The organism is Accumulibacter sp., from assembly GCF_036625195.1.
In the GTDB taxonomy this organism is placed as follows: domain Bacteria; phylum Pseudomonadota; class Gammaproteobacteria; order Burkholderiales; family Rhodocyclaceae; genus Accumulibacter.
In genome coordinates this window covers 4,856,848-4,914,518 of sequence record NZ_JAZKUG010000001.1, presented here as the reverse complement: position 1 = coordinate 4,914,518, position 57,671 = coordinate 4,856,848, and the positions used below count along the sequence as shown (strand labels likewise).

General features: G+C 65.4%; 24 protein-coding genes (2 of these 24 only partly in view). 16 read left to right on the top strand and 8 right to left on the bottom strand.

What is annotated here, in order from left to right; all coding sequences use genetic code 11:
- A protein-coding gene (gene xerD, locus V5B60_RS20800; RefSeq protein WP_332349868.1) for a site-specific tyrosine recombinase XerD crosses the window boundary here: on the top strand, positions 1-63 show its end. It extends 852 nt beyond the left edge of the window; 63 of the gene's 915 nt are visible here — the last part of the coding sequence; the start codon falls outside the window, past its left edge; the stop codon is at positions 61-63.
- On the opposite strand, the gene cobC is transcribed toward xerD, so the two are convergent.
- Both cobC and V5B60_RS20790 read right to left on the bottom strand, forming a co-directional pair.
- Positions 64-651, bottom strand: a complete 588-nt coding sequence (cobC, locus tag V5B60_RS20795; protein ID WP_332349866.1) for an alpha-ribazole phosphatase family protein — start codon at positions 649-651, stop codon at positions 64-66.
- Entirely contained in the window at positions 636-1,388 is a 753-nt protein-coding gene (locus V5B60_RS20790; protein ID WP_332349864.1) for an adenosylcobinamide-GDP ribazoletransferase, read from the bottom strand. The genes cobC and V5B60_RS20790 overlap by 16 nt, the downstream gene beginning before the upstream one ends.
- A 196-nt stretch (positions 1,389-1,584) precedes the next feature.
- Between V5B60_RS20790 and V5B60_RS20785 the strand changes: the two genes are divergently transcribed.
- The 4 genes from V5B60_RS20785 to V5B60_RS20770 all read left to right on the top strand — a co-directional run bounded on the left by V5B60_RS20785 (position 1,585) and on the right by V5B60_RS20770 (position 5,807).
- Positions 1,585-2,244 carry an MT-A70 family methyltransferase gene (locus V5B60_RS20785; protein ID WP_332349862.1) on the top strand — a complete coding sequence of 220 codons (660 nt, stop codon included), beginning with the start codon at positions 1,585-1,587 and terminating at the stop codon, positions 2,242-2,244.
- 216 nt (positions 2,245-2,460) lie between these two features.
- The gene (locus tag V5B60_RS20780; protein WP_332349860.1) at positions 2,461-5,079 is read left to right on the top strand and encodes a DEAD/DEAH box helicase; all 2,619 of its coding nucleotides are present in this window, start codon (positions 2,461-2,463) and stop codon (positions 5,077-5,079) included.
- Positions 5,080-5,245: 166 nt separating this feature from the next.
- Positions 5,246-5,524 (top strand): BrnT family toxin, encoded by a 279-nt coding sequence (locus V5B60_RS20775; RefSeq protein ID WP_332349858.1) that lies wholly within the window; start codon positions 5,246-5,248, stop codon positions 5,522-5,524.
- On the top strand, positions 5,430-5,807 hold the full coding sequence (locus V5B60_RS20770) for a BrnA antitoxin family protein (RefSeq protein WP_332349855.1): 378 nt from the start codon (positions 5,430-5,432) through the stop codon (positions 5,805-5,807). Before V5B60_RS20775 ends, V5B60_RS20770 begins: the two co-directional genes overlap by 95 nt.
- Before the next feature lie 82 nt (positions 5,808-5,889).
- Here the strand turns inward: V5B60_RS20770 and V5B60_RS20765 are convergent, their stop codons facing one another.
- Complete coding sequence (locus V5B60_RS20765) at positions 5,890-7,596, bottom strand: diphosphate--fructose-6-phosphate 1-phosphotransferase (protein WP_332349853.1); 1,707 nt, start codon at positions 7,594-7,596, stop codon at positions 5,890-5,892.
- A 177-nt stretch (positions 7,597-7,773) separates the two neighbouring features.
- Positions 7,774-8,847, bottom strand: a complete 1,074-nt coding sequence (gene fbaA, locus V5B60_RS20760) for a class II fructose-bisphosphate aldolase (RefSeq protein ID WP_332349851.1) — start codon at positions 8,845-8,847, stop codon at positions 7,774-7,776.
- 748 nt (positions 8,848-9,595) lie between these two features.
- On the opposite strand from fbaA, the gene V5B60_RS20755 reads away from it, so the two are divergent.
- The 5 genes from V5B60_RS20755 (at position 9,596) to V5B60_RS20735 (ending at position 30,755) form a co-directional block, all read left to right on the top strand.
- Positions 9,596-19,543 (top strand): DUF4347 domain-containing protein, encoded by a 9,948-nt coding sequence (locus V5B60_RS20755; protein ID WP_332349848.1) that lies wholly within the window; start codon positions 9,596-9,598, stop codon positions 19,541-19,543.
- 348 nt (positions 19,544-19,891) lie between these two features.
- Positions 19,892-27,421 carry a hypothetical protein gene (locus V5B60_RS20750; protein ID WP_332349847.1) on the top strand — a complete coding sequence of 2,510 codons (7,530 nt, stop codon included), beginning with the start codon at positions 19,892-19,894 and terminating at the stop codon, positions 27,419-27,421.
- A gap of 173 nt (positions 27,422-27,594) precedes the next feature.
- The gene (locus tag V5B60_RS20745) at positions 27,595-28,209 is read left to right on the top strand and encodes a DUF4347 domain-containing protein (RefSeq protein ID WP_332349845.1); all 615 of its coding nucleotides are present in this window, start codon (positions 27,595-27,597) and stop codon (positions 28,207-28,209) included.
- A gap of 39 nt (positions 28,210-28,248) precedes the next feature.
- Complete coding sequence (locus V5B60_RS20740) at positions 28,249-29,202, top strand: IS1595 family transposase (RefSeq protein ID WP_332349844.1); 954 nt, start codon at positions 28,249-28,251, stop codon at positions 29,200-29,202.
- Positions 29,203-29,705: 503 nt separating this feature from the next.
- Positions 29,706-30,755, top strand: coding sequence for a hypothetical protein (locus tag V5B60_RS20735; RefSeq protein WP_332349842.1), 1,050 nt, complete (start codon positions 29,706-29,708; stop codon positions 30,753-30,755).
- A 554-nt stretch (positions 30,756-31,309) separates the two neighbouring features.
- Here V5B60_RS20735 and V5B60_RS20730 read toward each other — a convergent pair.
- On the bottom strand, positions 31,310-31,930 hold the full coding sequence (locus V5B60_RS20730) for a hypothetical protein (protein WP_332349840.1): 621 nt from the start codon (positions 31,928-31,930) through the stop codon (positions 31,310-31,312).
- A 198-nt stretch (positions 31,931-32,128) separates the two neighbouring features.
- The gene (locus V5B60_RS20725) at positions 32,129-32,482 is read right to left on the bottom strand and encodes a hypothetical protein (RefSeq protein WP_332349837.1); all 354 of its coding nucleotides are present in this window, start codon (positions 32,480-32,482) and stop codon (positions 32,129-32,131) included.
- A 363-nt stretch (positions 32,483-32,845) separates the two neighbouring features.
- On the opposite strand from V5B60_RS20725, the gene V5B60_RS20720 reads away from it, so the two are divergent.
- The 3 genes from V5B60_RS20720 to V5B60_RS20710 are packed head-to-tail and all read left to right on the top strand — an operon-like array spanning position 32,846 to position 40,287.
- The gene (locus V5B60_RS20720; RefSeq protein ID WP_332350669.1) at positions 32,846-38,539 is read left to right on the top strand and encodes a calcium-binding protein; all 5,694 of its coding nucleotides are present in this window, start codon (positions 32,846-32,848) and stop codon (positions 38,537-38,539) included.
- 51 nt (positions 38,540-38,590) lie between these two features.
- Complete coding sequence (locus V5B60_RS20715; RefSeq protein WP_332349835.1) at positions 38,591-39,202, top strand: hypothetical protein; 612 nt, start codon at positions 38,591-38,593, stop codon at positions 39,200-39,202.
- Positions 39,199-40,287 carry a TIGR03032 family protein gene (locus V5B60_RS20710; RefSeq protein ID WP_332349833.1) on the top strand — a complete coding sequence of 363 codons (1,089 nt, stop codon included), beginning with the start codon at positions 39,199-39,201 and terminating at the stop codon, positions 40,285-40,287. Before V5B60_RS20715 ends, V5B60_RS20710 begins: the two co-directional genes overlap by 4 nt.
- 6 nt (positions 40,288-40,293) lie before the next feature.
- On the opposite strand, the gene cysC is transcribed toward V5B60_RS20710, so the two are convergent.
- Positions 40,294-40,902, bottom strand: coding sequence for an adenylyl-sulfate kinase (gene cysC / locus V5B60_RS20705; RefSeq protein WP_332349831.1), 609 nt, complete (start codon positions 40,900-40,902; stop codon positions 40,294-40,296).
- A gap of 148 nt (positions 40,903-41,050) precedes the next feature.
- Here cysC and V5B60_RS20700 point away from each other — a divergent pair, with 148 nt between their 5' ends.
- Positions 41,051-42,745, top strand: coding sequence for an FG-GAP-like repeat-containing protein (locus V5B60_RS20700; protein WP_332349829.1), 1,695 nt, complete (start codon positions 41,051-41,053; stop codon positions 42,743-42,745).
- 213 nt (positions 42,746-42,958) lie between these two features.
- On the top strand, positions 42,959-50,416 hold the full coding sequence (locus V5B60_RS20695) for a hypothetical protein (protein ID WP_332349827.1): 7,458 nt from the start codon (positions 42,959-42,961) through the stop codon (positions 50,414-50,416).
- Here the strand turns inward: V5B60_RS20695 and V5B60_RS20690 are convergent.
- The gene (locus V5B60_RS20690; RefSeq protein WP_332349825.1) at positions 50,409-50,630 is read right to left on the bottom strand and encodes a hypothetical protein; all 222 of its coding nucleotides are present in this window, start codon (positions 50,628-50,630) and stop codon (positions 50,409-50,411) included. The two genes, V5B60_RS20695 and V5B60_RS20690, sit on opposite strands and share 8 nt — an antisense overlap.
- Before the next feature lie 1,234 nt (positions 50,631-51,864).
- Between V5B60_RS20690 and V5B60_RS20685 the strand changes: the two genes are divergently transcribed.
- On the top strand, positions 51,865-57,671 hold the 5' portion of the coding sequence (locus V5B60_RS20685; protein ID WP_332349823.1) for a hypothetical protein. It continues 1,201 nt past the right edge of the window; the window shows 5,807 of its 7,008 coding nt (coding positions 1-5,807); its start codon is at positions 51,865-51,867; its stop codon lies beyond the right edge, outside the window.

Genomic DNA, 57,671 nt, shown 5'->3' with positions numbered 1-57,671 from the left:
TATACCCATGTCGCGCGCGAACGACTGAAGCGGCTGCACGCGCAGCACCACCCACGCGGCTGATCAGGCATCGTCGTTGGCGCCACCGCGGTTGAGGTAGTGCAGGACGGCGCCGCTGCCTGACCGCTCGTTGCCATTGCCGGCGCCGAGTTCGAGCAGCGTGATGCTGCCGAAGTCGAGCGCCAGCCGGCTCCACTCATCGATCGGCAGGCGCAGCCAGTGGCCGAGCAGCACGCGGATGACGCCGGCGTGGGTGACGAGGGCACAATTGCGCGGCGGCAGGTCGCCGATGCAATCGATCGCGCGCGCCCGCAGCATGGCGACCGACTCGCCTCCGGGTGGCACGAAGTGCAGCACATCGGCAGCCCAGGCGTCGAGCAGCCGGCGGTCGATGCACTCCCAGCGGAGGCCCTCCCAGTCGCCGAAGTCGATCTCCTGCAGACGCGCATCGCAGGACGGTCGCGGGTGCAGTGCGCTTGCCAGGCGGCGGGCCCTCTGCAGCGGACTGCTGATCACCGGCGTGGCGTCGGGCAACAGCGGCCGCAGGCGTGCGGCGACCGGCTGCGGGTCCTCGGCCTCGACGTCGAGCCGGCCGTAGCAGATGCCGTCGGCGAGCAGTGGGCGCGGATGGCGGATCAGGAAAAGTCGCACAACAGTCCGCAGTAGAAAGCGACCTCCGCCAGTTGCTGTGTCGCACCGAGGCAGTCGCCAGTGTAGCCACCGATCCGTCGCCGGTAGAGGCGGGCCAGCCAGACGGTTGCCAGTGCCGCCAGCAGGCAGCCCAAGGCTGCCGGCAGAGCAGGCAGAAGCAGCAGCGGCAGCAGCGCCGTGCCACCGGCAAACGCGAGTTCGCCGCTGCCGATGCGCGTCGCCAATGGCTTCGCCTTACCCTCGTCGCGCACGTAATCGAGGCCGTGCAGCAGCGTCGTCGCGGCGAAGCGCGACAGGCTGTGGCCGGCGATCAGCGCTGCCGGGATCAGCAGCGCATCGATCTCGATCAGCGCGCAGAAGCGCGCGAGCAGCAGCATGACGAGGGCGATGGCGCCGAAGCTGCCGATCCGCGAATCCTTCATGATGTTCAGGATCTGCGCCTTCTCCCAGCCGCCGCCGAAGCCGTCGACCATGTCGCTCCAGCCGTCCTCGTGAAAGGCTCCGGTCAGGTAGAGCGCGCTCGCCATGGCGGCGAGAACCGCGAGAGTCGTCGGCCAGAAGGACGAGGCCAGCAGGTACACCAGCGCCGCCAGCGCGCCGACGAGGATGCCGACTGCCGGGAAGTAGCGCGCCGAGTGGTCGAGGGCGATGCTGCCGTGACCCACCCAGGCCGGTACCGGCAGCCGCGTGAAAAAGCGCAGCGCAGCGAAGAAGTATTCGAGCTCGCGCCTAAGCATGTCGGTCTCGCCGTCCGTCTGCGCCGGCGGGCCGGCGCGGATGGAGTGATGTGGTCGGCTGCTCTGCCGCTGTTCGTGCACACATGGTTTCGAGGATCCCGAAGGCGATGCGCGATGGTATCCTGATCGGGCGGCGAACGGACAGCCGTACTCGCGGCGGCGCCGGATCGGCGGCCGGAGTCCACCGGGCAGGCTGATGAGAGGGCGAGAAGAAATGGGCGTGCAGTCGTGCGATGCCGCTGCCGATCTGCTGCAACGGGTCGGTGGACGCAAGTTTCGCACCGTCCTGGCCGATCCGCCGTGGCAGTTCGAGAACCGTACCGGCAAGATGGCGCCCGAGCACAAGCGCCTGAACCGCTACGCGACGCTGACCCTGGACGAGATTGTGCAACTGCCGGTGGCGAGCATCGTCGAGGCTACCGCGCACCTCTACCTGTGGGTGCCGAATGCGCTCTTGCCGGAGGGCTTGCGCGTGCTTGCCGCCTGGGGATTCGACTACAAGAGCAACATCGTCTGGCACAAGGTGCGCAAGGATGGTGGTCCGGACGGGCGCGGTGTCGGTTTCTACTTCCGCAACACGACCGAGCTGATCCTCTTTGGCGTGCGCGGCAGGAATGCCCGCACGCTGGCGCCTGGCCGCCGCCAGGTGAACATCATCAAGAGCCGCAAGCGGGAGCACTCGCGCAAACCGGACGAGGCCTACGAGCTGATCGAGTCATGCTCGCCCGGCCCCTTCCTCGAGCTGTTCGCGCGCGGATCGCGCGCCGGCTGGCAGACCTGGGGCAGCCAGGCGGACGCCTACGTTCCGGATTGGCCGACCTACGCGCACCGCTCGCAGGCAGCCGTGAAGGATTGACGGCTCCTTCCCGCGTTGCCACGGTGTTGTCGCGGGTGTCGCGGGGGCTTGAGTTTTCGGCATCGCTTGCGCATAGTGGCGGCTTTGCCGGCGGCTCCCGGCGATCTCCTTGGGCGCCGTTGCCGGATGCCGCTCCTGCCGCCGTTCGCCGCCCGGCAAGCAGTACCGGCGGCACCTGCAAACCCGGCCAGCGGAGCAACGATGCCACGAGAAAACATGAACCAGACGAACGACAGGGCGAACCGCAAGGGGCGCAAGACCAGCCAGCGCAGCACGACGCCGCCGCGCCTGTCGCGGCAACGCCAACCGGCCGATCTGCCGGTCGACGATTGGCAACGCGAGCTGCGCCGGCAGTTCGGCCGCGAGCAACGCTTCGGTTTCGAGAATCTCGGTGACGACCCGGTGTTTTCCGAGTTCGCGGTGTACAACCCTGACAGCCGGCGGCGCTACCGCGTCGTCATCCGTGGCGACCAGCCCGGCGACAACCGCTGCTCGTGTCCCGACTTCTCGACCAACGACCTGGGAACGTGCAAGCACATCGAATTCACCCTCGCACAGATCGGCAACCGACCGGACGGCAGGCGGGCGCTCGCCGCGGGTTTCCAGGGTGCATTCAGCGAACTCTTCCTCGATTACGCCGGGCAGCGTCGCGTGCGCCTGCGCCCCGGCCACGAGTTGCCGGCCAACTTGCTGCCGGCGGCCTGCGAGCTGTTCGACCGCGATGCGGGGTGGCAATTGCCGAGCGACCGTTTCGTCGATCTGCCGGCTTTCATCGACCGCGTTCGTGCCGCCGGTCACGACCTGCGCTGCGACGACGATGCGCTGGCCTTCATCGCCGAACTGCGCGATCGCGACATCCGCCAGCAGGCCCTTGCCGCCGCCTATCCGCTGGGCAGCGACAGCCCCGAGCTCGGCGCCCTGCTCAAGGTCGGCCTCTACCCCTATCAGCGCCAGGGAGCGCTGTTTGCGGCGCGTGCCGGGCGGGTACTGATCGGTGACGAGATGGGCCTCGGCAAGACGGTGCAGGCGATCGCCGCGATGGAGATCTTCGCCCGCCATTTCGGCGCCGAGCGCGTCCTCGTCGTCTGCCCGACCTCGCTCAAGCACCAGTGGCAGCGCGAGATCGCCCGCTTCAGCGAGCGCCAGGCGACGGTGATCGGCGGCCTGCGCGCGGTCCGCCAGGCGCGTTATGCGCAGCCCGACTTCTGCAAGATCACCAATTACGAAACGCTGAGCCGCGACCTCGACCTGATCCAGTCCTGGGCGCCGGACGTGGTGGTCGTCGACGAAGCACAGCGGATCAAGAACTGGAACACGATCGCTGCCCGCGCGCTGAAGCAGATCGACAGCCCCTACGCCGTCGTCCTTACCGGCACGCCGCTCGAGAACCGGCTCGAGGAGCTGATCTCGATCGTCCAGTTCGTCGACCAGCACCGACTGGGCCCGACCTGGCGGCTGCTGCACGAACACCAGCAGCGCGACGAGCATGGTCGCGTCGTCGGCTATCGCGAGTTGCATCGCATCGGCGAGACGCTGGCGCCGATCATGCTGCGCCGGCGCAAGGCGGAAGTGCTCGAGCAACTCCCCGAGCGCGTCGACAACACGCTGCTGATGCCGATGAGCGCCCTGCAGGCGCAGCATCACGAGGAGAACCGCGAGGCCGTCGCGCGCATCGTGCAGCGCTGGCGGCGCACCGGCTTCCTCTCGGAGAAGGAGCAACTCCGCCTGCACTGCTCGCTGCAGAACATGCGCATGGCGTGCAACAGCAGCTTCCTGCTCGACAAGGAAACCGACGACGGCTACAAGGCGGACGAACTGGTCGCGCTGCTCGAGGTCCTCTTCGAAGATCCACAGGCCAAGGTCGTCGTCTTCAGCCAGTGGCTGCGCACCCACGAACTGATCATCCGCCGCTTGCGGCCACGTGGCTGGGAGCATGTGCTGTTCCACGGCGGCGTCGCCGCCGACAAGCGCGGCGCCCTCGTCGATCGCTTCCACAGCGATGCCGACTGCCGCGTCTTCCTCAGCACCGACGCCGGTGGCGTCGGCCTCAACCTGCAGCATGCGGCGGCGGTCGTCGTCAATATGGATCTGCCGTGGAATCCGGCGGTTCTCGAGCAGCGGATCGGCCGCGTGCATCGCCTCGGGCAGACGCGCGGCGTGCAGGTGGTCAACTTCGTCGCCCGCGGAACGATCGAGGAAGGCATGTTGTCGGTGCTGGCGTTCAAGCAGTCGCTGTTTTCCGGCGTCCTCGACGGCGGCGACGACGAGGTCGTGCTGCAGGGAACGCGGCTGTCCAAGTTCATGGAGACGGTCGACCGGGTGACCGGCCAGATGGCTGGCGAAACGACCGCCAGCGAAGACGAGCGGCACGATACCCCGCCACTCGAGGCAACCAGCGAAGCCGGCGCCGCCGCTGCCGCTGCCGCCGACGGTGAAGAGGAGTACCAGGGTGCCGGGTCGCCGGTGCCCGTGGAGCTACAGGTGCAGATGGTGCCGCAGGCTGGCGAGCCGCCGACCGCAGCGCTTGCTGACGCTCCCGCAGCGGCCGCCGCGCCGCAAGCGGGCGAAGTGGGTGCGGCATCGGCTGCGGCTGCAGCGGCTACCCCAGCCGCGACCGCACCGGCCCCGTCGGTCGACCCGTGGTCGCCGCTGCTGTCCGCCGGCGTGCAACTGCTTGGCGAACTCGCCGCCGCGTCGAGCGGCGAGCGCCCATCACCGTGGGTGCAGACCGATCCGGCGACCGGCGAGCGCTTCCTCAAGCTGCCGGTTCCCGATCCGCAGACCGTGCAACGCCTTGCCGAGGGGCTGCTCGGCCTGCTCGGCGGCCGCAGGTAGAAAAAAACGCGAGCAGCCGAAGGACAGGAAATCCAGCTCCAGCCAACGAGAGTTCACGAGCCTTCATCAAGCGCCCCGTCGCGGGCGTATGCGAGTGCGATCGTCTCTTCGGTGTCGGCGACCCGTTTCCCTTGACATGCATACGTCAATATGGATAGCCTTGCTCATGCGCTACACTTGGGACGAAACCAAGCGGCTGGCCAACCTGAAGAAGCACGGACTGGATTTCGCCGACGCGGAAAAGGTCTTTGCCGGGCCGCTGTTACTGATCGATGATCATCGAGTGGACTACGGCGAGCAGCGCATGATCGGCATCGGCCTTCTGGATTGCCTGGTGGTGTTGATCGTGCATGTGGAGTCCGACGAGGCAATCCGCATCATCTCCATGCGCAAGGCGGACAGCAATGAAACGGATCTCTTCTATCAAAACGCCGGATACTTCTGACGACGCGCCGAAGCTCACGCCAGCGGACTTCGAGCGCGCTCGGTCGCGAATCGCCGGCAGGGAGGTCAGCCGGGCTGAGTGGCAGGCAGCGGTGCGCCAACGCGTCGGCAAGTTGCGCATCAGCATCATGCTCGACGTGCCCATCGTAGAACACTTCAAGGCTCTGGCTGGTGAGCGTGGCTACCAGACGATCATCAACGACACCCTTCGCCGCGTCATCGAAAGCGGTCACCTGGAAGCCGACCTGCGGCAGCTCATTCGCGAAGAACTCGCGCGGCGCTGAGGAGACTCCACAATCAGCGGAGTCGTACGCCGGAGCGCCCGGCTAGCGGCCGGGCGCTCCGGCGGACTGCCGGCGGTGCTTCTCAGCCGATGCGGAACATCAGCGAATCGGCGCCCGAGTTGAGCGCGACGCTGATCGGCAACTGGTGCGTCGTCGGGCCCCAGAACTGGCGCGGGCCCGGTGAGGCGAAGAGGTCGCCCGCCGCCCACTCGTCACGCCGGGAAGCGAAGAACTTCATCGCCGGCGAGTCCATCTTCACCAGCGCCTTCTCGATCACGAACTCGTCCTTGCCGTGCCGCCGCTCGATGTTCAGCAGCCCGGCGAGCGGGATCGCCTGCGGCGTGCCGCCGTTGCTCAGGCCGGTGATCGTCGCCATGTAGCCGGTGCGGCCGTCGAGGATCAGCGAGCCGGCGGTGAGCCCGAGATTGAAAGTGTAGGCGGCATCGAACAGCGTCGGCGCGCCGCAGCGGCCCTCGTAGCCGAGGAAGTGGTTGTGCGCGGCAAAGGGAACGGCCGGGTCGAGTTCCTTGACCCGCTTCTTCGCCATGTCGATCAGCAACTGCTCGGTGGGGATCAGCGAGACCTGCAGGTTGCCGTGCGAGTCACGTTCGGCGAGCAGCATGTTGACGATGTAATGCGGCAGCGAGGCGAGGAGGGCGGCGTTGTCGGCGCTCAGCTTGCTGCCGACGAAGTCCGCCTTGGCGTCGTCGGCGAGCGCTGCAAACTCGGCGGCGTGATGTGCCAGGACGTCGTTGAGCTCGGCGATCATCGCATTCATCTCCGGGATGAACTCGATCAGGCCCTCGGGCGCGAGCAGGACGCCGTAGTTCATCCCCTTGTGCGAACGGTCGACGATGACCCGGGCGACGCGGTCGATGATGCTCGCCAGCGACTCCTGCTTGCTGGCGATCTCCTCGGAGATCAGCGCGATCGCCGGCTTTGTCTGCAACGCCACCTCGAGCGCGACGTGCGAGGCGGAGCGGCCCATCAGCTTGACGAAGTGCCAGTACTTCAGCGAGGAGCTGGTGTCCTGCAGGATGTTGCCGACCATCTCGCTGTAGATCCGCGTTGCGGTGTCGAAGCCGAAGGAGATCGACAGCAGGCCCGGGATCTGCAGGTCACCGTCGATCGTCTTCGGCACGCCGATCACCTGGACGCCGGAACCGTCGGCCTTGACGCCTCTGAACAACGATTCGGCGAGCACCGCCGCGTTGGTGTTCGAGTCGTCACCCCCAACGACGACGATCGCGTCGAGATTGTGCTTGATGCAGGTCTCGCGCACCTGCGCGAACTGCTCCGCCGACTTGATCTTCGTCCGGTCGGAGCCGAGGAAGTCGAAGCCGCCGGTGTTGAGGATGAAGTCGACGTTGGCGTCGGTGATCTCGAACAGCGAGCCCTTGAGCAGGCCCTTCGGCCCGGCCTTGACGCCGAACAGCGTGTTGCCGGCGCCGAGAACGCGCTTGAGGCCGCAGACGACGTTGTGACCGCCGGCTGCCGGTCCGCCGGAAAAGAGGACGGCGACCCGCTTGCCGGTGACGCCCGCGGTACTGGCGCCAGCCGAGCTGAGGACGACGTTGCCGGAAGCGGCGACCGTCTGCGGGAACTGCGCGCGAACGCCGTCGGCATCCTTGGTGCCAAGAACCTGGCTGGTGTTGCTGAAGCGGACCGGCTGCGGCTGGTCGGACGAGCCGAAGGCGGCACAGACCGGCAGCGGGTTCTGGCGCACGGCCGTCTCGAAAATCGAGCGGTGCGCTTCGGTGTTGAGGAGTTGTTCTACGAGGGTACTCATGCTTTGACCTCTATGTCACGTTGTGTGGTTGCGTGCTGGCCTGCATCGGGGCGGCGCAGCGGGCCGGTTGGCGGTGATCGCGGATTGCGGACTGCGGATTGCGGGTGGGGAAGGGGGCAGACACAAAAACGGGCCAGCCCACCTCTGGACCAGCCCGCTGTCCTGCAATGCAGCCGCTTATCCGAGCGTGCCGACGTTGTTCAGGTCGGCAAAAGCCTGCTTCAGGCGCGCGCGGAAAGCGTCCTCGCCCTTGCGCAGCCAGGCGCGCGGGTCATAGAACTTCTTGTTCGGCTTGTCGTCGCCTTCAGGGTTGCCAATCTGGCCCTGCAGGTAGCCCTCGTTCTTCTTGTAGAAGCCCATCACGCCGTCCCAGAATGCCCACTGCAGATCGGTGTCGATGTTCATCTTGACGACGCCGTAGGAAATCGCCTCGCGGATCTCCTCAAGGGTGGACCCGGAGCCGCCGTGGAAGACGAAGTTGATCGGCTGAGCGCCGGTGCCGAACTTCTTCTGCACGAATTCCTGCGAGTTCTTCAGGATGATCGGCTGCAACTTGACGTTGCCCGGCTTGTACACGCCGTGCACGTTGCCGAACGAGGCGGCGATCGTGAAGCGGTCGCTGACCTTCGACAGCTCCTCGTAGGCGTAGGCGACGTCCTCGGGCTGCGTGTACAGGCGCGAGCTGTCGACGCCGGTATTGTCGACACCGTCCTCCTCGCCGCCGGTGACGCCGAGTTCGATCTCCAGCGTCATCCCCATCTTGCTCATGCGCTCCAGATAGCGCTTGCAGATTTCGATGTTCTCCTCGATCGGCTCTTCCGAGAGGTCGAGCATGTGCGAGCTGTACAGCGGCTTGCCATGCGCCTTGAAGTACTGCTCGCCGGCGTCGAGCAGACCGTCGATCCATGGCAGGAGTTTCTTCGCCGCGTGGTCGGTGTGCAGGATGACCGTCGCCCCGTAGAGCGCAGCAAGCTGGTGGATGTGGTTGGCGCCCGACACCGCACCGGCGACGCAGGAGCGTTGGTTGCTGTTGTCGAGCCCCTTGCCGGCGAAGAACTGCGCGCCGCCATTCGAGAACTGGATGATCGCCGGTGACTTGAGCTCGGCGGCGGTCTCCATGACCGCGTTCACCGTGCTGGTGTTGATGACATTGACCGCCGGCAGGGCGAACTGCCTGGCCTTCGCCAGATTGAAGATGGCCTGCAGCTCGTCGCCGGTGGCGACGCCGGGTTTGACTTCTGATGCACTCATGATTTGCGTGTCCTGATTCGGTTGATCGAGAAGGCCGGAAAGGGGGGTGAAGCCAGAAGCGAGGGCAAAACGGACGCCGGAACGCCCGATTCGGTGGAAGTATCTCCGCCGTTTAGCGGCTCGTCAAGCGCTGTCTGTTTTCTTGCTGTGGCGAGGTGCGGAGCCGCGTGATTGGGCGCGGAACGGGGGCGGGACGGGGTTCCGCGGCAGTCATCAGCACGCTCAGCGATCGGGTTCGCGGCAGCGTCCGCCGGCCACCGAGCAGGGTTGCGCGTTGCGTCGCTCGGCGGTCTGGCGCAGAGCCGGGAGCGTGCCGTCTGTGCCTCGCCCGGCGTTGCTGCCCTGCAAGGCGAAACGACAGGCATAAGTCTTATTGATCCATGTCAACCGCTCCTGGCCTCGCCTGTGCTATCAAGCATCAAGCACAAAAACAATGACACCAGTAAGGGGGCACGGATGCCCAAGTCGGGAGAGGAATCCGGAGGGGGGAGCGCACGAGTGCTGTCGCTCGCCCGCCGCCGGCGCCGCGCACCAGCACTTCGCGAACCGGGGCCTGTCGTTCCCGGTCGCGGCTTTGGGGCTGAGAGCGAGCCGCTGCTGCCCGGCCAGAATTCCTTGTTCGTCTGCCCACCTGATCGACCGGTCGTGGTGAGCAAGGCGAGCCGCCCGCGTCGTGCCGTCGGCGGCGCTGACCCGTGGCGCCGCCCCCGTCTTCATTGCTTGATCCCAACCCAACCGAGGTGCCCTCATGACCACCGCCGCCCGCCAAGTCGTCTTCGTCGATTCCCGCGTCGCCGATTACCAGACCCTGATCGCCGGACTGGCCGAGGGAAGCGAGTGGTATCTGCTGCAGGCCGGCGAGGATGGCATCGGGCAGATGGAAAGGATCCTGTCGACGCAGGGCGGACTCGACGCGATCCAGATCCTTTCGCACGGTGCTCCGGGGACCTTGTATCTCGGAAGCACCGTGCTGACCGCGGGCAACCTGGCTGGCTACGAGGCGGCGCTGCAGGCGATCGGAGCGAGCCTGAGCGAGACCGGGGACATCCTGCTTTATGGGTGCAGCGTGGCGCAGGGCGATGAAGGCATCGAGTTCATCGGGTCACTGGCCCGTACCACCGGGGCGGACGTGGCGGCTTCGGCTGATCTGACCGGGTCGGCGGCGCTGGGTGGGGATTGGGTACTCGAAGAATCCACCGGGATGACAGAAGCGCAACCATTGGACCTCGACTCAACGTATCAGACGACCCTTGGCGCCAACACTTCGACCATCACTTTTTCCGCGGCTGACGCCAGCCTCTGGGGTCTCTCGGGCCCAACCAGCTTTAGCCATACGTTTGATCAACTCGTCATCAATCCCTCGAACGTCTTCGAATCTGGTCGTGCCAGTGCCGGCTTTCCGGTGACCAATGCCACATTGGCGCTGGACTACGCGCTGAGCGTAACCAACATGCAGTTTGGCTTGCCGGTCGAGGTCGGCCTGAGTCTGGGTGTCTTCGATCTGAATTACCCCGTCAACGCCACCATCGTGACACCAAACAGCGTGCTTGCCGGGGACCGCTACAACATCGCCACTGGTTACGCCGCTGGGTCAGCGGCACAAACCACCATGGCCGTCGATGGTCCGAGCGCCAACCTCGCGGTTGACTTCGTCGCCAAGGCCGACGTTTCGGGCCACCTGGGTCTCGAGTGGGCCGATGTTCCGTTCAAGTCCGACGGTGGTGTGGCTCTGTTCGGAGATGCCGTTGCCGGAGGTGGCTACAGCGATTCGACCCTGCACTTGAATGTGCAGTCCACTCTGCTGGATATCAGTGACTTGGATAGCCTCGCCTCCGACGCGGTCCTGAACAACAACTTCACTTGGTCGGACAGTACGCTGGGTGGGCGCACCGTCTACCGAAATCCGCTGCTGAGCGTAGGCTATAAACTCGATCCTGATGGCCTCGACGGTAGTGCCACGGTCAGCTACGGATCTGATGGCCTTTTTGACCTGAGCGCCATCCTGATGCCAGACGACCCGATGCTCAGCCTGGATATCGACCTTGACGACGCTGCGGGCTACTTGCTGGAGACCAACCCAGCTACGGCTGCAGTAGGCGCCTTTGTGCGTCGGCTCGACCACGAATACCGCGCCAACTACAGCGTATTTGGCTACGACATTCGCTCCGAATACGACGCCAGTATCATGAGCATCAACTTGTCAGGCGGCCTGTCGCTGGCTCTCAAGGTGGAGTTCGACGTCCAGGACGTCCTGGTGACACTCACCACCAGTGATGGTCGAACCGAAACCGGACATCTGGGCGAAGTATTCAGTTTTGATACCGCACCATTGGCGACCGGGTCCATCAATGTCAATGCCAGCTACAAACTCGTGGGCGAGCTGAGAGTTTCCAGCGGATTGGTGTTCACCGGAGGCTTTGAAGTCAAGTTCCTCGGCGCGGACGGACAGGTATTCAACATGCCCATCCCCGCCGTGTTTCCAGATTCGCCGTCAGACGCAGATTCTGACCCTGAGCACTACCTGTTGGACAAGAGCGTCGATCTGCTGCAGATGGAGTGGTTTCCGTTCAATGCATTCACCACCCCCATGGAGATAGAGACGACTGGCAGCAACTATAGCGTGAGCCTGGGGCAGACGACCGACACCGTAGGTTCTGTGACCGATATGGCGGCAGCACCAGCACTTTCGGTCTCGGTGCTGGGAGTCACCCCGAACGGGCAACGTCAATACCTCGTCAGCGAGGGCAATAGCGGTGATCAGACCGTTACCTTCCGCGTCACCCGCTCGGGCGACTCGTCCTTGCCCATCAGTGCCAGCTATGACTTCAGCCTGGGCGCGGGACTCGATCAGAACGACTTTGCGCATGCTGCTCTGCCCATCGGCGGAACCGTCAACTTTGCGGCCGGACACAACAGCGAGGACATCACGGTGTCGATCCACGGCGACACCCTGGCAGAGTCCGATGAAAGGCTCACGCTCAACCTTTACTCCTCGGCGCAGGTGCTGACTCCAGCGACCATCATGGTCGTTTATTCCGACGACGGCTATGTGGTGCCGGTGGGTGTCGAGATGCTCGGTACGTCACGAGGGGATGTGCTCAAGACGGGGCCACAAACCCGGTCGGTATTGGGCATGGCCGGCAACGACAGGATCGACATCGGCTTCGGGGGCGCCATGACTGTTGACGGTGGCAGCGGCCTCGACACGCTGATCATGGATGTGGCGGCAGGCGGTTTGCAGAACAGCAGGATTCGCTACGTCATCAACGAAGGGACCAGCGCTTACGCGCTGCTCGATTCCTCTTCGGGCCTGGAGGATATCCGGAGTGCTCTCGCCCAACCGGGTGTCACGCTGCGGCTCGAAACAGAGAATGGCGGTGACAGTCAGGTTGTCAGCGTGGCCTGGCAGAACATCGAGACCTTCCGGATCAGCGGCATCGACAACGGTGTCGCCTCCTGGGGTGACCTGCTGATCTTCCAGGGCAGCGGTGGCAGTTATCACGGTGGCGGTCAAGGCGCTGGCGGTCAGGACAGCTTCTACGCCGACTGGTCCGGTGCGACGAGCGCCATCGTGTGGCAGAACGACCCGTCGCAGGTACAACAGGTCAACGGGGTGGAGGTCAGCGGGCTGGAGCGTCTGCTGCTGGTGCTGACCGGGTCGGGCGACGACGACCTGTCCAACGTGGCGAGCGACGGGTCAGATAGCTTCATTACAGGAGCGGGCGATGACACGATCCGCTCGGGCGGTGGCGACGACACCATCGACGCGGGTGTGGGCGACGACGTGATTGACGCCGGCAGGGGTTACAACCGAGTTGACGGTGGCAGCGGCCTCGACACGCTGATCATGGATGTGGCGGCAGGCGGTTTGCAGAACAGCAGGATTCGCTACGTCATCAACGAAGGGACCAGCGCTTACGCGCTGCTCGATTCCTCTTCGGTCCTGGAGGACATCCGGAGTGCTCTCGCCCAACCGGGCGTCACGCTGCGGCTCGAAACAGAGAATGGCGGTGACAGTCAGGTTGTCAGCGTGGCCTGGCAGAACATCGAGACCTTCCGGATCAGCGGCATCGACAACGGTGTCGCCTCCTGGGGCGATCTGCTGATCTTCCAAGGCAGTGGTGGCAGCTATCACGGTGGCGGTCAAGGCGCTGGCGGTCAGGACAGCTTCTACGCCGACTGGTCCGGTGCGACGAGCGCCATCGTGTGGCAGAACGACCCGTCGCAGGTACAACAGGTCAACGGGGTGGAGGTCAGCGGGCTGGAGCGTCTGCTGCTGGTGCTGACCGGGTCGGGCGACGACGACCTGTCCAACGTGGCGAGCGACGGGTCAGATAGCTTCATTACAGGAGCGGGCGATGACACGATCCGCTCGGGCGGTGGCGACGACACCATCGACGCGGGTGTGGGCGACGACGTGATTGACGCCGGCAGGGGTTACAACCGAGTTGACGGTGGCAGCGGCCTCGACACGCTGATCATGGATGTGGCGGCAGGCGGTTTGCAGAACAGCAGGATTCGCTACGTCATCAACGAAGGGACCAGCGCTTACGCGCTGCTCGATTCCTCTTCGGTCCTGGAGGACATCCGGAGTGCTCTCGCCCAACCGGGCGTCACGCTGCGGCTCGAAACAGAGAATGGCGGTGACAGTCAGGTTGTCAGCGTGGCCTGGCAGAACATCGAGACCTTCCGGATCAGCGGCATCGACAACGGTGTCGCCTCCTGGGGCGATCTGCTGATCTTCCAAGGCAGTGGTGGCAGCTATCACGGTGGCGGTCAAGGCGCTGGCGGTCAGGACAGCTTCTACGCCGACTGGTCCGGTGCGACGAGCGCCATCGTGTGGCAGAACGACCCGTCGCAGGTACAACAGGTCAACGGGGTGGAGGTCAGCGGGCTGGAGCGTCTGCTGCTGGTGCTGACCGGGTCGGGCGACGACGACCTGTCCAACGTGGCGAGCGACGGGTCAGATAGCTTCATTACAGGAGCGGGCGATGACACGATCCGCTCGGGCGGTGGCGACGACACCATCGACGCGGGTGTGGGCGACGACGTGATTGACGCCGGCAGGGGTTACAACCGAGTTGACGGTGGCAGCGGCCTCGACACGCTGATCATGGATGTGGCGGCAGGCGGTTTGCAGAACAGCAGGATTCGCTACGTCATCAACGAAGGGACCAGCGCTTACGCGCTGCTCGATTCCTCTTCGGTCCTGGAGGACATCCGGAGTGCTCTCGCCCAACCGGGCGTCACGCTGCGGCTCGAAACAGAGAATGGCGGTGACAGTCAGGTTGTCAGCGTGGCCTGGCAGAACATCGAGACCTTCCGGATCAGCGGCATCGACAACGGTGTCGCCTCCTGGGGCGATCTGCTGATCTTCCAAGGCAGTGGTGGCAGCTATCACGGTGGCGGTCAAGGCGCTGGCGGTCAGGACAGCTTCTACGCCGACTGGTCCGGTGCGACGAGCGCCATCGTGTGGCAGAACGACCCGTCGCAGGTACAACAGGTCAACGGGGTGGAGGTCAGCGGGCTGGAGCGTCTGCTGCTGGTGCTGACCGGGTCGGGCGACGACGACCTGTCCAACGTGGCGAGCGACGGGTCAGATAGCTTCATTACAGGAGCGGGCGATGACACGATCCGCTCGGGCGGTGGCGACGACACCATCGACGCGGGTGTGGGCGACGACGTGATTGACGCCGGCAGGGGTTACAACCGAGTTGACGGTGGCAGCGGCCTCGACACGCTGATCATGGATGTGGCGGCAGGCGGTTTGCAGAACAGCAGGATTCGCTACGTCATCAACGAAGGGACCAGCGCTTACGCGCTGCTCGATTCCTCTTCGGTCCTGGAGGACATCCGGAGTGCTCTCGCCCAACCGGGCGTCACGCTGCGGCTCGAAACAGAGAATGGCGGTGACAGTCAGGTTGTCAGCGTGGCCTGGCAGAACATCGAGACCTTCCGGATCAGCGGCATCGACAACGGTGTCGCCTCCTGGGGCGATCTGCTGATCTTCCAAGGCAGTGGTGGCAGCTATCACGGTGGCGGTCAAGGCGCTGGCGGTCAGGACAGCTTCTACGCCGACTGGTCCGGTGCGACGAGCGCCATCGTGTGGCAGAACGACCCGTCGCAGGTACAACAGGTCAACGGGGTGGAGGTCAGCGGGCTGGAGCGTCTGCTGCTGGTGCTGACCGGGTCGGGCGACGACGACCTGTCCAACGTGGCGAGCGACGGGTCAGATAGCTTCATTACAGGAGCGGGCGATGACACGATCCGCTCGGGCGGTGGCGACGACACCATCGACGCGGGTGTGGGCGACGACGTGATTGACGCCGGCAGGGGTTACAACCGAGTTGACGGTGGCAGCGGCCTCGACACGCTGATCATGGATGTGGCGGCAGGCGGTTTGCAGAACAGCAGGATTCGCTACGTCATCAACGAAGGGACCAGCGCTTACGCGCTGCTCGATTCCTCTTCGGGCCTGGAGGATATCCGCAGTGCTCTCGCCCAACCGGGTGTCACGCTGCGGCTCGAAACAGAGAATGGCGGTGACAGTCAGGTTGTCAGCGTGGCCTGGCAGAACATCGAGACCTTCCGGATCAGCGGCATCGACAACGGTGTCGCCTCCTGGGGTGACCTGCTGATCTTCCAGGGCAGCGGTGGCAGTTATCACGGTGGCGGTCAAGGCGCTGGCGGTCAGGACAGCTTCTACGCCGACTGGTCCGGTGCGACGAGCGCCATCGTGTGGCAGAACGACCCGTCGCAGGTACAACAGGTCAACAGGGTGGAGGTCAGCGGGCTGGAGCGTCTGCTGCTGGTGCTGACCGGGTCGGGCGACGACGACCTGTCCAACGTGGCGAGCGACGGGTCAGATAGCTTCATTACAGGAGCGGGCGATGACACGATCCGCTCGGGCGGTGGCGACGACACCATCGACGCGGGTGTGGGCGACGACGTGATTGACGCCGGCAGGGGTTACAACCGAGTTGACGGTGGCAGCGGCCTCGACACGCTGATCATGGATGTGGCGGCAGGCGGTTTGCAGAACAGCAGGATTCGCTACGTCATCAACGAAGGGACCAGCGCTTACGCGCTGCTCGATTCCTCTTCGGTCCTGGAGGACATCCGGAGTGCTCTCGCCCAACCGGGCGTCACGCTGCGGCTCGAAACAGAGAATGGCGGTGACAGTCAGGTTGTCAGCGTGGCCTGGCAGAACATCGAGACCTTCCGGATCAGCGGCATCGACAACGGTGTCGCCTCCTGGGGCGATCTGCTGATCTTCCAAGGCAGTGGTGGCAGCTATCACGGTGGCGGTCAAGGCGCTGGCGGTCAGGACAGCTTCTACGCCGACTGGTCCGGTGCGACGAGCGCCATCGTGTGGCAGAACGACCCGTCGCAGGTACAACAGGTCAACGGGGTGGAGGTCAGCGGGCTGGAGCGTCTGCTCATCACCGCCGGTAGTGGCCATGACCTCATCAGGAACACGCACACCAGCTCCGCCGACGAGATCAGCACCGGCAGCGGCAACGACACCCTCGACGGCGGCCTTGGTGCCGACACCATGATCGGCGGCGACGGCAGCGACACCTACTATGTCGACGACCCCGGCGACAGCGTCAGCGAAACCAACGCCAGCCCGAGTACCGGTGGGATCGACCAAGTCTACAGCTACCTTGCCGGCTACACCCTGGGCGCGCAGGTCGAGAACGGTCGCATCCTTGCAGCTGGCACAGCGGACCTCGGCGGTAACGACCTCGACAATCTGCTTTACGCCGGCACTGGCCACAACGTACTCGCAGGCGCCGCCGGCAACGACACCGTGAGCTACCTTTACGGCGCCAGCGGCAGCGGTGTCAGCATCAGCCTCGCGATTGCGGGCGCGCAGGTGAGCGGCGGCTCGGGCAGCGACAGGCTCCTCGGCATCGAGAATCTCGTCGGCTCCGCGTTCGCCGACGCCCTGACCGGCGACGGCAACGCCAACCGCCTCGAAGGCGGCAGCGGCGATGACGCGCTCGACGGCAGTGCCGGTAACGACAGCCTCGACGGCGGCGCCGGCAACGACCGCCTCTGGGGCGGCAGCGGTGCCGACAGCCTGCTCGGCGGCGACGGCTCCGACCTCTATTACGTCGACCACGCCGGTGACAACGTCACCGAAACCAACGCCAACCCCGCGTCCGGTGGCATCGACCAGGTCTACAGCTACCTCTCCACCTACACCCTCACGGAGCACGTCGAGAACGGCCGCATTCTTGCCAGCGGCGCAGCGAACCTCACCGGCAACGGCCTCGACAACCTGCTCTACGCCAGCAGCGGCCACAACCTCCTCGACGGCGCCGGCGGCAACGACACCGTCAGCTACCTCTATGGTGCCAGCAGCGGTGTCAGCATCAGCCTCGCCCTTGCCGGCGCGCAGGCGACCGGTGGCTCCGGCAGCGACACCCTCATGTCGATCGAGCACCTCATCGGCTCCAACCAGGACGACAGCCTCGCCGGCGACGGCAACGCCAACCGCCTCGAAGGCGGCAACGGCAACGACACGCTCGCCGGCGGTGCCGGCAACGACACCCTTTCCGGGAGCGCGGGCAGCGACACGGCGAGTTACGCCGATGCCGCCAGCGGCGTCAGCGTCAGCCTCACCATCGCCGCCCCACAGGCCACCGGCGGCTCCGGCACCGATACCCTGATCGCCATCGAGAACCTCGGCGGATCGACTTGGGACGACACCCTGCGCGGCGACGCCAACGCCAACCGCCTCGACGGTGGGCAGGGCAACGACTTCCTCGATGGCGGTGCCGGCAACGACACCCTCGACGGCGGCGCCGGCAACGACCGCCTCTGGGGCGGCAGCGGCGCTGACAGCCTGATCGGTGGCGACGGCTCCGACTCCTATTACCTCGACCACACCGGCGACAGCGTCAGCGAGACCAACGCCAACCCCGCCACCGGCGGCACCGACCAGGTCTTCAGCACCCTCGCCGCCCACACCCTCGCCACTCACATCGAGAACGGCCGCATCCTCGCCACCGGCGCCGCCAACCTCATCGGCAACGCCCTCGACAACCTCCTCGACGCCGGCACCGGCGCCAACCTCCTCGACGGCGCCGGCGGCAACGACACCGTCAGCTACCTCTACGCCGTCAGCGGCAGCGGGGTCAGCGTCAGCCTCGCCCTTGCCGGCGCACAGGCCACCGGCGGCTCCGGCAGCGACACCCTCGCCGGCATCGAGAACCTCACCGGCTCTACCTACGACGACAGCCTCACCGGCGACGGCAACGCCAACCGCCTCAGTGGCGCGCAAGGCAACGACTTCCTCAACGGCGGCGCCGGCAACGACACCCTCGACGGCGGCGCCGGCAACGACCGCCTCTGGGGCGGCATTGGTGCCGACAGCCTGATCGGTGGTGACGGCTCCGACTTCTACTACCTCGACGACGCCGGCGACCGCGTCAGCGAGAGCAACGCCAACCCGGCAACCGGCGGCACCGACCAGGTCCTCAGCTACCTTGCCAGCACCACCCTCGGCGCCCACATCGAGAACGGCCGCATCCTCGCCACCGGCGCCGCCAACCTCACCGGCAACACCCTCGACAACCTCCTCGACGCCGGCACCGGCGCCAACCTCCTCGACGGTGCCGGCGGCAACGACACCGTCAGCTACCTCTATGGTGCCAGCAGCGGCGTCAGCGTCAGCCTCGCCATCCTCGGCGCCCAGGCCACCGGCGGCTCCGGCAGCGACACCCTCGCCGGAATCGAGAACCTCAGCGGCTCGACCTACGACGACACCCTCACCGGCGATGGCAACGCCAACCGCCTCAACGGCGCCCAAGGCAACGACTTCCTCAATGGCGGCGCCGGCAACGACAGCCTCGACGGCGGCGCCGGCAACGACACCCTCTGGGGTGGCACCGGCGCCGACAGCCTGAGCGGTGGCGACGGCTCCGACCTCTACTACGTCGACCACGCCGGCGACAGCGTCAGCGAAAGCAACACCAATCCCACCACGGGCGGCATCGACCTCGTCTACAGTTCCATCGCCGCCTACACCCTCGGCGCGAACGTCGAGAACGGCCGCATGCTTGCCACCGGAGTCGCCAGCCTGAGCGGCAACGCCCTCGCCAACCTCCTCTACGCCGGTGTGGGCAACAACCTCCTCGACGGTGCCGGCGGCAACGACACGGCCAGCTACCTCTACGGCGTCAGCGGCAGCGGCGTCACCGCCAGCCTCGCCAGCGGCACCGCCACCGGCGGCTCCGGCAGCGACACCCTCGCCGGCATCGAGAACCTCGTCGGCTCGGCCTACGCCGACACCCTCAGCGGCGACGGCGGCGGCAATGTACTCAGCGGCGGCAACGGCAACGACACCCTCAGCGGCGGCCTCGGCGCCGACATCTTCCGCTTCGACACGCTCCCCAATGCCGCGACCAACCGCGACACGATCAGCGACTTCAACGTCCTCGACGACACCATCGAACTCGAGAACGCGATCTTCAGCTCGCTGCCGAACGGCCCGCTGGCCGCCAGCTCGTTTCGCTCCGGTGCCGGCCTCACCGCCGCCGCTGACGCCGACGACTTCGTCATCTACGACAGCACCAGCGGCGCGCTCTACTACGACGCGAATGGCAACACGGGCGCCGCTCCTGTGCAGATCGCCAGCCTCGCCGCGGGCCTTGCGCTCACGAACGTGGATTTTCTCGTCACATGAGTTCCGCGTCCTTGGCCTTCCGACCCAAGGACCCGGCGGCAGCGGCAGCCGCGGGCCGCTGCGCAACCGGCTCGCGGTCGGCTGGCGAAGAATCGGAATCCCGCGACCGTCGGGTGCCCATGGTTTCCGCTTCCCGGCCAGTCATGACCGCTGCGCTGCGACACCTGTCCACGGTTTCTGGGCGCCGGTGACAGCTGCTGTTCTTCAAGGCGCTCCAGTCCGTAGCCAATGATTGACGCCACCTCACGGGAACTCATATACTTCGGATGGCAGTGTGTTTATCATCCGTCGTAGCCGCTCAACCGCGCCCGCCGCCCAATCAAACCTTTAACGTAGAAGGGACTCCTCATGGCCATCCGTAACGGCACGCCTGATCACGACACGCTGGATGGGAGCCTGGGCGGAAACGTCGATGACGTCCTGACCGGTGGCCTCGGCAACGATCTCTACCTGTACGCCCTTGGCACGGGTAACGATGTCATTACCGACACGGGCGGTGTCGATACGCTCCAGCTGGATGACCCCAATGGTCTCTATCGTGGCTGGAACTTCTACCGCAGCGGCAACCACCTGGTCATCGACTTCTTTGGGCAGGGGCAAATCACCGTCACCGATCAGTATCTCGGGGCGCCGATGGTCGAGAACCTGGGCTTTCAGGATGGCGGCACGCCGTTCGTCTTTTCCAATTCGCTGGCCGGTTCACCCGGAAATGACGTCCTCATCGGAACGGCGTCTGGCGAGTCGATCGACGGTGGTGGTGGCGATGACCTGATCTTCGGCAACGAGGGCAATGACACCCTCTACGGAGGCGACGGCGATGATGACATCTCCGGGGGCAGCGGCAACGATTTCCTCTACGGAGGCGACGGCGACGACAACTTCGACGGCCAAGGCGGACAGAGCATCATCGATGGCGGCGGGGGGAATGACGAAGTCGAGTACCTGCTCGAGCCCGCCGGCGTAGTAATCAACCTTAGCGGAGCAACGCAGAACATCTCTGGGCACCTGCTGGCCGATGGACGCGCTTTGCACGCCGACGGGGTGACCGAAGACACGCTGACCAGCATCGAGGGCGCGACCGGCTCGAACTCTGCCGACGTTTTCTACGGCGGAGCGGGTTATCGAAGCTTCAACGGCGGCCCAGGCAACGACACCATCGTCGGTGGAACGAATGCCAGTTCCTGGGTTTTCGTCGATCACTGGGACGTTCCCCAGGGAGTGATCGTCAACCTGAGCAATGCTGGCATTACGGTCATGGGCGTCAGTGTCGCCAGTCAGACCGAACGCGACGGCCACGGGGACACCGACACCTTTGTTCTCGCTGCGGGTGGCATCGGCGTCAACGGTTCCGTCCACAATGACTACATCCGTGGGCGGGACGGCAGCGGCACCTGGATGGATGGTCACGCCGGCAACGACACCCTTGAAGGGGGCGCTGCCACGGACACTGCCGGCTACAGCGACGATCAGGAAGAAGGCGGAATCTACGGGGCGATCGTCAATCTTTCGGCAGCGAGCATCACGGTCGCCGGTGTCACCGGTCGTGCAGGCAACGTCACCGTTGGTGCGAACCAGGCACGGGATTGTTACGATGGCACCGACACGCTGATCAGCATCGAAAACGCCGGCGGCTCGGACTTCAACGATTATCTGGTCGGTTCCAGCGGCGCCAATTCCCTGGGCGGAAATCGTGGCAACGACACCTTGAGCGGCGGTGCGGGCAACGACTATCTGGATGGCGGCACCGGTGACGACGCAGCCGTTTTTTCTGGCAATTTTGCCGACTACACCATTACCGTGGTCAACCTCAACAGCGGACGGTTCACGGTCACCGACAGTGTCGGCGGTCGTGACGGCAGCGATCTGCTGAACTCGATCGAGTATTTTCGCTTTGCCGATGGCAACAGGCCTGCCGGCTCCTTGTCGGTGGACCCGAAGGGAACCTATCTCGCCACTTCCGCCAACGACCCGGCCAGCGCTCCGACCACCCTGTTGCTGTCCGACCTTGGCATCCAGGCCGGCGATGTGATCACGCTGTCAAGATCTGGCGCCTATCAGGCCGGGGTCGGCTTCAGCGATTCCATTACCGGGCTGCTGGCGGTGTTTTCCGGGCCCGGCGGCATTCTGCCCGCGGAGGTGTTCATCGGCGCCATCTCGCTGCCGCAGGCCGCGACGCAAGTCCAGACGGACATCGCGCAGGATTTCGCGGTCTTTGGTTCCGGGGTCACCACCGTCAAGGTTCCTGTCGGTGCGACGAGCATCCTGTTTTCGCCCAACGACAGCTTCTTCAGCGACAACACGGATCCGGACGGCAACTTCCGGGTGAGCATCCGCTTGCGCGATGGGACTACTTCCTACGCGGGCAGCGACCAGCTCTTCGGGACCAGCGCCGCCGATAGCCTGGCTGGCGGTGCCGGTGGCGACACGCTGATCGGCGGCGCCGGCAACGACACGCTGGATGGCGGTGCCATCACCGACCTGGTCGGCGGTGCCGACTTCAATCTGGCGAGCTACCAGTCGAGCCCGGCCGGAGTCAACGTCAACCTGGGCCAGGGTGCAGGCTTGGGCGATGGTTCGGCGACGGACGGTTACGGCGACACCGATATCCTCAGAAACGTCAATTACATTCGTGGTTCGGACTCGGCCGATACCGTCACCGGTAGCACGGCCCTGGTTCTGGAGCAGTTCGAAGGCGGTCTTGGGAATGACACTCTGGATGGCGGAGCCGTCACCGACACCCTGAACCAGAACAACAACAACCGTGTCAGCTACCAGAACGCATCGGGCGCCGTCACCGTGAGCCTCAAGCTTGGAACGGCCAGCGGTGCCGCAGGCAACGACTCCTTGCTCAACTTCACCCAGATCCGTGGCTCAGCCTTCAACGACACCCTGGAAGGAAGTAACGGCACGACGTTGACCGAACGCTTCGAGGGACTGGCGGGCAACGACTCCATCGACGGTGGTGGTGGCCTCGACAACGTCGCCTATGATCGCTCACCGACCGGTGTGACCGTCAATCTGTTCCTGGGGATTGCCAGTGACGGTTTTGGCGGAAGCGATTTCCTGACCAACATCGAAGGTATTCGGGGTTCGGCCTACAACGACTCACTGACCGGCGGCAAGGCTGCCAATGGCGTCAGTGTCGGCGACGGGCTGCAGGAAATCTTCCTGGGTAACGCGGGCAACGACACCATTGACGGCGGACAAGGCTACGACCGGGTGGACTACACCACAGCGACGACCGGTGTGACCGTGACACTCAATGACACCGTGGACGGCAGCGCCAGCGATGGTCAGGGCGGTACGGACGTATTGCGAGGCATCGAGGGCGTTCGAGGCTCGCCTTTCAGCGACACGCTGACCGGCAGTGACAGCGCCGTCTTTGAGTCCTTTGAAGGCCGCGAAGGCAACGATGTCATCAACGGGCAAGGCGGTGTCGACCGCGTCGACTACCAGAACAGCACGGCCGGTGTCACGGTGAATCTGACGTTGCCAACCAGTCTCGCGAGCGACGGCCATGGCGGCGGCACCGACATCCTGACGAATATCGAGAACGTGCGCGGCTCGCGCAATTTCAACGACAGCATTGTCGGCAGCGGTGGCGACAACAAGCTGGAGGGGCTCGGGGGCAACGACGTGCTCGAGGGTGGTGGCGGCAACGACACGCTGCTCGGTGGTGCGGACGCCGATACACTGATCGGTGGCGCCGGCAACGACACGATTGACGGTGGAGTCGTCACCGACCGCGTCGCGTATGGCAGGGACAACAATAGGGTCACCTACTCTTCGTCGACAGCAGGGGTCAACATCGATCTTTCGGGTATTACCGGCGACGGCAGTGCCGGTTCCGGCACGGCGACTGATGGCTTGGGTGGTACCGACACGCTGATCAACGTCAATATCGTCGTCGGTTCGGCACACGACGACACCATCAAGGGGAGCAGCGCGCTGATCTTCGAGGTGTTCTACGGTGAAGCGGGCAATGACACGATCGATGGTGGTCTGGTCACGGATACCCTGAACGGGGACAACACCAATGCAGTCGAGTACGGGAGCGCCGGTGCCGCCGTGAATGTGCATCTGGGGAACGTGACGGACACCGCCAACGTGGGTACGGCCACCGGCGGCGCAGGCGATGATGCGTTGTTCAACATGAGCCAGGTACGCGGTTCCGCCTACGCCGACACCCTCACCGGCTGGAACAATGCGAACCAGACCGAGCAGTTCGAAGGGCGGGGCGGGAACGACACCATTGACGGCGGGGGCGGCTTCGATCTGGTCCGCTTCTTCTCGGCGGTTGCCGGCGTCAGCGTCAACCTGAAGAATGGTGTGGCGACGTCCCTCGGAGCAGACGCTGGCATCGGCATCGACACGCTGTCGAACATTGAAGGGGTCCGTGGCTCCTTCCATGCCGACAGCCTGACCGGGGGCAACAGCGTCAACGATGGGATCGAGTTCTTCATGGGTATGGACGGCAACGACACCATCGATGGGGGTACCGGCTATGACCGTGCGGAATACACCCTCAGCCGGGCAGGAGTCACCGTCATCCTCGGTGGTGCCGGCAACGGCAGTGTCACCGGCGACGCGAGCACCGGTACCGACCTCCTGATCAGCATCGAGGGCGTCAGGGGTTCAAGCTACAACGACAGCCTGACCGGCAGTAGCGACGCAGGCATCGCGGAAACCTTTGAAGGGCGCGAAGGCAACGACACGATCAACGGCATGGGTGGCACGGACCGGGCCATCTACCTCGCATCGAGGGCGGGCGTCGAGGTCAATTTGGGCACCGGTGTGGTCAGTGATGGATATGGCAACACGGATACCCTGAGCAATATCGAAGACGTCATCGGTTCGCGCGACTTCAATGACACAATCACGGGCAGCACGGCCAACAACAGGCTCGAAGGGCTGGGTGGGAATGACACCCTCGACGGCGGTGCCGGCAACGATACCCTCGACGGTGGCGAAGGCAACGACACCCTCTGGGGCGGTAGCGGTGCCGACAGCCTGACTGGTGGAGACGGCTCCGACCAGTACTACGTTGACCACGCCGGCGACAGCGTCACCGAAACCAACGCCAACCCCGCCACCGGAGGCGCCGACCAGGTCTTCAGCTCGCTCGCCGCCTACACCCTCGGCGCGAACGTCGAGAACGGCCGCATTCTTGCCGCCGGCATCGCCAGCCTCACCGGCAACGGCCTCGACAACCTCCTGTACGGCGGCAGCGGCAACAACCTGCTTGACGGCGCCGGCGGCAACGACACCGCGAGCTACCTCTATGGCGTCAGCAGCGGCGTCAGCGTCAGCCTCGCCATCGCCGGCGCACAGGCGACCGGCGGTTCCGGCAGCGACACCCTGGTCGGCATCGAGAACCTCAGCGGCTCGATCCATGCCGACACGCTGACCGGCGACGGCAACGCCAACCGGCTCGAAGGCGCCAACGGCAACGACACCCTGGCCGGTGGCGCCGGTGACGACACCCTCGACGGTGGCCTTGGTGCCGACAGTCTGGTCGGTGGTGATGGTTCCGACCTCTACCACGTCGACCACGCCGGCGACAGCGTCAGCGAGACCAACGCCAATCCCGCGATCGGCGGCACCGACCAAGTCTTCAGCACCATCGCGGCCTACACCCTCGGCGCCCACGTCGAGAACGGGCGCATCCTCGCCACCGGCGCCGCCAACCTCACCGGCAACGCCCTCGACAACCGCCTCGACGCCGGCACCGGCGCCAACCTCCTCGACGGCGCCGGCGGCAACGACACCGTCAGCTACCTCCACGGCGCCAGCAGCGGGGTCAGCGTCAGCCTCGCCATCGCTGGCGCCCAAGCGACCGGCGGCTCCGGCAGCGACACCCTGATCGCCATCGAGAACCTCGGCGGCTCGACTTGGGACGACACCCTGCGCGGCGACGGCAACGCCAACCGCCTGAGTGGCGCGCAGGGCAACGACTTCCTCGATAGCGGTGCCGGCAACGACACCCTCGACGGTGGCGCCGGCAACGACCGCCTCTGGGGCGGCACCGGTGCCGACAGCCTGATCGGCGGTGACGGTTCCGACTCCTATTACGTCGACCACACCGGCGACAGCGTCAGCGAAACGAACGCCAACCCCGCCACCGGCGGCACCGACCAGGTCTTCAGCACCCTCGCCGCCTACACCCTCGGCGCCCACATCGAGAACGGCCGTATTCTCGCCACCGGCGCCGCCAACCTCACCGGCAACGGCCTCGACAACCTCCTCGACGCCGGCACCGGCGCCAACCTCCTCGACGGCGCCGGCGGCAACGACACCCTCAGCTACCTCTATGGCGCCAGCAGCGGTGTCAGTGTCAGCCTTGCCATCCTCGGCGCCCAGGCCACCGGCGGCTCCGGCAGCGACACCCTCGCCGGAATCGAGAACCTCGCCGGCTCCACCTACGACGACACCCTCACCGGCGACGGCAACGCCAACCGCCTCAGTGGCGCGCAGGGCAACGACTTCCTCAACGGCGGTGCCGGCAACGACACCCTCGACGGTGGCGCCGGCAACGACCGCCTCTGGGGCGGCACCGGTGCCGACAGCCTGCTCGGTGGTGACGGCTCCGACTTCTACTACCTCGACGACGCCGGCGACAGCGTCACTGAGACCAACGCCAACCCGGCAACCGGTGGCACCGACCAGGTCCTCAGCTACCTCGCCAGCACCACCCTCGGCGCCCACATCGAGAACGGCCGCATCCTCGCCACCGGCGCCGCCAACCTCACCGGCAACGCCCTCGACAACCTCCTCGACGCCGGCACCGGCAACAACCTCCTCGACGGCGCCGGCGGCAACGACACCGTCAGCTACCTCTATGGCGCCAGCAGCGGCGTCAGCGTCAGTCTCGCCATCCTCGGCGCACAGGCCACCGGCGGTTCCGGCAGCGACACCCTCGCCGGCATCGAGAACCTCAGCGGCTCCATCTACGACGACACCCTCACCGGCGACGGCAACGCCAACCGCCTCACCGGCGCGCAAGGCAACGACTTCCTCAATGGCGGTGCCGGCAACGACACCCTTGACGGCGGCGCCGGCAACGACACCCTCTGGGGCGGCACCGGTGCCGACAGCCTGACTGGCGGCGACGGCGCCGACCTCTACTACGTCGACCACGCCGGCGACAGCGTCAGCGAGAGCAACGCCAATCCCACCACCGGCGGCATCGACCAGGTCTTCAGCTACCTCGCCGCCTACACCCTCGGCGCCCACATCGAGAACGGCCGCATCCTCGCCACCGGCACCGCCAGCCTGAGCGGCAACGCCCTCGCCAACCTCCTCTACGCCGGAACCGGCGCCAACGCCCTCGACGGTGCCGGCGGCAACGACACCGCCAGCTACCTCTACGGCGTCAGCGGCAGCGGCGTCACCGCCAGCCTCGCCAGCGGCGCCGCCACCGGCGGCTCCGGCAGCGACACGCTCACCGGCATCGAGAACCTCGTCGGCTCGGCCTACGCCGACACCCTCAGCGGCGACGGCGGTGCCAACCTCCTCAGCGGCGGCAACGGCAACGACACCCTCAGCGGCGGCCTCGGCGCCGACACCTTCCGCTTCGACACCCTGCCGAACGCCGCGACCAACCGCGACACGATCAGCGACTTCAACGTCGTCGACGACACGATCGAACTCGAGAACGCCATCTTCAGCTCGCTGCCGAACGGCCCGCTGGCCGCCGCCTCGTTCCGCTCCGGCGCCGGCATCACCACCGCCGCCGACGCCGACGACTACCTCATCTACGACAGCACCAGCGGTGCGCTCTACTACGACGCGAATGGCAACACGGGCGCCGGCCCGGTGCAGATCGCCATCCTCGGTAGCGCGCCGACGTTGAGTCATCTCGACTTCGTCGTCGCCTGAGCGCAGATGGGTGAACCTTGAATGTTCCCGCTTCCCTCGCGCCGCAACAGTCTGCGACCGGCACTGGCGTGTCCTTCTAGGTCACAAGAGGTTGCCCTTCCCACTTTTCAACACGTTGGCACTGGCCAACCAGAGCGCCAGATCGTTGCGACCTGCTCACCGAAAGACTGACCATGTTCAAGCACCTTGTTTTCATCGATAGCCGAGTTGCAGACTACCCAGCGCTAGTTGCTGGTTTGAATGCCGACACTGAATGGGTGCTGCTCGATGATGACAAGGATGGCGTGCTGCAGATGCAGGCCGTGCTGGCCGATCGGCGCGACCTCGCATCGATCCGCATCCTGGAGCACGGTCGGTCGGGCGCGCTGAGGATCGGTTCAGGGGAACTCACGTGCGAGATGCTCGCTTCCCATGCGGCCGAGCTCGCGGCGATCGGCAGGGCGCTCGGCGGGGACGGCGATGTGCAGATCTACGGCTGCGAGGTAGGCCAGGGTGAAATGGGCCGTGCTTTCGTGCAGGCTCTGGCGGAAGCCTTCGGAGCGCATGTGGCGGCTTCTTCCATGCCGGTTGGCCATACCGATTTGGGTGGAGAGTGGCAACTCGACATCGGCCAGTTCTGCACCCCGCAACTAAACCTGGACCACTGGCATGGCCGGCTGGGTCTGGTCATCACCCCGCTGACCCGTTCTTATCCCGGCCATAGCAGTGGTGAAATCCGAAATCCAAAATCTTTCCTGATTGGCAATAATCCTCAGCAATACGTACCCATGGGTTCCCGAGCGCGCTAGACTGTACAGACATACAGCTCTAGGCGAAAGGATCCCGTCATGGCAATGAACCGAATTCAGTTTCAACCGGGTCTGTCGATGCCCGACTTTTTCGCACGGTACGGAACGGAAGCCCAATGCGACACGGCGCTCGTGGAGGCACGCTGGCCGGACGGCTTTCGCTGCCCGTGCTGCGGTGGCTCGGCCCATTGCGTGCTGCGCGCAGGCAGCCGCAAGCTGTTCCAGTGCAACGCCTGCCGACATCAGACCTCGCTGATTGCCGGTACGGTCTTTCAGGGCACGAAGCTCAGCCTGACGATCTGGTTTCTGGCCATCTACCTGATCAGCCAGGCGAAGACTGGGTTGTCCGCGCTCGCCCTCAAGCGGCAGTTGGGCGTCAGTTACCCAACGGCGTGGCTGATTCAGCACAAGTTGATGAACGCCATGGCCAAGCGCGAAGAGCGCTACGTTCTCGAAGGGCAGGTCCAAGTCGATGATGCCTACCTTGGAGGCGAGCGCAGCGGCGGCAAGGCCGGTCGTGGCTCCGAGAACAAGATCCCTTTCGTCGCCGCGCTCTCGCTCACCGACGACGGGCATCCCTTGCGCGTCACGCTCTCGCCGGTGCCCGGCTTCACCCTCAAGGCCATCGCGGCCTGGGCCAAAACGCATCTGGCTCCGGGCAGCACCGTGTCTTCTGATGGTCTGGCCTGCTTCACTGCCGTCACCGAAGCCGGGTGCATCCATCAGCCAACCGTCGTCGCCGGACGAAAGCCGAAAGACTTGACGGAGTTCCAGTGGATCAACACCGTCCTGGGCAATCTCAAGACCAGCCTGACCGGTAGCTATCATGCATTCAACTTCCGGAAGTATTCCGCTCGATACCTGGCGGCATTCACCTACCGCTTCAACCGTCGACTCGACCTCAGCACTTTGCATCAGCGGCTCCTCGTCGCCGCTGCTCGCTGTGACGCCCACCCCGAGCACACGATTCGCTTGGCTGAGACTCATTGCTAATCAGGAGAAGCTTTACCTTGAGCAATTTCTGTGCCTATTAATCCAAATGAGGACACACTGACGCGCCGTCAGTGGCCTGGAGATCGTTGGCGCGTATCGACGTTCGAGTTTCGCCACGTACGAGGATCTGCGGGACTCTGCGCGACCGCAGGTTCTATGTCGTTTCGTGTGGAAACCCGCCGTAGCCGCCGGGTCCGAATGGGATCCGCCCGAAGCGCTAATACGCTCAGGGGCTTGGGGCTGGTCGCAGCTGTCTGCAGCGCGCTCCCGAGCCCGTCGGGCGGCGAGGACTTCCCCGCCGTCGTTGCCGGAAAACTCACTCACTTGCCCACCCCGCCGTTTGCCCAGATGGCCCCCGTTCCACACAAGACGGAGTAAACCCTGGTTTTCTCAGGATAATAATAGTCGGCACCACGGCATCCCGAAAACCGTTCGCACGGCTCTTGGTTCAAACTTTAGATTCATCTGCTCAGATCGCCTCCAGAGCCAGCGCCTTGGTCCCCGTGATTAAGTTCCTGAACGTGAAGATATTTTCTGCAAACATCGCTCATTGTATTCCTTTTTGGGGCTTCGTATCAATGGCAGTCCTATCAGCATTGCTTAGTGGCTGCTCCAAACCGGCAGCCTCGTTGCTCGATCTAAGCTGCGACGCGAGATGTGAAAATCTATATATAACCATTTCGACACCTGCTGGCGGCACTATTTCGACCGTGCTTAACGCAGCCAGTCGCGCATGGAATCACATAGTTACAACAGAAGGCGTGAACCTTTCCTATTTGTCCGGTGAAACCAGTAACGATCTCGTCGCAACTAATGGAAGTGAAGTCTTGTCGGTGAATTTCAACGACCGATCGTACCAGACTTTATACCAGCACACAGCGGAAGTTTTTTACCCCACAAAAAGCGACGGTTGTTTGTATTTTAGCGAATCCACGACTAGAGCGCACGGCGCCAGAAATCCGGATCAGGGCAGAATACTCTGGAAATTCGACCCAGCCGACAACGCGTTGCTACAGGGGTTACGACCGTGGGTCGCCTATCAAATTGGCAGACCATTCATAATAAGTCATGAATGGATCTATCTAGACCTTATTCTGCCTAGCAAATCGCTGGCAAATTCCGAAGATTCGCCCGCGGCTCACTCTTACCATGCACTTAAAAGCTTTTCTGCATATAGATTCAATCTCAAGTCTGCTTTTTCTGCCGAGGTCAGTCAGGAAGTACTGGTCAACGGACGGGTTTTTCCTGGCAGGATGCTGGCGGAGCAAATCAGCCTTGACAAAGGCGGCAACTATATAGCGTTCTATTCATTATCAGATTCGCCCAGTCGCTGGATCGTTTACGATACGAAGCTAAAATCGTCTGTGGTTTCGGTCACTTCCAAAGGAAGAGATCGCTTAGTGGTATCCCCCGATGGCAGCAAGTACGCCCATGTTTTAGCCAAAGGTAGCTCCATCGATGTTTCGATTGGAGACCTACCGGGCAGCAGTCAATCCGTAGGTTTCTCAATATCAATAGAAAAGATAAGAAAAGCGATTATTGAAAGGAAGTAAAAATGAGCATTAACTGGTTCACAGTGGTTCGACCGATCAGTGATAAATATTATTTCATACCCACTTATGGAAACTACGGCGGCCCTGGTTATACCGGAGGACAAGTTAAGGGAACGAATTTCTCTATTCCCCCTGTTGATGCGTTGGACGACCTGTTTCGTACTCACGACCAGAGCTATGGGGCTGTTTATTCGCAGTACCCGGCTGGTACGGACCCACGGCTGTTTACGCAGACAGACAGGAATGCCCTCGCTGCCGCGGATATTGCAGTGATCAAGGGAATCTTAGCGCTTACGCCAGAGCAGCTTTCCACTAACGATTCTCAGGCCTACGCCGGAGCCGTTATCTATGCCTTTATTAACACCAATATCAAGGAGGTTTACGGGGCGGGCGCATTGCTTAGCCAAGAGGACGAGCGGATATATAAGCAATTCGCCAAGGTCAGTTTTCTCAATGGATTTTTGACAAATCCGGATAATGTTGCTGAGGATCTCCTAGACGGAGTCGGGCTGCTCGCGTTGTTGGCTGAAAATTCCCCGCAAGCTGCTACCGATTTACTGCTCTTCGTTTTTCGCAAAGCCATAGATCTTGCGGTCGACCTCGCAACGGGTGCCAGGATCGTCACGGAAGCAGCCTTGTCGCTCATCGCCGATGGTGTTGTGCTGGCGGTCGATATGGCTGTGACACTCACAAATTCCATCGTTGAGGTTGCAGACGGTGTCGCAACTGCGGCGGTGCTTGTTGGACAGGCAGCCATCGAGTTTGTAGAGGCTGGAGTTGTGCGGGCGGCTGAGGTGCTTGAGGCAATCACCCAGAGTATCATCGATATTGCAAACTGGACTACCGATGCCGGTGTTCTTATTGGGAAACTGGCCGTAGAATTCGCTCAAGCCGGTATTGCGGAAGCTAAAGAGATAGTTGAAACGATTACAAATTCCATCGTTGAGGTTGTAGACGGTGTCGCAACTGCGGCGGTTCTTGTTGGACACGCAGCCATCGAGTTTGTAGAGGCTGGAATTGTGCGGGCGGCTGAGGTGCTTGAGGCAATCACCCAGACTATCATCGATATTGCAAGCTGGACTACCGATGCCGGCGTTCTTATTGGGAAAGTGGCCGTAGAATTCGCTCAGTCCGGTATTGCGGAAGCTAAAGAGATAGTTGAAACGATCGCGCAAGCTATAATAGATGGTATTGACGACGCTGTTGCTGCCAGGAACGCGATGGCAAGTGTGATAGCCGAGTTCCTAACGAGTCGCTATTACGATTCCAAAGAATTCTTGAACTCTTTTCTTGGCGATGTGGGCGATTGGTTTGGTGACCCTGATCTATGGGATAAGGCCGCATCTGCCGTGGCGGAGATCCTGGACCTCAGGCTATCTTCGGTGAACGACGTCGCGCGTTTTGTGACCGACATCGCTGCGCTTTATGGCAGTGCGAAGGCTTCGACCTCGCCGCTTGTCCTCGACTTGGATGACAGTGGTACGATAGAATTGGTAAGCCTCGCAGCCTCGCACACCTACTGGGACATCGATAACGATCAGTTTGCCGAACATTCCGGATGGGTTACCGGGGGTGACGGAATTCTTGCCCTCGATCACAACAGCAACGGAGTCATCGATAATCATTCTGAGCTGTTCGGCACCGCGACGTTTAACGGCTTTGACGTGCTGCTCCGCTATGATGAAAACAGGGACACGGTGATCGATCCCAGCGATCCCGTTTTTCACGAGCTCAAAGTATGGGTCGATTTAAGCGAGAATGGCGTATCGGAGTCCAGCGAGCTCCACGGCTTGGCGGCTCTGGACATTGTCTCCATAAGTCTCGGCGCCTCTCCCGTTAGCTACGTCAATCAAGGTCACCGTGTCAGCCATGCATCGACCTTTGTCGTGAGCACAGCGAGCGGGCCAGATGCGCGCATCGTTCAAGATGTTTGGTTCAACCATGACAACGTTAACACGATTTACGTCGGAGATTATCAACCGGATCTGCGAGCGTTTTTGGTTCCCATATTGCGCGGCTACGGTACGCTGCCGAGTCTTCATGTAGCCATGTCGTCGGATAATACCGCTGAAGGGAGTCTGCTCAGCTTGGTGAGAGATTTCTCGTCGCAAGCGTTGTCGCGCGTATTCACCGATGATTCAACAGCCCTCGAGGCAGTGAAGGCGATTCTCTTCCGTTGGGCCGGCGTTGACGGTCTCTCCCCGACGAGCCGCGGCCAGAACATCGACGCGCGGGAACTCGGGTTTCTCGAGCGGCTCATGGGAGAGGAGTTCAGGCAACTCGGATCCTATTCGGATCCCTACTACTTCTCCGCGGAGTTCCTCAAGGAGGCCTTTGACCTTGCCTTGAAGAACTTCGCTGCGCGCCTGATCGCGCAGAGCGGCGGCGCCAGCCTGTTCGTCGGTAACTGGTTTTACAATGTGGCGACTGACGGCTTTTCCGGCATCACCGGCTTGAATCCCGCGACGCTTGCCGAGCTCACCACGCTGGCGGCCACGTCGACCAGTAAAGACGTTTTTTGGCGCAACGTCGTCGGCGTCATCGAGAGCGTGGTCGGCGTCGCGCAGCTTTCCAGCGCGGACAGAGCCACGCTGGAAGGCGCGATCCAGAGCAGTGACGGCTCGTTGTCGCTGGCCACGATTCTGGCCATGCTCGAATGGGACGACGGCGGAACGACCCTTTGGTCGGGTGGAGCGCTGGATGACCTCCATACGGGAGGCAGCGGCAAGGATTCCATCGACGGCTCCTATGGCAACGACACGCTGAACGGGGGCGGCGGCGCCGACATCATCGATGGATCGGCGGGTGACGACATCCTTGACGGGCAGTCGGGCGACGACCTGCTCTACGGTGGAAGCGGCAATGACATCTATAAGTACTCGGCAGGCCAGGGATGGGATACCTTTGAAGAGTACGGTGCTGATTCGGGAGACGAGATCGTCTTCGGGTCAGGGATCGCCCTGGGCGACCTGGTGATCACCCGAGCGTCGAACGATGACCTGCGAATCGACATAGCCAGCGCCGTGGGAAGCGGCCGAATAATAATCAGTGAACAGTTCAATACGGACACGCAGATCGAGACGCTGCGATTTGCCGATGGATCCACCTATGCCTTGACCGCACCAAGCTATGCGCTGCGGGGGACAGCGGCGAGCGATACGCTTTACGGCGTGACCTACGGGGGCAGCGGCGAGGACACCATCTTTGGTGGTGCCGGGGACGACCGCATCTGGGCCGCTGCCCCGAACTTCAGCGATAGCAGTCCGAATTCTCTACACGGCGAGAGCGGCAGCGATACTTTGGAAGGGAGTACGGGCGCAGACACGCTTTCGGGGGGCGATGGAGATGACTGGTTGATCGCTTGGGGCGGGGATGACACCTACGTCTACTCGGAGGGCAGAGACGTGGTGCGGGATTTTGGAGGAGCGTTCGATGTGATCGAACTGGCCTCGGGAGTCGTCGCGGGGGACGTCAGCTACTACCGCACGGGTTCGAAAGATTATGTGATTGCAGTTGCAGGCCGCGGCAGCATTACCATCGAAGGGTTTTACGAATACGGAGGCCAGCGTCAGGTTGAACTGCTCCGCTTTTCTGACGGAACGACTGTCAGTCTGCCGGGCATTTTGCCATCGGTGGTGTATGGTACGGCCGACGATGACTACCTACTGATATCGGGCTTGGGCGCCGACGGGACGATTTACGGTCGGGCGGGAAACGACTTCATGGCTGTGACCGCCGGATCGGGAAACGACAGGCTCTTCGGTGGCGATGGAAACGATACGCTCAGAGGCGGATACGGTGACGACTCGTACGAAGGCGGCACCGGCGATGACCTGACCGAGGACAGCGACGGCGGTGACGACGTGCATCTCTATGAGTCGGGGCGCGACACGGTTTACGACAGGGGGGGTACGGATACTTTGCGGCTCGCGGGCGACGCCGACATCAACGACGTAGCGTTCATTGATCTGGGCAGTCATCACCGGATTTTGATCAGGCCGGGAGTCGATGAAATCCTGTTGCAGGATGTGGATTACCACGAGGTGTATCGAATTGAAAGGATCGCCTTTGCTGACGGTTTTTCCACGGCACTGACCACCTGGCGGTCGTGGATCACCGGGACATCGGCCGGTGAGACGCTCAGCGGAGGTATCGACAGCGATACGATCGTCGCCAAGGCGGGCGATGATACGGTGACTGGCGGTGGCGGGGCTGATGCCATTCACGGTGGCCAGGGTCACGATGCTCTCGATGGCGGAGAGGGATCGGATCTGGTGTTTGGCGGTTCAGGACGGGACTCACTCGACGGCGGCGCCGGCAATGACACGCTCGACGGTGGATCCGGCAACGACACCCTGTGGGGCGGCCTCGGCGCCGACAGCATGAGCGGTGGTGACGGCAACGACCGCTACTGCGTCGACGACGTTGGCGATAGCGTCATTGAAACGAATGCCGACGCCGACACTGGCGGCACCGACCAGGTCGACAGCTCCCTCGCCGTCTACACCCTCACGCCCAACATCGAGAGCGGCCGCATTCTCTCGGGCGGCGTCGCCAGCCTCACCGGCAACAGCCTTGACAACCTCCTCTACGCGGGCCGTGGTGACAACCTCCTCGGCGGCGGGAGTGGGATCGACACCGTCAACTACCTGTATGGCGCCGACGTCAGCGGTGTCAGCGTTAGCCTCGCCGTCGCCGGCGCACAGGCGACCGGCGGCTCGGGCAGCGACACGCTCAGCAGCATCGAGAACCTCACGGGCTCCGCCTACGCCGACACCCTCGCCGGCGACGGCGGGGCGAATGTGCTCAACGGCGCGCAGGGCGACGACAGCCTCGACGGCGGTGCCGGCAACGACACCCTCGACGGTGGCGAAGGCAACGACCGCCTGTGGGGCGGTAGCGGTGCCGACAGCCTGACTGGTGGCGACGGCTCCGACCAGTACTACGTTGACCACGCCGGCGACAGCGTCACCGAAACCAACGCCAACCCCGCCACCGGCGGCACCGACCAGGTCTTCAGCTCGCTTGCCGCCTACACCCTCGGCGCGAATGTCGAGAACGGCCGCATTCTTGCCGCCGGCATCGCCAGCCTGGCCGGCAATGACCTCGACAACCTCCTGTACGGCGGCAGCGGCAACAACCTCTTTGACGGCGCCGGCGGCAACGACACCGCGAGCTACCTCTATGGCGTCAGCGGCGGCGTCAGCGTCAGCCTCGCCATCGCCGGTGCGCAGGCGACCGGCGGTTCCGGCAGCGACACCCTGGTTGGCATCGAGAACCTCAGCGGCTCGATCCACGCCGACACGCTGACCGGCGACGGCAACGCCAACCGGCTCGAAGGCGCCAACGGCAACGACACCCTGGCTGGTGCTGCCGGCGACGACACCCTCGACGGCGGCCTCGGCGCCGACAGCCTGATCGGTGGCGACGGCTCCGACCAGTATTACGTGGATCATGCCGGTGACCGCGTCACGGAGACGAATGCCAGCCCCGTCAGCGGCGGCACCGACCAAGTCTTCAGCAGCCTCGCGGCCTACACCCTCGGTGCCCACATCGAAAACGGCCGCATTCTCGCCACCGGCGCCGCCAACCTCACCGGCAACGCCCTCGACAACCGCCTCCACGCCGGCAGCGGCGCCAACCTCCTCGACGGCGCCGGCGGCAACGACACCGTCAGCTACCTCTACGGCGCCGCCAGCGGGGTCAGCGTCAGGCTCGCCATCGCTGGCGCGCAGGCCACCGGCGGCTCCGGCAGCGACACCCTGATCGCCATCGAGAACCTCACCGGCTCGACCTACGACGACACCCTGCGCGGCGACGGCAACGCCAATGTCCTCAGCGGCGCCGGTGGCAACGACTTCCTCGATGGCGGTGCCGGCAACGACACCCTCGACGGTAGCGCCGGCAACGACCGCCTCTGGGGCGGCAGCGGTGCCGACAGCCTGATCGGTGGCGACGGCTCCGACTCCTATTACGTCGACCATACCGGCGACAGCGTCAGCGAGACCAACGCCAACCCCGCCACCGGCGGCACCGACCAGGTCTTCAGTTACGCCGCCGCCTACACCCTCGGCACCCACATCGAGAACGGCCGCATCCTGGCGACTGGCGCCGCCAACCTCACCGGCAACGCCCTCGACAACCTCCTCGACGCCGGCACCGGCGCCAACCTCCTCGATGGCGCCGGCGGCAACGACACCGTCAGCTACCTCTACGCCGTCAGCGGCAGCGGCGTCAGCGTCAGCCTCGCCCTTGCCGGCGCGCAAGCGACCGGCGGCTCCGGCAGCGACACCCTCGCCGGAATCGAGAACCTCAGTGGCTCCACCTACGACGACACCCTCACCGGCGACGCCAACGCCAACCGCCTCAGTGGCGCGCAGGGCAACGACTTCCTCAATGGCGGTGCCGGCAACGACACCCTCGACGGCGGCGCCGGCAACGACCGCCTCTGGGGCGGCAGCGGTGCCGACAGCCTGCTCGGTGGTGACGGCTCCGACTCCTATTACGTCGACCATACCGGCGACAGCGTCAGCGAGACCAACGCCAACCCCGCCACCGGCGGCACCGACCAGGTCCTCAGCTACCTTGCCAGCACCACCCTCGGCGCCCACGTCGAGAACGGCCGCATCCTCGCCACCGGCGCCGCCAACCTCACCGGCAACGCCCTCGACAACCTCCTCGACGCCGGCACCGGCAACAACCTCCTCGACGGCGCCGGCGGCAACGACACCGTCAGCTACCTCTATGGCGCCAGCAGCGGCGTCAGCGTCAGTCTCGCCATCCTCGGCGCACAGGCCACCGGCGGTTCCGGCAGCGACACCCTCGCCGGCATCGAGAACCTCAGCGGCTCCATCTACGACGACAGCCTCACCGGCGACGGCAACGCCAACCGCCTCACCGGCGCGCAAGGCAACGACTTCCTCAATGGCGGTGCCGGCAACGACAGCCTCGACGGCGGCGCCGGCAACGACACCCTCTGGGGCGGCACCGGTGCCGACAGCCTGACTGGCGGCGACGGCGCCGACCTCTACTACGTCGACCACGCCGGCGACAGCGTCAGCGAGACCAACGCCAATCCCGCCACCGGCGGCATCGACCAGGTCTTCAGCTCGCTTGCCGCCTACACCCTCGGCGCCCACATCGAGAACGGCCGCATCCTCGCCACCGGCGCAGCGAGCCTGAGCGGCAACGCCCTCGCCAACCTCCTCTACGCCGGCGCCGGCGCCAACCTCCTCGACGGCGCCGGCGGTAACGACACCGTCAGCTACCTTTACGGCGTCAGCGGCAGCGGCGTCACCGCCAGCCTCGCCAGCGGCACCGCCACCGGCGGCTCCGGCAGCGACACGCTGGTCGCGATCGAGAACCTCGTCGGCTCGGCCTACGCCGACACCCTCGGCGGCGACGGTGGTGCCAACCTCCTCAGCGGCGGCAACGGCAACGACACCCTCAGCGGCGGCCTCGGCGCGGACACCTTCCGCTTCGACATGCTGCCGAACGCCGCGACCAACCGCGACACGATCAGCGACTTCAACGTCCTCGACGACACGATCGAACTCGAGAACGCGATCTTCAACTCGCTGCCGAACGGCCCGCTGGCCGCCACCTCGTTCCGCTCCGGTGCCGGGGTCACCGCCGCCGCCGACGCCGACGACTTCGTCATCTACGACACAAACACCGGCGCGCTCTACTATGATGCCGCCGGCAACGCCGGCGCCGGCCCCGTGCAGATCGCGACGCTCACCGGCATCCAGGCGCTGACCAGTGCCGACTTCTTCATCACCTGAGGAGGCCGATGCGCAGCACGTTGTTCCATCACGCCCGCGCAGCGCGCGACCATGCGCCCCGCTGACCTGGTCGCAGCGGGCGAGGGCGCGCCCGCTGCCGCAGCCGACAGCCCCTGGGCCGCCCTGCGCCAGACACCGCTCGACGCCGGCCTGTGGCTCGCACTCGCGCGCGACTACCAGCGGCACGAACTGCCGTGGCAGGCCGCCTGTGCTGCCCGTCAGGGACTGCGCAGAGACCCCGGCGTACGCGCCCAGCTCGACGCTCTGGCACTCGGTGACCGGCACGACCCGGCCACGGGCGACGCCCGACTCGGCCCACCCCGCTTGGCGCCCGCCGCCGCCAAGCTTGGCTCCTCGGTGGACGCGCCACTCGCCGCCGCCGACCGAGCGACCCGCTCGGACGCACCGCTTGCCGACATCGCCCTCGAACCGACCCCGTACAACGGCGGCACGACCACCCTGCAGGCCCTCTGGATGGGCGTTCCGGTCGTCCCCCTGGCAGGCGAAAACTTCGTCGGCCGCACCGGCGCGAGCTTCCTCGCCAGCAGCGGACAGCACGACCGGATCGCCACCGACGCCGCGGCCTGCGTCGCCATCGCCGCCCGACTCGCCGCCGAAGCGGCGCCGCCATTCTCCCAGCCAGTGACCCCGGAGCCGCGATGAACCCCGATCCGCACGACCCCCGCCTGCCCGATCCGCACGACGCGGCCGCAGCCCGGCAACCGGCGCTCGACATCAGCACGTCACGGCAGTTCGCCGCCTGGCTCGCCGAACAGCAGCTCTCGCTCGCGCTCACCACCTACCAGATCGGCAAACTGTTCCTGATCGGCCGCAAGCCCGAAGGCGAACTGTCGATCTTCGAACGCAGCTTCAACCGCTGCATGGGGCTGTGTGCGACCGCCAACGGCCTCTACCTCAGCAGTCTCTACCAGGTCTGGCGCTTCGAGAACGTCTTTACCGCCGGCGAACAGCAGGACGGCTACGACCGCCTCTACGTACCGCAGGTCGGCTACACCACCGGCGACCTCGACATCCACGACCTGGCGGTCGATGGCGACGGCCGGCTGGTCTTCGTCAACACCCTCTTTGGCTGCCTGGCGACGCTCTCCGAGACGCACAGCTTCAAGCCGCTGTGGCGGCCGCGGTTCAGCAGCCGGCTGGCCGCCGAGGATCGCTGCCACCTGAACGGCCTGGCGATGCAGGACGGGCGTCCGGCCTACGTCACGGCGGTCAGCCAGTCCGACGTCGTCGACGGCTGGCGCGACCATCGTGCCGACGGCGGCGTCGTCATCGACGTCGCCAGCGACGAAGTGATCGCCGGCGGCCTGTCGATGCCGCATTCGCCGCGCTGGTACCGCGACCGGCTGTGGCTGTTGAACTCCGGCAGTGGCGAGTTCGGCTACGTGGACCGCGCCGCCGGCCGCTTCGTGCCGGTGACCTTTTGTGCCGGCTACCTGCGCGGCCTCGCGTTCCACGGCGACTTCGCGCTCGTCGGGCTGTCGAAGCCGCGCCACAACCGGACCTTCAGCGGCCTGCCGCTCGACGACCGCCTGCAGGCGCACGGCGCCGAGGCGCGCTGCGCCGTGCAGGTGATCGACCTGCGCCGCGGCGACATCGTGCACTGGCTGCGCTTCGAGGGCGTCGTCGACGAACTCTACGACGTCGTCACGCTGCCCGGCGTCCGCCGGCCGATGGCGCTGGGGTTCAAGACCGACGAGATCCGGCGGGTGCTGAGCATCGAGGGGTAGCGCCGGTCAGCGCGGCGCCGGCGGCCGGGTGAGCAACTGCACCAGTTGATCGACGGCATCTGCCAGCGACACTTGCGCCGTGTCGATGCTCAGATCGGGCTGCTCGGGCGCCTCGTAAGGGGAGGACACGCCGGTGAACTCGGCCACTTCGCCCCGTCGCGCCTGACCGTAGAAGCCCTTCGGGTCGCGTGCTTCGCACACGGACAGCGGCGTGCTGACATACACCTCGAGAAAACTCTCGGCGCCGATGATCTGGCGTGCGGCACTGCGGTCAGCGCGATAGGGCGAAATGAAAGCCGTGATCACGATCAGGCCAGCGTCGTTCATCAGCCGCGCGACCTCGGCAATCCGCCGGATATTCTCGCTGCGATCTGCCGGCGAGAACCCGAGGTTGCGGTTGAGGCCATGGCGAACGTTGTCGCCATCGAGCACGTAGCAGGCGTGCTCGCGGTCATGCAGCGCACGCTCGAGCGCGAAGGCCAGCGTCGATTTGCCAGCGGCACTCAGACCGGTCAGCCAAAGGGTGCGCGGCGCCTGTCCAAGGAGCTCTGAGCGCTCGGCACGGCAAACGTGGCCGGTGTACCAGACGACATGAGGGCGGGATTCCCGGGTCATTGCCTATTCAAAGCCTCACTCGTTGGTGCCACAGGCGAGGGCGGCCGGTGGTTGGTTGTGGTTTGTCCTTGTCCCTCATTTGGTCGTGGAGATCCTGGTAGCTTGGTCTATGATTACTTTGCTACGGTCCGGAATCGGGGGATTTTACATGCCTGCCATCGAACTTTCGAACATCGCTGCTGGAACTGGCGGTTTCGTCATCAACGGCGAGTGCGCGGGTGACCAAAGTGGCTACAGCGTCGCTGGCGCGGGCGACGTCAACGGCGATGGCTTGGCCGATTTCATCGTCGGGGCTCCCGAGAGCGACCCTGCCGCGGGCAGCGATGCCGGGCGTAGCTATGTCGTCTTCGGCAAGCTCGACAGCGCTCCCGTCGAGCTGTCCGCGATCGTTGCTGGATCCGGCGGGTTTGTCATCAATGGCCGTCTCGCAAACAATCATAGTGGCTCCAGCGTTGCTGCTGCGGGTGACATGAACGGTGATGGTCTGGCCGATCTGGTACTGGCCGCGCATGGTGTGTGGGGTGCCTTCGGCGTCGTTGCACGCAGCTATGTCGTGTTTGGCAAGACGGATACGGCTGCCGTTGACCTTTCGACGATTGCCGTTGGTAACGGTGGCTTCGTGCTCACGGGGCGGACGGCTGAGACCCCGTGGAGCGTTGCCAGTTCCGGTGACGTCAACGGCGATGGACTGTCCGATCTGATCGTCGGTACCACATTGGATGGGTTCTTCGACCGGGGCTGGCGCGCTTACATTGTGTTTGGTGGAAACGGCGCCGCCCTCGTCGATCTCTCCACGATTGCTGGTGGCGGAGGCGGATTCATCATCGACGGTCCGGGCGACGCGACTGACAGGATCAGCGTTTCTGGCGCCGGCGATTTCAATGGTGACGGTCTTGCCGACCTGATCGTCGGAACCTATGCGGGCAGTATCAGCTACGTCGTCTTCGGCAAGACAGGAGGCGCAACCGTCAACCTGACGGATCTGGCCACTGGGAGCGGTGGCTTCGTCATCGAAGGCCAGCATCCCGGGCGCAGCGGCATCAGCGTCGCAGCGGCGGGCGACGTCAACGGCGACGGCCTCGCCGACGTCATCGTCGGTGATTACGGCAGCCCGGTGTTTTCCAATCGCGCGGGGCACAGCTATGTCGTTTTCGGCAGGACCGACAGCGGCGGCGTAGAGCTGTCGACGATTGCCACCGGCGCGGGCGGCTTCGTGATCAACGGCCAATGCGCAAGGGATTACAGCGGCCAGAGCGTCGCCGGCGCCGGCGACATCAACGGGGACGGGCTCGCCGACCTGATCGTCGGCGCGCCTTACGGCGACCCGGCAGCGGGTTCGTTTGCCGGTTGGAGCTACGTGATCTTCGGCAGCACCAGCGGTGTCTTGGCGCAGACCGCCGTCGACCAGTTTGGCAGCGCCGGGGCCGACACGCTGACGGGTTCAGCGGCCAGCGAGACACTCGTCGCCGGCGCCGGCGACGACGCGTTAATTGGCAACGGTGGTGCCGACGTCCTGCACGGCGGTGCCGGTGACGACACCTTCTTCATCAACGCGAGCAACGTCGCTGCGCTGAGCAGCACCATCAGCGGCGGGCAGTTGGCCAGGCTCGACGGTGGCAGCGGGCTCGACACGCTCGCTTTGTCCGGTAGCCCCGTCGTTCTCGACCTGACGGCCATCGCCAAGCAGGGTGGCAGCACCCCCGGCAGCGCGTCGCGCCTCGAAGCGATCGAGCGGATCGACCTCACGGGTAGCGGCAACAACATCCTGCGACTCGTAGTCGCGGATGTCCTCGATCTCACCGACATGAACCGCTTCAACAACGCGACCGGCTGTGGCTGTTGAATTTCGGCAGCGGGGTGCTGAGTATCAAGGGGGCGGGGAGGGTGGTGGGTCGGTCAGTGCGGGTGGCCGGGGGCAGCCAGCGGCGCCCGGGCCGGGAACCGGCGGGGGCCGACCAGCGGGCCGATGGTCTGGCCGGCGACGGATGGGGTAGGGCGCCGGGTTTCCGGCAGGGTTTCTTGATTGATTGGCAATGGATTTCGGAGAGGTGCAGCCATGGGGATCGAACTATCGGACATCGCCGCGGGGATTGGCGGCTTCGTCATCAACGGCGAGTGCGCCGGGGATCAGAGCGGCTGGAGCGTCGCTGGTGCGGGCGACATCAATGGCGATGGCTTGGCCGACCTGATCGTCGGGGCGCGATATGGCGACTCCGCCAGCGGTTCCGCTGCCGGGCGCAGCTACGTGATCTTCGGCCGGACGGCCACCACCGCCATCGATCTCTCGGCGTTCGCCGCCGGCGTCGGCGGTTTTTTGATCAACGGGCAGCACGCGGGTGAATTCAGCGGCAACAGCGTCGCTTCGGCCGGCGACGTCAATGGCGACGGTCTGGCCGACCTGATCGTCGGGGCGCCTGGCAGCGATCCCGCCAGCACTTACAATGCCGGGCGCAGCTACGTCGTCTTCGGCCGGACGGCCACCACCGCCATCGATCTCTCGGCGATCGCCGCCGGCGTCGGCGGATTTGTCATCAACGGCCAGAGCGGGGGTAACTTCAGCGGCTACAGCGTCGCTTCGGCCGGCGACGTCAATGGCGACGGCCTGGCCGACCTGATCGTCGGGGAGCATCTCGGCTACTCTGCCAGCGATTCCTATGCCGGGCGCAGCTACGTCGTCTTCGGCCAGACGGCCACCACCGCCGTCGATCTCTCGGCGATCGCCGCCGGTGTCGGCGGTTTTGTGATCAACGGCCAGTGCGCGTTTGACCAAAGCGGCATCAGCGTCGCTTCGGCCGGCGACGTCAATGGCGACGGCCTGGGCGACCTGATCGTCGGGGCGGATCTCGGCGACCCCGCCAGCGGTTCCCTAGCCGGGCGCAGCTACGTCGTCTTCGGCCGGACGGCCACCACCGCCATCGATCTCTCGGCGATCGCCGCCGGCGTCGGCGGTTTTGTGATCAACGGCCAGTGCGCGAATGACCGAAGCGGCCGCAGCGTCGCTTCGGTCGGCGACGTCAATGGCGACGGTCTGGCCGACCTGATCGTCGGGGCGGGTGGCAGCGACCCCGCCAGCGGCACCGACGCCGGGCGCAGCTACGTCGTCTTCGGTCGGACGGCCACCACCGCCGTCGATCTCTCGGCGATCGCCGTCGGCGTCGGCGGATTTGTCATCAACGGCCAGTGCGCTGATGACTTCAGCGGCATCAGCGTCGCTTCGGCCGGCGATGTCAATGGCGATGGCCTGGCCGACCTGATCGTCGGGGCGTCAGCCAGCGATCCTTCCAGCGGCACCAACGCCGGGCGCAGCTACGTCGTCTTCGGCCGGACGGCCACCACCGCCATCGATCTCTCGGCGATCGCCGCCGGCGTCGGTGGTTTTGTCATCAACGGCCAATGCACTTTTGACGGGAGCGGCCGCAGCGTCGCGTCGGCCGGCGACGTCAATGGCGATGGCCTGGCCGACCTGATCGTCTCGGCGCCATTCGCCAGAACTGCCGTAGGCATCTCAGCCGGCCGCAGCTACGTCATCTTCGGCAGCACCACCGGCGCTTTCGCGCAGACCGCCGTCGACCAGCTCGGCACCGGCGGTGCCGACACCCTGACCGGCACCGCCGCCGCCGCCGAAACCCTGGTCGCCGGGGCCGGTAACGACACCCTGATCGGCAACGGCGGTGCCGATGTCCTCTACGGCGGCGCCGGCGACGACCGCTTCGTGCTCAACGCCAGCAACCTCGCCGCCCTGAGCAGCGGCGTCAGCAACGGCAACTACGCCCGCATCGACGGCGGCAGCGGCCTCGACACCCTGGCCCTGACCGGCAGCGGCCTGACGCTGGATCTCACCAGTATCGCCAACCAGGGCGGCGCCGCCCCCTCGAGCGCCTCACGCCTCGAATCGATCGAACGTATCGACCTCACCGGCAGCGGCAACAACGCAGTGGTGCTCAGCGCTCGCGATGTCGTCGATCTCGCCGGCCTCAACAACTTCAACGCCGGCAACGGCTGGAGCGGCCTCGGCGCCACGGTGCCGCAGCACCAGCTCGTGATCGACGGCAACGCCGGCGACAGCATCACCACCGGCGATATCTGGACCAACAGCGGCACCACGGTCAGCAATGGCGGGCACACCTATGCCGTCTACCAGGGCAACCGCGTCGCCGCCCAACTGCTGGTGGATGTCAGCGTGACGCGCAACATTCAGGGTCCATCAGTGGACCTTTCCGCGATCGCCGCCGGAGTCGGCGGTTTTGTCATCAACGGGCAGTGCGCCAATGACTGGAGCGGCCGCAGCGTGTCGTCGGCCGGCGACGTCAATGGCGACGGTCTGGCCGACCTGATCGTCGGGGCGATGAACAGCGACCCCGCCAGCGGCACTAATGCCGGGCGCAGCTACGTCGTCTTCGGCCAGACGGCGGGCAGCGCCGTCGATCTCTCGGCGATCGCCGCCGGTGTCGGCGGTTTTGCGATCGACGGCCAGTGCGCCAATGACTACAGCGGCTTCAGCGTCGCGTCGGTCGGCGACGTCAATGGCGACGGTCTGGCCGACCTGATCGTCGGGGCGGATCGCAGCGACCCCGCCAGCGGTTCCAACGCCGGGCGCAGCTACGTCGTCTTCGGTCGGACGGCGAGCACCGCCGTCGATCTCTCGGCGATCGCCGCCGGTGTCGGCGGATTTGTCATCAACGGTCAGTGCGCCGGTGACCGCAGCGGCTGGAGCGTCGCGTCGGCCGGCGACGTCAATGGCGACGGCCTGGCCGACCTGATCGTCGGGGCGCAAGGCAGCGACCCCGCCAGCGGGTCCGAAGCCGGGCACAGCTACGTGGTCTTCGGCCAGACGGCGGGCAGCGCCATCGATCTCTCGGCGATCGCCGCCGGTGTCAGCGGGTTTGTGATCAACGGCCAGGGCGCGAGTGACTTCAGCGGCTTCAGCGTCGCGTCGGCCGGCGACGTCAATGGCGACGGCCTGGCCGACCTGATCGTCGGGGCGTTCGGCGGCGACCCCGCCGGCGCTTCCTATGCCGGGCGCAGCTACGTCGTCTTCGGCCGGACGGCGGGCAGTGCCATCGATCTCTCGGTGATCGCCGCCGGTGTCGGCGGTTTTGTCATCAACGGCCAGTGCGCTTATGACGAGAGCGGCAACAGCGTCGTGTCGGCCGGCGACGTCAATGGCGACGGCCTGGCCGACCTGATCGTCGGGGCGCATCTCAGCGACCCCGCCAGCGGTTCCCAAGCCGGGCGCAGCTACGTCGTCTTCGGCAGGACGGCCACCACCGCCATCGATCTCGCGACGATCGCCGCCGGCGTCGGCGGTTTTTCGATCAACGGCCAGTGCGCTTATGACTACAGCGGCGAGAGCGTGTCGTCGGCCGGCGACGTCAATGGCGACGGCCTGGCCGACCTGATCGTCGGGGCGAATGGCAGTGACCCCGCCAGCGGGTCCGAAGCCGGCCGCAGCTACGTGGTCTTCGGCAAGACGGCGAGCACTGCGGTCGATCTCTCGGCCGTCGCCGCGGGCGTCGGCGGCTTTGTCATCAACGGCCAGTGCGCTGGTGACCGCAGCGGCTTCAGCGTATCGTCGGCCGGCGACGTCAATGGCGACGGCCTGGCCGACCTGATCGTCGGGGCTTTCGCTAGCGACCCCGCCAGCGGCACCGACGCCGGCCGCAGCTACGTCATCTTCGGCAGCACCACCGGCGCCTTCGCGCAGACCGCCGTCGACCAGCTCGGCAGCAGCGCCGCCGACACCCTCACCGGCACCTCATCCGCCGAAACCCTGGTCGCCGGGGCCGGCAACGACACCCTGACCGGCAACGGCGGCGCCGATGTCCTCTACGGCGGAGCCGGCGACGACCGCTTCGAGGTCAACGCCAGCGACATCGCCGCCCTGAGCGCCGGCGTCACCGACGGCAACTACGCCCGCATCGACGGCGGCAGCGGCAGCGACACCCTGGCGCTGACCGGCAGCGGCCTCACCCTGGATCTCACCCGTATCGCCAACCAGGGTGCCAGCACCCCCGGCAGCGCCTCGCGCCTCGAATCCATCGAACGCATCGACCTCACCGGCAGCGGCAACAACACCCTGATCCTCGGCGTCAAGGACCTCCTTGATCTAGCCGGCCTGAACAGCTTCAACAACGCCACCGGCTGGGCCGACGGAAGCTACAACCTCGCCGCCGGCGGCGCCAGCGGCGCCAACCCGGAGCAACGCCACCAGTTGCTCGTGCTTGGCAACCGCGGCGACCTGCTCTCGCTCCCGGAAGCAGCCGAGTGGACCAACGCCGGCACGGTGATCCACAGCGGCCAGACCTACGCGCTGTTCAACAGCCGCAGCGCTGCGGCGCAGCTCGTGATCCACGATGAAGTCGGTCTCGCCCTGACCGGAACCGCAGGCAACGATGTGCTCACCGCTGGCAATGGTGATGACCTGGTCGAAGGCGGAGCCGGCGACGACATCCTGGAAGGGCGGGGTGGGGCGGATGCGCTGCTCGGCGGGCCTGGAAACGACCAGCTCGACGGCGGTGCCGGCGCCGACACCCTCGACGGTGGCGAAGGCAACGACCGCCTCTGGGGCGGTACCGGTGCCGACAGCCTGGTTGGTGGTGACGGCTCCGACCAGTACTACATCGACCATGCCGGCGACAGCGTCACGGAGACCAACGCTAACCCCGTCACCGGCGGCACCGACCAGGTCTTCAGCTCGCTTGCCACCTACACGCTCGGCGCCCACATCGAGCATGGCCGCATCCTCGCCAGCGGCATCGCCAGCCTCACCGGCAACGACCTCGACAATCTCCTCTACGGCGGCAGCGGCAACAACCTGCTTGACGGCGCCGGCGGCAACGACACCGTCAGCTACCTCTATGGTGTCAGCAGCGGCGTCAGCGTCAGCCTCGCCATTGCCGGCGCGCAGGCGACCGGCGGTTCCGGCAGCGACACCCTGGTCGCCATCGAGAACCTCAGCGGCTCGATCCACGCCGATACGCTGACCGGCGACGGCAACGCCAACCGGCTCGAAGGCGCCAACGGCAACGACACCCTGGCCGGTGGCGCCGGCGACGACACCCTCGACGGGGGCCTTGGTGCCGACAGCCTGACCGGTGGCGACGGTTCCGACCTCTACCACGTCGACCACACTGCCGACAGCGTCAACGAGACCAACGCCGACCCCGCAACCGGCGGCACCGACCACGTCTTCACTGCCCTGGCCGCCTACACCCTCGGCGCCCATGTCGAGAACGGCCGCATCCTCGCCACCGGTGCCGCGAACCTCGCCGGCAACAACCTCGACAACCTCCTCGAAGCCGGCTCCGGCAACAACCTCCTCGACGGCGCCGGCGGCAACGACAGCGTCAGCTACCTCTACGGCGCCAGCAGCGGCGTCAGCGTCAGCCTCGCCATCGCTGGGGCGCAGGCCACCGGCGGCTCCGGCAGCGACACCCTGATCGCCATCGAGAACCTCGGCGGATCGACCTACGACGACACCCTGCGCGGCGACGGCAACGCCAATGTCCTCAGCGGCGCCGGTGGCAACGACTTCCTCGATGGCGGTGCCGGCAACGACACCCTCGACGGCGGCGCCGGCAACGACCGCCTGTGGGGCGGCACCGGTGCTGACAGCCTGATCGGCGGTGACGGCTCCGACTCCTATTACGTCGACCACACCGGCGACAGCGTCAGCGAGACCAACGCCAACCCCGCCACCGGCGGCACCGACCAGGTCTTCAGCTACCTCGCCGCCCACACCCTCGCCACTCACATCGAGAACGGCCGCATCCTCGCCACCGGCGCCGCCAACCTCACCGGCAACGCCCTCGACAACCTCCTCGACGCCGGCACCGGCGCCAACCTCCTCGACGGCGCCGGCGGCAACGACACCGTCAGCTACCTCTACGCCGTCAGCGGCAGCGGCGTCAGCGTCAGCCTCGCCCTTGCCGGCGCGCAAGCGACCGGCGGCTCCGGCAGCGACACCCTCGCCGGCATCGAGAACCTCACTGGCTCCACCTACGACGACACCCTCACCGGCGACGGCAACGCCAACCGCCTCAACGGCGCGCAGGGCAACGACTTCCTCAACGGCGGTGCCGGCAACGACACCCTCGACGGTGGCTCCGGCAACGACCGCCTCTGGGGCGGCACTGGTGCCGACAGCCTGATCGGTGGTGACGGCTCCGACTTCTACTACCTCGACGACGCCGGCGACAGCGTCAGCGAGACCAACGCCAACCCCGCCACCGGCGGCACCGACCAAGTCCTCAGCTACCTCGCCAGCACCACCCTCGGCGCCCACATCGAGAACGGCCGCATCCTCACCACCGGAGCCGCCAACCTCACCGGCAACGCCCTCGACAACCTCCTCGACGCCGGCACTGGCGCCAACCTCCTCGACGGCGCCGGCGGCAACGACACCGTCAGCTACCTCTACGGCGCCAGCAGCGGCGTCAGCGTCAGCCTCGCCCTTGCCGGCGCACAGGCGACCGGCGGCTCCGGCAGCGACACCCTCGCCGGCATCGAGAACCTCAGCGGCTCCACCTACGACGACACCCTCACCGGCGACGGCAACGCCAACCGCCTCACTGGCGCGCAAGGCAACGACTTCCTCAATGGCGGTGCCGGCAACGACACCCTTGACGGCGGCGCCGGCAACGACACCCTCTGGGGCGGCACCGGTGCCGACAGCCTGAGCGGTGGCGACGGCGCCGACCTCTACTATGTCGACCACGCCGGCGACAGCGTCAGCGAGAGCAACGCCAATCCCACCACGGGCGGCATCGACCTCGTCTACAGTTCCATCGCCGCCTACACCCTCGGCGCGAACGTCGAGAACGGCCGCATCCTCGCCACCGGCGCCGCGAGCCTGAACGGCAACGCCCTCGCCAACCTCCTCTACGCTGGTGCTGGTAACAACCTCCTGGACGGTGCTGGCGGCAACGACACCGCCAGCTACCTCTACGGCGCCAGCAGCGGCGTCAACGTCAGCCTCGCCATCCTTGGCGCGCAGGCCACCGGCGGCTCCGGCAGCGACACCCTCACCGGCATCGAGCACGTCATCGGCTCGGCCTACGCCGACACCCTGACCGGCGACGGCCTGGCCAACCGGCTCGAAGGCGGCAACGGCAACGACACGCTCGCCGGCGGTGCCGGCAACGACACCCTGCTCGGCGGCCTCGGCAACGACAGCCTGACGGGCGGCCTCGGCGCCGACACCTTCCGCTTCGACACCCTGCCCAACGCCGCGACCAACCGCGACACGATTGGCGACTTCAACGTCCTCGACGACACGATCCAACTCGATAACGCGATCTTCACCGCGCTGCCGGACGGCCCGCTGGCTGCCGGCTCGTTCCGCTTAGGTCCCGGTATCACCGCCGCTGGCGACGCTGACGACTTCGTCATCTACGACAGCAGCAGCGGCGCGCTGTACTACGACGCCGCCGGCAACACCGGTGCCGGCGCGGTGCAGATCGCCAGCCTCGGCAGCGGGCTCACCTTGAGCAGCCTCGACTTCGTCATCACCTGAAGTCCGCCGCCTCTGCGGCCGGATCCCGGCGGCAGAGGCATCCTCGCTCCCCCACACCGCCGTCGCCGGCCTCTCGGGAACTGTCGACGTCGCCCTGCTGCGGCCGCTTGCCGAGCCATGAACACGGCAGCTCTTCTACGTGTGCTGCGCGAACCTGCCGTTCGAGGGCGGGCGAGTACAGGCTGTCGCCGAGTTGCTTGCGCCGGGACCTCATGTTCTCCGCGCTGCTCGTGCGATGCGACCCACTCTCGTCACCCCAGACCGTTCCGTGACCGACGATGAGTCTTCGCCGCAGGCTGGGTGGCCCGTCGCGACCTATCGGTCTGGTGTGGCGCCGGCGGATCGAGTTGGCGCCGCCGCAGCAGCGAATCCACGATCCCTTCCTTGGCCCTTGGCGCGGTGAGGTCACTGCAACTCCTTCTTGATCGTCAGCCACAGGGCTGGATCGTGGTCCACTTCATACAACCCTGGTTTGCCTCGTCCCTCGGGCGCCGGCGTTCACTGCTCGCGGATACTCGCGTCGTCGCACCACACCGTCGGGTTGCCCCGTTTGACCACCCCAATAATCCTACTGCGACCACTTCGCCACGCGATACCGCTGCTTCACCCCCGCCTCGCCAGTGTCCGGCCTTGGCCGTAGCGCAGCGCCATCACTGCTCTCCGCCGACAGCCAGACCCGGCTACACCCGGTATGATGACCAATCAATGCATCAGCGCCGGTTGATTCACTGTGGATGCTCCGAGCGGACAAAGTCACCCTGGAGTACCGACCTGATCATTGACACCCCCTGGAGATCGCTATACCCTCGCTGAGACCGTGTGATTTCCTGTCGTTTCCTCCTGGTCTCGTGGTTCCGAAGAAGAGGTGTGCAATGTCGATCAGCACTGTTGATAAGCAGGCGGTAATCCAGCTCACGGGGCCAACGATTTGGCGCAGCCTCCAGGTCGACCCGGGAGGCGCGGTGATTAGGGGTGGGATTTCCGAACGGCCTTACGCATGGCTCGGCATGGGGCAGATTCACTGGCCGCCATTTTCTCTGTACTACGGAAATGGGTCCTGGGTGCCCATCACTACCTCTGAAAAAGCTCGGGCGTCCCTCAACATTCCTGGATTCGAGTCCCTATACACCTCTTCGTTGTCGGCTGAGGGAGAGTTGACGACCTCCGAGGTCCTGGCTCCTTCTCGACAGGTGTTTACGCCGCCGCCGCAGTGGGGCGCCAGCCCGGTCACATACGAGTATGAGTATATGAAGGAGACTTTTGACCTCGAAAGTCTGACCCGCAAGTTTGAGTATGCCTTTACGCGCACTTTCCCCTGGGGGGAGTGGCAGCGAGAGGCATACTCAGATGAGTCCAAAATCACACTGAGTTGGTCCCCGGTCGGACCATTCGGGTTTACCGAAGACGCCGACCACTATCCCGGCGACGACGCTCAATTCCCGGCTAGCATGGGGATCTGGAACAGCGCGCTGAACAACGACTTTGATGCGCTCGGTGGGGACGATTGGGTCGATGTGGGTGAAGGCAACGACGCGGTCTATGGCGGAGCGGGTGTCGACACCCTGCGGGGCGGGAACGGCAACGACACCCTCGAGGGCGGCACGGAGGCTGACCTGCTGGTGGGGGGAGCCGGCGACGACTACTACGTCGTCGATCGTCTCGGCGACCAGATCGTCGAGGCGGCGGACGAGGGGAATGACACGGTGCGCGTGCGCTTGTCGTCGGCGGGCACCTTCGTTCTCCCGCCGAACGTCAACGACGCGATCATTGACAACGCCACCGCCGGCGTGAACCTCACCGGCAATGCGCTGGCCAATCGGCTGACCGGCAACAATCTCGCGAATGTCCTGCTGGGACTGGGCGGCGACGACCAGTTGAACGGCCTCGATGGCGACGACAGCCTGACTGGTGGCGCTGGCAAGGACAAACTCTACGGAGGAGCCGGCAACGACAGGCTCTACTACGAGTCCGAGGCCGACGAGCTTTACGGTGGCGTCGGCGACGACCGGTTTGCCGCAGGTGACCCGACGAAGCAGATCGACGGCACCACACATGTGCTCAATGGCGGCAGCGGCAAGGATCGTTTGGAACTCGCCGGGGCTGCCGCCGACTACCGCGTCCGGGTGGACATCCCATCCAGCGGCTCTTGGGAAGCCACCACCACCACCACCATGGCCCGCCGCGCGGGCAGTTCGCTGCCGGACGTCACGCTGTCGACACAGGAAATCGAAAAGGCCGTCTACCAGGCGCCGATTGCCAACGTCGTAGTCCTCGAAGGGGCCAACACCATCTCAGAAATGGCGCGCCAGATGATCGACGTCTATGCAGCGCAACCCCGCGTCGGGGTCTTTGACGACGCGGCCGGGACGCCGCGCAATTGGCACCCTGTTGCGGCGATCGAGCTTGGGATGCAGCCGAGCGGTTGGAACCTACACGGCCAGGACGTGGGACAGTATCTGTTCGCTGCAGGTGTCTATGAGGAGAAGGCGCTGAAGGGCTACATTTTCATCAACGATACGACCGCTACCGTCTGGTCGGGCCTGGTGAACGTGAACGGACAGAAGACGCTCTCGATCAGCTTCAAGGGATCGGGTGCCGACGTGTTCGACTGGGTCTATGACGTGAAGCATGTCCTGGTCAAGGGAAGTGATGATCTAAAGCCTTTCTATGAGAAGCACCGGCCGCTGGTCGACGCGCTCAAGACCTATCTGGCAGAGGAAGGGGCGAGAATCGACCAGGTGCTGGTCTCCGGGCACAGCCTGGGCGGGGCCATGGTGCAGCACCTGGTTGCGGAATTGGGCCCGCTCGTGGGCAACAAGATCCACGGCTATACGTTCGGTTCGATTGGCGGCGACTCCGGGACTGCAGGGCCGGTGACTGGCAAGGTCGTCAATTTTGTGCACCGAGGCGATATAGCCAACTGGGCTAATACAAGCGCTCTCCTGAGCCTGTTTGGCGGCAGTCACGACACACGGGGAGGCACGCAGGTCATCATCCGGACCGCACTCGCGTCCACCCCGTGGGGCGAACACTTCAAGGATGCTTACGGGCAGGACGTGAACTTCCTGCTGGAGGCCGCGGCCGATCTCACGACGGGCTTCAGCCGCAGTTCGTTGGCCGCGAGTCTGCGGAGCGGTGAGGTATGGCAAGGTGACGGTGACAGGCCCGACCAAAAAAAACTTCAGCTCGCGACGGGAACCGATAACGACGATGCTTTGGGTTACGGGCGAGGGGATCGCTTCATCCTGGGGGGCAAGGGGAACGACCGTTGTGTCTTCCTGAACGACGCGGCGAGCCTCGTCATCGACGGCGGAGCAGGCTGGGACTTCGCGACCATCTTGAGCGGAGACACCGCCACGCGACAGCCCGACGGTCGAATCGACGTTCGGGACGGGAGCGGGCAGGTGCTGGGCACGCTGTACTCGATCGAGGAAGCTGTTTTTTCAGGGCCGCAAGGCTGGGAGAACGTGCCAGCCACCGTCCAGGTGGCTGGGTCTTCAGGGCCGCAAAGCATGCAGTCGATGTCAGCCGGTGCGTCGCCGACCGTACAACGTCCGGCTCCCGGGACAACGGTCTTCACGGTCGACGGCGGATCGGACTACGCGGACGCTGGCGACGGGGAGATGACGGTCATCGGCACGAGCGGCGGCGACACGATCTTCGCCGGTCGGGGCGACAAGGCGATCAGTGGCGGTGACGGGAACGACACGCTGATCGTCGAACCCGCATATGGGGTCGCGAACCTGACCGAGACCATCGTGCTCGATGGCGGGTCAGGCAAAGACCTGATGATCGGCGCGCAAGGGAACGAAACGTTCATCGTCGATGACCGGGGGGACGTCGTCGTTGACCTCGGGGGAACGGACCGCGTCGAAAGCTCGGTCTCGTTCGAACTCCCTGATGGCGTCGAGCACCTCGATCTCCAGGGTCTGGATGCGATTGACGGCATGGGGAACGACAGTGCCAACCAGTTGCGTGGAAACGTTGCCGCCAACCGGCTGTTCGGCGAAGGCGGAGCCGACACGCTGATCGGCGGCGACGGCTCCGACATCTACGGTGTCGACGACGCCGGTGATCAGGTGATCGAAAGCAACGCCGTCACCGCGAGCGGCGGCAGTGACCTCGTTCTCAGCATGCTGGCTGCTTACACGCTGCCGGACCACGTCGAGAACGGCCGGATCGTCGCAGGCGGTGCCGCCAACCTCACCGGCAACCGCCTCGACAACCTCCTTGACGCCGGCGTTGGCGACAACCTCATCGCCGGCGATGCCGGCAGCGATACCCTTTCATGGGCCCATGGCGTCATCGGTGCCGGCGGCGTCAGCGCCAGTCTCGTCACCGGTATCGCCAGCGGCGGCTCGGGCAGCGACCGCTTCACCGGTATCGAACACCTGATCGGCTCAACGGACGACGACAGCCTCACCGGCGATGGCAACGCCAACTTCCTGCAGGGAGGAGCGGGGAACGACACGCTCAACGGCGGTGCCGGTGCCGACACCCTTGCCGGCGGTGACGGCAACGACACCTACTACGTTGACAGCGCTGGCGACGTGGTGACCGAGACCAACGCCGATCCGGAAACGGGCGGCAGCGACGACGTCCACAGCTATCTGCAGCACTACACGCTGCCGGTCCATGTCGAGAACGGCCGCATCCGTGCGGCCAGCACGGCCAGCCTCTCCGGCAACGGTCTTGACAACCAGCTTTACGCAGGTGCAGGCGACAACGTCATCGCCGGCGATGCCGGCAGCGACACTCTTTCCTGGGCCTACGGCGTCAACGGTGCCAGCGGCGTCGTCGCAAGTCTCATCACCGGAATCGCCAGCGGGGGCTCGGGCGCCGATGCCTTCAGCGGCATCGAGAGCCTCGATGGCTCCGCCTACGCCGACACGCTGAGCGGCGATGGCCACGCCAACCGGCTCGACGGCGCCCAGGGCAATGACTTCCTCGACGGCGGCGCCGGCGACGACAGCCTCACTGGCGGTACCGGCGACGATACCCTGTGGGGCGGCGCCGGCGCCGACAGCCTCCTCGGTGGCGATGGCTCGGACCGCTACTACGTCGACAACGCCGGCGACAGCGTCAGCGAGACGAGTAGCGATCCCTCAACGGGCGGCATCGACCAGGTCTACAGCTCCCTCAGCGCCTACACGCTCGTCGCCTGGATCGAGAACGGCCGCATCCTCGCCAGCAGCGCCGCCAGCCTGACTGGCAACGACCTCGACAACCTCCTTTACGCCGGCAGCGGCAACAACCTCCTCGACGGCGCTGGCGGCAACGACACCGCGAGCTACCTCTACGGCGGCAGCAGCGGCGTCAGGGTACACCTCGGCGTCAGTGGCGCACAGACGACGGGCGGCTCCGGCAGTGACACCCTCGTCGCCATCGAGAACCTCGCCGGCTCGAACTACGCCGACGTGCTCAGCGGCGACGGCAATTCCAACCGGCTCGAAGGCGCCGGTGACAACGACATCCTGGTCGGTGGTGGTGGCGATGACACGCTCGACGGCGGGGCCGGTGACGACACCCTCGTCGGCGGCGCCGGCAACGACCGCCTCTGGGGCGGCAGCGGTGCCGACAGCCTGGTCGGTGGCGACGGCTCCGACTCCTACTACCTCGACCACGCTGGCGACAGCGTCACGGAAACGAACGACAACCCCGCCAGCGGCGGCACCGACCAGGTCTTCAGCACCCTAGCCGCCTACACCCTCGGTGCCCACGTCGAAAACGGCCGCATCCTCGCTGCGGGCGCAGCGAACCTCGCCGGCAACAGCCTCGACAACCTCCTCGACGCCGGAACCGGCGACAACCTCCTGGACGGAGGCGGCGGCAGCGACACCGTCAGCTACCTCAACGCCGTCAGTGGCAGCGGCGTCAGCCTCAGCCTCGCCGTCACCGGCGCGCAGGTGACCGGCGGATCGGGCAGCGACACCCTCGTCGGGATCGAGAACCTCATCGGTTCCGTCTACGTGGACACCCTCACCGGCGACGGCAACGCCAATCGGCTCGAAGGCCTCTCCGGTAACGACTCGCTCGACGGCGGCGCCGGCAACGACACCCTCGACGGCGGCGCCGGCAACGACCGCCTCTGGGGCGGCACCGGCGCCGACAGCCTGCTCGGCGGTGATGGTTCCGACTTCTACTACGTTGACCACACTGGCGACAGCGTCAGCGAAAGCAACGCCGATTCCACAACCGGCGGCACCGACCAGGTCTTCAGTTCGCTGGCCGCCTACATCCTCGGCGCCCACATCGAAAATGGCCGCATCCTCGCCAGCGGTGTTGCCAGCCTGACCGGCAACGACCTCGACAACCGCCTGTACGGCGGCACCGGCAACAACCTGCTTGACGGTGCCGGCGGCAACGACACCGCGAGCTACCTCTACGGCGTCAGCAGCGGCGTCAGCGTCAGTCTCGCCCTTGCCGGCGCACAGGCCACCGGCGGCTCCGGCAGTGACACCCTGGTCGGCATCGAGAACCTCAGCGGCTCGATCCACGCCGACACGCTGACCGGCGACGGCAACGCCAACCGGCTCGAAGGCGCCAACGGCAACGACACCCTGGCCGGTGGTGCCGGCGACGATACCCTCGACGGTGGCCTTGGCGCAGACAGCCTGATCGGCGGCGACGGTTCCGACCTCTACCACGTCGACCAGGTCGGCGACAGTGTCACCGAGACCAACGCCAACCCCGCAACGGGCGGTACCGATCAGGTCTTCAGCACCCTGGCCGCCTTTACGCTCACCACCCACGTCGAGAACGGCCGCATCCTCTCGAGCGGCGCCGCCAGCCTCACCGGCAACGGCCTCAACAACCTCCTCGAAGCCGGCACCGGCAACAACCTCCTCGACGGCGCCGGCGGCAACGACACCGTCAGCTACCTCTACGCCGTCAGCGGCAGCGGCGTCAGCGTCAGCCTCGCCATTGCCGGCGCGCAGGCCACCGGCGGCTCGAGCAGCGACACCCTCGCCGGAATCGAGAACCTCAGCGGCTCCATCTACGACGACACCCTTACCGGCGACGCCAACGCCAACCGCCTCAGCGGCGCGCAAGGCAACGACTTCCTCAATGGCGGTGCCGGCAACGACACCCTCGACGGCGGCACCGGCAACGACCGCCTCTGGGGCGGCACTGGTGCCGACAGCCTGGTCGGTGGTGACGGCTCCGACTTCTACTACCTCGACGACGCCGGCGACAGCGTCACCGAAAGCAACGCCAACCCGGCAACCGGCGGCACCGACCAGGTCCTCAGCTA

Excerpts from the sequence above, each read along its gene's own strand:
- V5B60_RS20790 (WP_332349864.1), bottom strand. The coding sequence starts at position 1,388 with ATGCTTAGGCGCGAGCTCGAATACTTCTTCGCTGCGCTGCGCTTTTTC.
- V5B60_RS20785 (WP_332349862.1), top strand. The coding sequence starts at position 1,585 with ATGAGAGGGCGAGAAGAAATGGGCGTGCAGTCGTGCGATGCCGCTGCC.
- V5B60_RS20780 (WP_332349860.1), top strand. The coding sequence starts at position 2,461 with ATGAACCAGACGAACGACAGGGCGAACCGCAAGGGGCGCAAGACCAGC.
- V5B60_RS20775 (WP_332349858.1), top strand. The coding sequence starts at position 5,246 with ATGCGCTACACTTGGGACGAAACCAAGCGGCTGGCCAACCTGAAGAAG.
- V5B60_RS20770 (WP_332349855.1), top strand. The coding sequence starts at position 5,430 with ATGTGGAGTCCGACGAGGCAATCCGCATCATCTCCATGCGCAAGGCGG.
- V5B60_RS20765 (WP_332349853.1), bottom strand. The coding sequence starts at position 7,596 with ATGAGTACCCTCGTAGAACAACTCCTCAACACCGAAGCGCACCGCTCG.
- fbaA (WP_332349851.1), bottom strand. The coding sequence starts at position 8,847 with ATGAGTGCATCAGAAGTCAAACCCGGCGTCGCCACCGGCGACGAGCTG.
- V5B60_RS20755 (WP_332349848.1), top strand. The coding sequence starts at position 9,596 with ATGACCACCGCCGCCCGCCAAGTCGTCTTCGTCGATTCCCGCGTCGCC.
- V5B60_RS20750 (WP_332349847.1), top strand. The coding sequence starts at position 19,892 with ATGGCCATCCGTAACGGCACGCCTGATCACGACACGCTGGATGGGAGC.
- V5B60_RS20745 (WP_332349845.1), top strand. The coding sequence starts at position 27,595 with ATGTTCAAGCACCTTGTTTTCATCGATAGCCGAGTTGCAGACTACCCA.
- V5B60_RS20740 (WP_332349844.1), top strand. The coding sequence starts at position 28,249 with ATGGCAATGAACCGAATTCAGTTTCAACCGGGTCTGTCGATGCCCGAC.
- V5B60_RS20715 (WP_332349835.1), top strand. The coding sequence starts at position 38,591 with ATGCGCCCCGCTGACCTGGTCGCAGCGGGCGAGGGCGCGCCCGCTGCC.
- V5B60_RS20710 (WP_332349833.1), top strand. The coding sequence starts at position 39,199 with ATGAACCCCGATCCGCACGACCCCCGCCTGCCCGATCCGCACGACGCG.
- cysC (WP_332349831.1), bottom strand. The coding sequence starts at position 40,902 with ATGACCCGGGAATCCCGCCCTCATGTCGTCTGGTACACCGGCCACGTT.
- V5B60_RS20700 (WP_332349829.1), top strand. The coding sequence starts at position 41,051 with ATGCCTGCCATCGAACTTTCGAACATCGCTGCTGGAACTGGCGGTTTC.
- V5B60_RS20695 (WP_332349827.1), top strand. The coding sequence starts at position 42,959 with ATGGGGATCGAACTATCGGACATCGCCGCGGGGATTGGCGGCTTCGTC.
- V5B60_RS20690 (WP_332349825.1), bottom strand. The coding sequence starts at position 50,630 with ATGAGGTCCCGGCGCAAGCAACTCGGCGACAGCCTGTACTCGCCCGCC.